At 60.9% G+C, this 47,219-nt stretch carries 33 protein-coding genes and 1 pseudogene; 15 read left to right on the top strand and 19 right to left on the bottom strand.

Annotation, left to right across the window (positions count from 1 at the left end; genetic code table 11):
- From V5E99_RS28640 to pvdM, 7 genes are all read right to left on the bottom strand, one after another.
- On the bottom strand, positions 1-257 hold a 257-nt coding region (locus V5E99_RS28640), incomplete at its 3' end, for a hypothetical protein (protein ID WP_499805759.1).
- Positions 215-1,330 (bottom strand): hypothetical protein, encoded by a 1,116-nt coding sequence (locus tag V5E99_RS28635; protein WP_499805758.1) that lies wholly within the window; start codon positions 1,328-1,330, stop codon positions 215-217. The genes V5E99_RS28635 and V5E99_RS28640, both read right to left, overlap by 43 nt.
- 307 nt (positions 1,331-1,637) lie before the next feature.
- On the bottom strand, positions 1,638-4,058 hold the full coding sequence (locus tag V5E99_RS28630; RefSeq protein WP_499805757.1) for a TonB-dependent siderophore receptor: 2,421 nt from the start codon (positions 4,056-4,058) through the stop codon (positions 1,638-1,640).
- Between the two features lie 163 nt (positions 4,059-4,221).
- Entirely contained in the window at positions 4,222-5,871 is a 1,650-nt protein-coding gene (locus V5E99_RS28625; protein WP_499805756.1) for a cyclic peptide export ABC transporter, read from the bottom strand.
- Between the two features lie 120 nt (positions 5,872-5,991).
- A complete protein-coding gene (gene pvdO, locus V5E99_RS28620; protein WP_499805755.1) occupies positions 5,992-6,870 on the bottom strand; it encodes a dihydropyoverdine dehydrogenase in 879 nt (292 codons plus the stop codon).
- A gap of 22 nt (positions 6,871-6,892) precedes the next feature.
- A complete protein-coding gene (gene pvdN, locus V5E99_RS28615; RefSeq protein ID WP_499805754.1) occupies positions 6,893-8,173 on the bottom strand; it encodes a pyoverdine-tailoring periplasmic protein PvdN in 1,281 nt (426 codons plus the stop codon).
- Between the two features lie 30 nt (positions 8,174-8,203).
- Positions 8,204-9,553 (bottom strand): pyoverdine-tailoring dipeptidase-like protein PvdM, encoded by a 1,350-nt coding sequence (gene pvdM / locus V5E99_RS28610; protein ID WP_499805753.1) that lies wholly within the window; start codon positions 9,551-9,553, stop codon positions 8,204-8,206.
- Between the two features lie 253 nt (positions 9,554-9,806).
- Here pvdM and pvdP point away from each other — a divergent pair, with 253 nt between their 5' ends.
- Positions 9,807-11,426, top strand: coding sequence for a pyoverdine maturation tyrosinase PvdP (gene pvdP / locus V5E99_RS28605; protein WP_499805752.1), 1,620 nt, complete (start codon positions 9,807-9,809; stop codon positions 11,424-11,426).
- Between the two features lie 93 nt (positions 11,427-11,519).
- Here pvdP and V5E99_RS28600 read toward each other — a convergent pair whose 3' ends face one another.
- Genes V5E99_RS28600 through V5E99_RS28590 form a run of 3 tightly spaced genes read right to left on the bottom strand, consistent with a single transcriptional unit; the run spans position 11,520 to position 16,068 of the window.
- Entirely contained in the window at positions 11,520-12,914 is a 1,395-nt protein-coding gene (locus V5E99_RS28600) for an efflux transporter outer membrane subunit (RefSeq protein ID WP_499805751.1), read from the bottom strand.
- 7 nt (positions 12,915-12,921) lie between these two features.
- Entirely contained in the window at positions 12,922-14,895 is a 1,974-nt protein-coding gene (locus tag V5E99_RS28595; protein WP_499805750.1) for a MacB family efflux pump subunit, read from the bottom strand.
- The gene (locus tag V5E99_RS28590) at positions 14,896-16,068 is read right to left on the bottom strand and encodes an efflux RND transporter periplasmic adaptor subunit (RefSeq protein WP_499805749.1); all 1,173 of its coding nucleotides are present in this window, start codon (positions 16,066-16,068) and stop codon (positions 14,896-14,898) included. It abuts the gene before it with no gap.
- Between the two features lie 323 nt (positions 16,069-16,391).
- Here V5E99_RS28590 and V5E99_RS28585 point away from each other — a divergent pair, with 323 nt between their 5' ends.
- From V5E99_RS28585 to V5E99_RS28560, 6 genes are all read left to right on the top strand, one after another.
- Positions 16,392-16,871: a sigma-70 family RNA polymerase sigma factor gene (locus V5E99_RS28585; RefSeq protein WP_499805748.1), complete on the top strand. Its 480-nt coding sequence runs from the start codon at positions 16,392-16,394 to the stop codon at positions 16,869-16,871.
- Positions 16,872-17,002: 131 nt separating this feature from the next.
- Entirely contained in the window at positions 17,003-18,340 is a 1,338-nt protein-coding gene (locus tag V5E99_RS28580; RefSeq protein ID WP_499805747.1) for a lysine N(6)-hydroxylase/L-ornithine N(5)-oxygenase family protein, read from the top strand.
- Between the two features lie 496 nt (positions 18,341-18,836).
- Positions 18,837-21,542: a magnesium-translocating P-type ATPase gene (gene mgtA, locus V5E99_RS28575; protein WP_499805746.1), complete on the top strand. Its 2,706-nt coding sequence runs from the start codon at positions 18,837-18,839 to the stop codon at positions 21,540-21,542.
- Between the two features lie 196 nt (positions 21,543-21,738).
- The gene (locus V5E99_RS28570) at positions 21,739-22,170 is read left to right on the top strand and encodes a hypothetical protein (protein ID WP_499805745.1); all 432 of its coding nucleotides are present in this window, start codon (positions 21,739-21,741) and stop codon (positions 22,168-22,170) included.
- A 163-nt stretch (positions 22,171-22,333) separates the two neighbouring features.
- Positions 22,334-22,954 carry a response regulator gene (locus V5E99_RS28565; protein ID WP_499805744.1) on the top strand — a complete coding sequence of 207 codons (621 nt, stop codon included), beginning with the start codon at positions 22,334-22,336 and terminating at the stop codon, positions 22,952-22,954.
- 12 nt (positions 22,955-22,966) lie between these two features.
- Positions 22,967-26,161 (top strand): transporter substrate-binding domain-containing protein, encoded by a 3,195-nt coding sequence (locus tag V5E99_RS28560; RefSeq protein WP_499805743.1) that lies wholly within the window; start codon positions 22,967-22,969, stop codon positions 26,159-26,161.
- A gap of 3 nt (positions 26,162-26,164) precedes the next feature.
- On the opposite strand, the gene dkgB is transcribed toward V5E99_RS28560, so the two are convergent.
- Together dkgB and V5E99_RS28550 are read right to left on the bottom strand one after the other, a co-directional pair.
- A complete protein-coding gene (gene dkgB / locus V5E99_RS28555) occupies positions 26,165-26,968 on the bottom strand; it encodes a 2,5-didehydrogluconate reductase DkgB (protein WP_499805742.1) in 804 nt (267 codons plus the stop codon).
- Between the two features lie 190 nt (positions 26,969-27,158).
- The gene (locus V5E99_RS28550) at positions 27,159-27,698 is read right to left on the bottom strand and encodes a PaaI family thioesterase (RefSeq protein ID WP_499805741.1); all 540 of its coding nucleotides are present in this window, start codon (positions 27,696-27,698) and stop codon (positions 27,159-27,161) included.
- A 209-nt stretch (positions 27,699-27,907) separates the two neighbouring features.
- Here V5E99_RS28550 and V5E99_RS28545 point away from each other — a divergent pair, with 209 nt between their 5' ends.
- The 3 genes from V5E99_RS28545 to V5E99_RS28535 all read left to right on the top strand — a co-directional run bounded on the left by V5E99_RS28545 (position 27,908) and on the right by V5E99_RS28535 (position 31,109).
- Positions 27,908-28,774 (top strand): pirin family protein, encoded by an 867-nt coding sequence (locus tag V5E99_RS28545; RefSeq protein ID WP_499805740.1) that lies wholly within the window; start codon positions 27,908-27,910, stop codon positions 28,772-28,774.
- A 171-nt stretch (positions 28,775-28,945) separates the two neighbouring features.
- Positions 28,946-30,394: a mechanosensitive ion channel domain-containing protein gene (locus tag V5E99_RS28540; protein WP_499805739.1), complete on the top strand. Its 1,449-nt coding sequence runs from the start codon at positions 28,946-28,948 to the stop codon at positions 30,392-30,394.
- Positions 30,395-30,668: 274 nt separating this feature from the next.
- Complete coding sequence (locus V5E99_RS28535) at positions 30,669-31,109, top strand: carboxymuconolactone decarboxylase family protein (protein ID WP_499805738.1); 441 nt, start codon at positions 30,669-30,671, stop codon at positions 31,107-31,109.
- Here V5E99_RS28535 and V5E99_RS28530 read toward each other — a convergent pair whose 3' ends face one another.
- From V5E99_RS28530 to V5E99_RS28515, 4 genes and pseudogenes are all read right to left on the bottom strand, one after another.
- Complete coding sequence (locus tag V5E99_RS28530) at positions 31,110-32,702, bottom strand: DHA2 family efflux MFS transporter permease subunit (protein WP_499805737.1); 1,593 nt, start codon at positions 32,700-32,702, stop codon at positions 31,110-31,112.
- A complete protein-coding gene (locus V5E99_RS28525; RefSeq protein WP_499805736.1) occupies positions 32,699-33,817 on the bottom strand; it encodes an HlyD family secretion protein in 1,119 nt (372 codons plus the stop codon). The genes V5E99_RS28530 and V5E99_RS28525 overlap by 4 nt, the downstream gene beginning before the upstream one ends.
- A 311-nt stretch (positions 33,818-34,128) precedes the next feature.
- Positions 34,129-35,061, bottom strand: coding sequence for a choline ABC transporter substrate-binding protein (locus tag V5E99_RS28520; RefSeq protein WP_499805735.1), 933 nt, complete (start codon positions 35,059-35,061; stop codon positions 34,129-34,131).
- A gap of 94 nt (positions 35,062-35,155) precedes the next feature.
- Positions 35,156-36,634: pseudogene (locus V5E99_RS28515) on the bottom strand (aldehyde dehydrogenase family protein).
- Positions 36,635-36,837: 203 nt separating this feature from the next.
- Here V5E99_RS28515 and V5E99_RS28510 point away from each other — a divergent pair.
- Positions 36,838-37,566, top strand: a complete 729-nt coding sequence (locus V5E99_RS28510; RefSeq protein ID WP_499805733.1) for a class II aldolase and adducin N-terminal domain-containing protein — start codon at positions 36,838-36,840, stop codon at positions 37,564-37,566.
- A 3-nt stretch (positions 37,567-37,569) separates the two neighbouring features.
- Here the strand turns inward: V5E99_RS28510 and V5E99_RS28505 are convergent, their stop codons facing one another.
- The 3 genes from V5E99_RS28505 to V5E99_RS28495 form a co-directional block, all read right to left on the bottom strand.
- On the bottom strand, positions 37,570-38,634 hold the full coding sequence (locus V5E99_RS28505; RefSeq protein ID WP_499805732.1) for a GlxA family transcriptional regulator: 1,065 nt from the start codon (positions 38,632-38,634) through the stop codon (positions 37,570-37,572).
- Between the two features lie 9 nt (positions 38,635-38,643).
- The gene (locus V5E99_RS28500) at positions 38,644-40,305 is read right to left on the bottom strand and encodes a choline dehydrogenase (RefSeq protein WP_499805731.1); all 1,662 of its coding nucleotides are present in this window, start codon (positions 40,303-40,305) and stop codon (positions 38,644-38,646) included.
- A 147-nt stretch (positions 40,306-40,452) separates the two neighbouring features.
- Positions 40,453-41,622, bottom strand: coding sequence for an aromatic ring-hydroxylating oxygenase subunit alpha (locus tag V5E99_RS28495; RefSeq protein WP_499805730.1), 1,170 nt, complete (start codon positions 41,620-41,622; stop codon positions 40,453-40,455).
- A gap of 607 nt (positions 41,623-42,229) precedes the next feature.
- Here V5E99_RS28495 and V5E99_RS28490 point away from each other — a divergent pair.
- From V5E99_RS28490 to V5E99_RS28475, 4 genes are all read left to right on the top strand, one after another.
- The gene (locus tag V5E99_RS28490; RefSeq protein WP_499805761.1) at positions 42,230-42,613 is read left to right on the top strand and encodes a c-type cytochrome; all 384 of its coding nucleotides are present in this window, start codon (positions 42,230-42,232) and stop codon (positions 42,611-42,613) included.
- Between the two features lie 132 nt (positions 42,614-42,745).
- Positions 42,746-43,246: a sigma-70 family RNA polymerase sigma factor gene (locus tag V5E99_RS28485; RefSeq protein ID WP_499805728.1), complete on the top strand. Its 501-nt coding sequence runs from the start codon at positions 42,746-42,748 to the stop codon at positions 43,244-43,246.
- A gap of 100 nt (positions 43,247-43,346) precedes the next feature.
- Entirely contained in the window at positions 43,347-44,318 is a 972-nt protein-coding gene (locus tag V5E99_RS28480; RefSeq protein ID WP_499805726.1) for a FecR family protein, read from the top strand.
- 97 nt (positions 44,319-44,415) lie between these two features.
- Entirely contained in the window at positions 44,416-46,839 is a 2,424-nt protein-coding gene (locus V5E99_RS28475) for a TonB-dependent siderophore receptor (RefSeq protein WP_499805725.1), read from the top strand.
- The last annotated feature ends 380 nt before the right edge of the window (positions 46,840-47,219 follow it).

Below are 47,219 nucleotides of genomic sequence, written 5' to 3'. Positions count from 1 at the left end.
CTAAGAATTCTTTCAAGACGATCAATCATGATGTCGTTGGCGTCAGATTGATCAAGCCTCGCAACATGCAGTATGACTTCATCAATTCCATCTCGTGTGGTGGCCGCGGTACTGAAATCCAGTTCGAGAATCGGTCCACCTGCACGCTCGGAATTAAATGGACGTCCACTATGTTCACCTGTGGAAGTCGCACCTTCATACGGACTACTAACCACTACATATAACGGCGCAATACCCGAATTATCCGGGAAGACCACAATGAACTGATCCCAACCACGACCGGGCCGAGCATCGCCGCGCCTGCTGCGGTTCCCATCATCAGCGCCGAGCGCAGGGTGGTGAGAATCAATTGAGCCGTGGCCGGGTTCAGCGGAACTGCCCGAGAAGCCACCGAAAAGGCTGGCCCGGTAGTCGCCACCTGGCCCGAGAGCGAATGGTTGTTAACGAACTGACGTCGTTGTTCCTGTTGCTCTGCCTCCAGCCGTGCCTGTTCCGCCTCTCGTTGAGCCTGCGCCAATGCAGCCAGCCGGGCCTGTTCAACCGCCACTTGCTGCGCGGCCGCCTCCGCTGCCAGACGTGCCTGTTCGTCCGCCAGTCGTTGGGCTTGCAGCAGTGCGTCGAGGCGAGCAATCCGCCGGGCCTCTTCTTCGGCGGCAAGCCGTCGTGCTTCTGCCTCCGCCGCCTGGCGCTGTAACTCGGCCGCCAATTGCTGCGCTTGTTGTTGTGCGGCCAGCCGCGCCTGTTCCTGGGCTTGCACGGCGGCAAGCCAGTTGAGCACGTTGATGTGTTGCTGGTTCAACACCTGAAGGGTTTGGCTGATCAGTCTCGCTTCATGGGCCGCCCGATAGGACTGCTTCCACAGGTTCATGCCTGGGTCGTTGGGGCTTAGCACCTTGTCGACAATAAAGGCCCGGGACAGGAATTGATAAACGGTTTTGTTGGTGGGGTCGCTGCCATAAAACCCGTGGGACAGTGCGGTCTGGTGCTGCTGCTCCGCGCTTTTGCGTTGCATAACCGCGTTTCTGACGCCCAGTTCACGAATGATGGCCGCCGCCGGTGGCAGAGGCTGTGTCGAACCTTCCAGCCGTGCCGCAGCCAGATCCGTTTCAATGTTCTGCGGGATCATCGCCGTCCTGGCTTGATATTCCGCTTCAAGCGGAGCGATGAAATTCTGCAGGACTTGCTGGTAACGGACAGTGCTCAGTGGTGTACCAAACGGGCCGCTATAGCGATTGGGGTCAATAGTGGGTATGGCCGGTTCGAATCCGGGTGGTGCCAGCGCCGTTGTATGCACGGCTTCTGTCAATTCAAAGGGGGGCGGTCGTTGCATATTCATGTCCTTGTTGAATGTGCTTTTTATTGGAAGTTACCAAGAGTTCATTGCGGTCTGCCATTTAAAGTTACAGGGGAAGTTGCCGGCGTGCGTCCGAGACGCATGTAGGCAAGTACATTAAAAAATGCGGGAAGTTTCAGGAAGGATGCACTGCATGTTGGAGATTCCGTCGCGCAATAGGAAATTTCCTATGCGATTACAGGAAAGGTCCTCAAGGCCTTTATTCAAACTTCAATTACAAAACAATCGCCCACAAAAAAGGCGCACCGGTTTGGCCGGTGCGCCTTTTGTTACATCAGTTAAATCAGAAGTTGTACTTGAAGCCCGTCATGATGTTGCGCGGGGCGCCGTACATGCCGTGGTCGCCGGCGTAGGTCAGGTACTCGCGGTCAAACACGTTGTTCAGGTTGACCGAAGCGCTCAGGTTTTTGCTGATGTCGTAGCGTGCCAGCAGGTTGGTGACGGCGTAGCTGCCCTGTTGGAAGGTGTGCAGGTCGGCGCCGGTCTTGCTCTGCCAGTTCACGCCACCGCCCACGGTGAGCTTGTCCAGCACGCCAGGCAGGCGATAGCTGGTGAACGTCTTCAAGCTGTTGCGCGGCAGGGTGGTGACGATGCGCTGGTCATCGGCATCGGTGCTGACGGAGTAGGCATAACCGGCAGACGCCTGCCAGCCTTCGGCCAGTTCGCCATCCAGGGTGAACTCGATACCTTTGGTGGTGGTGCCTTGCTCGGATTTGTAGGTGTTGCCGCCAGGGGTGTCGATCCAGATCGCCAGGTTGTCTTGCTCAAGCTTGAACAGTGCCACGCTGGAGTTCAACTTGCCGTCGAAGTGGCTGCCCTTCAGGCCGACTTCGTAACCGGTACCTTCCATCGGGTCCAGGGGCTTGTTGTTGATGTCGCGTACCCAGGACGATTGCGGGGCGAAGATCTTGGTGTAGCTGGCGTACAGCGACCAGGTGTCGTTCAGGTCATAGACCACGCCGGCATACGGGATGTACACGCCGGTTTCGGACTCTTTGGTCTTGGTTTCAGTACCGCCGTAAGGTTTGTCCGACGAGTCGCGATGCCAGTCGATCACGCGGCTGCCCAACAGCACGCTCAGGTCGTCGGTTACGTGCAGGCGGGTGGCCAGGTAAGCGGCGTACTGGTTTTCTTCGCTGGTGGTCTTGCCGGTTACGTTGAATTTCGGTTTGGCCGAGTCGCCGTTCCAGTTCAGCAGGTTGTCGATGGCGCCGGCCGGGGAGCCGGAGTAGTCATATTTCCAGCCGCCGTAGGACGGTACGCTTTCGTAGTAGTTGGACAGCGTCACACCGGTGATCAACTCGTGCTCCTGACCCAACAGGCTGAACGGCCCGGTGAGGTAGGCGTCGAGGTTGTTCTGGCGTGGTGTGCCGGAGAAGCGTACCGGCAATTGCGTGGTGCCGCTGCCGTCAGGATTCAGCCCGCCGTTGACGTAGTTGAACACCTCGTCGAACTTGTTCTCGGAGTGCGTGAACTCGACCTTGCCGCTCCAGCCGTTGTCGAACTGGTGTTCGATCGAGGTGAAGTAGCTGGTTTGTTCGTGGTCGTTGTAGGACCAGGTTTGCGCCGAGTTCAGCGAGCGGCTGAGGTTGGTGCGCGAGCCGTCGGTGAAGCGGGTCGGCAGGCCGGAACGCATTGGCGAGTCAACATCGGTCTGCTGGTAGCTGAAACCCATGGTCAGCAGGGTGCTTTCGCTCAGGTCGAATTCGGTGATGCCGTAGACCAGTTGCGAATCCTGTTTGTAACGGTCGATCCAGGACTGCTCGGTCTTGAAGTCGGTGACCAGGCGCCCACGGATGGTGCCGGTTTCGTTCAGCGGGCCGGAGACGTCGAAGCCTGTGCCATAACGATCCCAGGTGCCGGCTTCAGCGGTGATGCTGGCCTGCGCCACGGCGGTCGGGCGTTTGCGAATCAGGTTGATGGTCGCCGACGGGCTGCCCAGGCCGCTGATCAGGCCGGTGGCGCCGCGCACGATTTCCACGCGGTCGTACATGGCCATGCTCTGGGTGTAGTTGTCCATGCGCTTGACGGTGGGAACACCGTCGATTTCGAAGTTCTGGATCTCGAAACCACGGGAGAAGTAACCGTCGGATTCAGCGCCCTGACCGTCGCGCAACACGATGATGCCGGGGGTGGCGTCCAGGGTGTCGCTGAGGTTGGTCAGGTGCTGGTCGTCCAGACGCTGACGGGTCATGACGGTCAGCGACTGTGGCGTTTCCTTGGGGGTCAGGTTCAGGCGTGTCGAGCTACTGGACGAGTACGTGGTGTAAAGGCCTGTGCCTTCGGTGGTCGAACCCGGCGCCTTGCCGGAAATCGAGACCGCGCCCAGTTCCAGTGCGCCGCCAGCGCCTGCGGCCGGAATCAGCGAGACCGTGTTACCGGTCATTTGGAAAGTGATGCCGCTCCCCAGCAGCAAGTTGTTGAGTGCCTGTTCCGGTTCCAGGTGCCCGGATACTGCGCTCGATTTCAGGCCCGACAGTGTCTCCGGGCTATAGAGAATTTGCAGGTTGGCCTGTTGACCCAATTGCTGAAGCGCGCTGGACAGCGACTGCGCCGGTACATTTACATCGACCGGGGTCGCTTGTACCTGCGTGGCGCCCATCAACAGCAGCGTCAGCAGCGCGCCGGACAAGACGGTGCGGCGGGGATTGTGTCGGGATACGGCCAGTGCCAGAGGTGCGCGGGACAACGTTAAGCTTTGCATCGCTCGAAATGCTCCTGAAATACGTGGGCAGTTTTATTAGTTAATGATAATTAGACGCAACACCGCAGAAAAACCGGAAAAAAATCCCGCAAACCGCGAACTTATTTGCTATCGCGAGGGTGCGGGACGGTTTCTGCCTTGATTCAGCGCGCTACGAGGCGTGTCAGGCCGGGTTGAGCGCGGTCATCACTTGCCCGGCTTCCATGCGCACCAACTGGTCCGCGACGTCGAAATAGCGGTCGTCGTGGGAGATCACGATGATGGTCTTGCCCAGGCGCTTGAGGTCCGGAAGCAGCTCGGTATAGAAAATCCGCCGGAAGGTCGGGTCCTGGTCGGCGGCCCATTCGTCGAACACCAGCACCGGCCGTTCTTCCAGCCAGGCATTGACCAACGCCAGCCTTTTGCGCTGGCCGGTGGAGAGATCCGTGGTGGTGAAATTGCCGTCCTGGACGCTGACCTTGTGCGCGATTTCCAGGCGTTGCAGGTATTTGTTGGCGTCTTCGGGAATGTGCGTATCGCCTTGCACCACGTCGTCGAACAGGTAGTAATCGGCAAAGATCGTGGTGAACAACTGACGGTAGTCGTCGCGGTTGACGGCGGTCACGGCTTGGCCGTTGAGGCGGATTTCCCCTTGCTGCGGCGGGTAAAGGCCCAGCAGCAACTTGATCAGGGTGGTTTTGCCGCAACCGTTTTCGCCGACGATGAAGATGATGTCGCCCTGTTCGATCTTCAGGTTGACCGGCCCCAGGGAAAACGCATTGCTGCCCGGTACGGCAGGGAAGGTGTAGCGCACATCGTTGAGTTCCAGGCTGTGCACCGGCGCGGCTTTTTTGCCCTGGTCGCTGAGCAGCAGATGCGGTTCGGGCGAGGAGAACTGCTCGGACAGTTCGGCGATGCGACTGAACGCAATCTTCGCCCGGCTGACGATCGGCAAGGTGCCGACCAGATGTTCCAGCGGCCCTTTCATGTACAGCAGCACCAGCACAAAACCGCTCATCACCGATTTGTCGGCGCTCGGCCAGAACGATTGCAGGGCCAGGGCCAGGCCGATCACCACAAAGAACAGCATCGAGCCGAAGGTCTTGGCGATCACGAAGGTATTGATCGACTTGATCTGGGTTTTGCAAATGAAGTCGGCCGTGCCCTTGATGCCGGCGTTGAACATGCGCTGGCGGCGCGGACGGTGAATGCGCAGTTCCTTGGCGCCTTCAGCGATGGCGTTGTAGTGCTTTTGCAACTCGTCTTCGGCGTCCCGGGCGGCGAAGAAGCCCTTGATGCCCAGGCTCTGGGCAAAGTACTGAATGCCGGTGCCGATGATGATCGCCACCACCATGATCAGGAACATCGGCCACGACAGCATGGCCAGGTAGCCCATGCAGCCCAGGGTGACGGTCATGGAAATGGCCAGCGGGGCGAAGGCGAAGGCGAAATCGCTGATGGTGTCGACGTCGTGGGTCAGGACCGGGATCAGCCGATGGCTGCGGTAACGCTCGATCTGTTCGATCGGCGCCGACAGCACTTTCTCCCCCAGTTGCTTACGCAGGGTGGCGATGATGTGCTGGCCGACGTAGTTGGTGCCGATGTCCGAGCAGATCGAACTCAGCAGCGCCACCAGGCACAGGCCGCCGAACAGGGCGACCACACCTTGGGTCAGGCCGGTGTCCGAATGCAGGGCATTGTTGATGGTCGCCAGCAGCACAGTGACACTCAGGCCGCCGACCATGCCGAGGATGATGGAGATCGCGACGACGAGCCGGAAGGGTTTGAGTAGGGTGAACAATTCATGAATTGCACCGCGCGTAGGCTGGGTCATGACAGGACAGTTCCTTGGGTCGTAGAGGCAGATACCCTGTAGAACGTCTGGTCCGGTGCTTAATTTAGACGGTCGCCGACTGGCGGCGACCGAGTGAGGCGGGAGCGCTGGAAAAGTGCCTTACAGTTCACGCGCGACGCGAAAGCCGATCCAGTCGCCACGGGTCTTGGGGTCGATGTCGTTGCGGTTGCCCGAGCGGGAAAACACCGGCGCTTCGCCCCAATCATTCCCGCGAATGCGCAGGACGTCGCAGTTGGGTTCTACCCAGGCACTGCCATCGGTCGGTGCGCCGACGTAGTCCGGGTGGTAGCAGTCCGGCGTCCATTCGTAGACGTTGCCGTGCATGTCGTAAACGCCAAAGGCGTTGGGTGGATAGCTGCCCACCGGCGAGCTGAAACTGTAGCCATCGGCCGGGCCGTAAGTGTTGGCGTGCTGGGTGATGCTGTAACCCTTGCCCTCATCGAACGGGAAGGGGAACGGTCCCTTGGAGCCGGCGCGGGCGGCGTATTCGCGTTGGGCTTCGCTGACCATCTGGTACTTCTGCCCGGTTTTTTTCGACAGCCAGGCGACGTAGGTCTTGATGTCGTCGAAGTCCATGCACACTGCCGGTTGGCGCGGGGATTGCGGGTAGCGCGGTTTGCTGGCCACGCATTCGCGGCCGGGCCGGGTATCACCGTTGGCGATCACTACACCGGTTTCACGCACATAGCTGTCCCACTCGCCGGCGGTGATCTGAAAGCGACTGATGGCAAACGCCTTGGCGAACGTCACCTCGTGCAGCGGGCCTTCATCGGGCTCGCGGCCGACTTCATCTTCCGGCGTGCCCATGGTGAACGTCCCGGCCGGCAGTACGACCAGTTCCGGGCAGTCGCGGCAATCCTTGAAGACTTTGCCCGGTTGCGGTGCGGCAGCCGCTTGTGCGGCGGTCGGCAGCAGCGCGGCCATGAGGCCGGCCAGCGCCAGTGCCTTGAGCGGCACGGTCAGCAGATTAATGTTCATGAATCATCTCGGTTAATGAAGATCACAAGCTTTTTTCCAGCACGGCCATGAAGCGGTCGATGTCGTGTTCGCTGTTGAGCAGGCCGGGGGAGATGCGCACCACCGGGCCGACGTCACGGTCCACCGCATCGCAGACCACACGGTTCGCCATCAGGTGCGCGGCGATTTTTTCGCAGTCGCGATCCTTGACCCGGAAGAACGTGAAACCGGCGGACAGCTGCGGGCTTGGCGGGGTGACCAGCTCGATTTGCGGGTGTTCCAGCAAGCGATTTTTGGCGTAGGTATTGAGCCCGTGGACGCGGGCCTGAACCTCGGCCTTGCCCAGTTCCAGGTGCAACTTGAAGGCTTCGTCCAGCGCCCAGCGATGCTCGAAGCTGTGATAGCCGCCGGGGGTCATGATGGTCGCGAAATCGGTGGCTTCGGAGAACGTGGGGATCGACGGGGTCACGTCTTTGAGCTCGGCGGAACGGGCGCAGATGATCCCGGTGCCGCGCGGGCCGAACATCCATTTGTGGGTGCCGGCGATGAAGAAATCGCAGTGCATGTCGGGAAAGTCGAGGTCTTCGACGCCGAAGCCGTGCACGCCGTCGACCACATACAGGATGCGGTCCTTTTCTTCGCGCTGGCGGTTGTGCTCGTCCACCAGTTTGCCGATCTCGCCGATCGGCAGTTTCACGCCGCTGCCCGAGTGCACCCAGGTCATGCCCAGCACGCGGGTTTCGGGGCGGATACTTTTGTTGAGCGAGCCCAGCACTTCGTCCACCGAGAGGTCATGGCTGCTCTCGAACAGCTTGATCTTGCGGACCTTGGTGCCTTGCTGCTGCTGGCGGTAATCGAGGCTGTAGTTGGTGGAGTAGTGTTCGTGTTCGCTGATGAGGATTTCCTGATCCGGGCGCACATGGATGCCGCCGTAGATCATCGCCAGGCCTTCGGTGGTGCTGCCGGTCAGCGCGATCTGTTCAGGTTTGGCCTTGAGGTAGCGACCGGCCCAGACACGCACGTTTTGCTCGCGTTTCTCGGTTTCCTGCAAGTCCCAATCCATGGCCCGCCCCGGGTTGCGGTCGATACTGGCGCGGTACCGGTCGATGGCTTCGCGCACCGGTCTAGGGTGCGAGGTCACCAGGAAGTTGGCCAGGTGCAGGTAGTCCGGGTCCAGATTGAACAGCTGGCGCAATTGCGCCCATTTGTTCTTGGGCAGCGGCGGCGCCGTGGCGGCCAGCGCTGGCAGGTTGACCGCACTGGCCAGGGGCAGGCCGGCGGCGAGAATCCCGGCCTGCTTGAGGAATGAACGACGGTTGGTCATGGGCTCGGTTCGCTTGTGCAAAGGAGGAAATCAGTTTTTCGCCACCGGTTTGGAAGACTTCTGCACCTGGTCCCAGACCCGCAAGAAGTTGCCGCCCCAGAGCTTGGCGATGTCGGCCTCGCTGTAGCCACGGCTGATCAGTTCGGCGGTCACGTTGCGTGCCTCACTGACGTCTTTCCAGCCATCCAGGCCGCCGCCATCGTTGAAGTCGGAACTGATGCCGACGTGGTCGATGCCGATTTTCTTCACGGCGTAATCGATGGCGTCGCCGTAGTCCTTGAGCGTGGCTTTGGGTTCCGCTTCGACAATGGCGTAGAGCTGGCTGGCGTACTCGCCGAAACGCTGTTCGGACCACACGGTGATGATCGGGTCGCCCGGCATCAGCGCCATTTCCAGGCCTTGCAGCGGTTGCAGGTCGAAACGTGCGCGCAGGGCATTGAGTTTGTCCTGGGTGACCTTGCTCAGTGGGCGGATGTAGGTCGGGAAACCGACAATCTGCACCACGCCGCCGCTGTTTTTGATCAACTGCATTTCCTGGTCGCTGAGGTTGCGCGGGATGTCCACCAAGGCCCGTGGTGCCGAGTGCGACGCGACCATTGGCGCACGACTCAACTGGGCGACTTGTTCCAGGGCTTTGGTCGACATCTGCGACACGTCGATGATGACGCCGAGGTCGTTGAGACGGTGCACGGCTTGCTTGCCGATCTCCGACAGGCCGCCGAGGGCGTCGCGCGAGTCATTGAAAAATGGCAGCGGTCGTGATGAATCGGCCCAGGCGTTGTTGCCCACGTAGCTGAAGCCGAACATGCGCATGCCTCGGGCCGCCCACATGTCCAGGGCGTTCAGGTCGTTGCCCAGCGGGTAGGCGTTGAGCATGCTCATGAAAATCGCAAACTTGCCTTCGCCGTGCAGGCGACGGAAATCGTCAGGGGTGTAGGCGATGGCGACCTGATTGGGAAAGTCGCGGACCATCGTGCTGATGATTTTGTAGCGGGTTTCCTGCTCGAACCGGGCCTCGTCGACAAACCCGGCGGTCGGGCGGTGCGGGGCGTTGGCGCCGTTCCAGATTTCCGGCCAGCCGAAAATGGTCAGTGCCGCGCCGGACAAGCGTCCACGGCCAGTCTTGACCAGGTCGAATTGCCCGGTGCCGTCCTTGTCGGCTTCGTTGCCGGCGGTGCCGAAGTCCAGTGGCACGGTGACGTGGCTGTCGAACGAGAGTATCCGCTCCTGCAATTCATCGGCCTGTTTCATGACCTTGACCGGGTAACCGGGATTGTCCTTGAACCAGTAATCCCAGGCCGCATAGCCTGCGCCGGCGCTGATCGCCAGGGCCAGTGGCAGGCCGAGGTAAAGGGCCTTTTTCGAACGTGGTTTTGTCATTGCCAATCTCAGTCAGGTTCGCCGTCGAGACACAGGCGCAGGGGCCTTTGCTATCTGGGAAGAACGAGTGACCGGCGCAGGAATTTAGGTGGGGGTTAAAAGATCGCAGCCTTCGGCAGCTCCTACAGGGGGTACGCATTCCAATGTAGGAGCTGCCGAAGGCTGCGATCTTTTCGTCCCACCATAAATTTATGAGGACGATGAACGTTCTAGCTTGGATAAAGCCTGCTTCATGGCTGACACAGGTAGGGCAATGACGATTTCTCGACGATGGTTCATGGCAGGCCTGGCGCTGACCGGCGCTGCCGTGCCTGCGGCTTTTTATGGGCATCGCGAATGGACGAAACCCGATCCGACGATCACCCCCGGCGAAGCGTCATTCGATGTGGCGGACGTCGCCGGCCAGCATCTGGCGAACACTTTGCGTGGCGTGTGGCAAATTCGTTTCGAGGGCCATGACGCCGGTATCGACGGCCTGCCACGGGAGGGGCTGGAGGTGTTTCTCGATGTCGGACACAAGGGGCGCGGCCTGGTCGGTTTCCTCGACACCGCCGAACGTTTGCGTTCCAGCGAAGCGCCGCGTTATCGGGTGCTCGGCGACCTCGCCGGGGCCGATGCGGCGCAGTTGAGCTGGCGATTGATCAGCGCCAACGCGGCCCACGGCACCCCCGATTACGAATTCAGCATGGCGCTGGACGAGGTCTGGGCCGGGTTCGGCAATGCCGGCAGCGGCACGCTCAGTGGGCGGGTGTTGAACCTGGACCGGCCGCTGATGCTGACCGCCCAGGACAATCGCTTTATCGCGGTCAAGCGGGTGTTCCCGGAAGCCCGTGAGCGCACCGGTCTCAATCCGCCGTTGCTGGCCTGGCTGGTTTCCCCCGAGCACCGTCTGTTCCACCAGCTCTGGCACGCCAGCCGTGACAAATGGCACACCTTGTCCGAAGACAAGCGCGGCGCATTGCGCGGCATCGGCTGGCAACCCGGCCCTCGGGACAACGAACGCGATGCCCGGGGCAAGCACAAGGATCGCAACGGTTCGGGGGTGGACTTTTTTTTCATGCACCGGCACATGCTCGGCACGGCGCGCTCGCTGCAGGATTTGCCGTCGTGGCAACACTTCCCGTTGCCGCAGCCGGAGCTGGCCCGGGACCGGATCGGCTTCGCCCGGTATTTCGACAACCACGACGGCACCTCGCTGCCGCCCACCTGGCTGGCCGAGGACGATGCCGAGTACACGCAATGGGTCAGCGACATCAAGACCGCCGAGACCTATCACAGCAACTTCCAGGTCTGGGAATCGCAGTACCGTGATCCACGTTACCTGTCGAAGCTCACCCTTGGGCAGTTCGGTTCCGAGGTCGAGTTGGGCCTGCATGACTGGCTGCACATGCGCTGGGCTTCGGTGCCCCGTGATCCGTCCAACGGCCATCCGGTGCCGTTCGCCCGCGATCCTTCAGACTTTTCCGCGCGCTGGTATGCGCCGGAAAACGACTTCCTCGGCGATCCGTTTTCCTCTCATGTGAACCCGGTGTTCTGGGCCTTCCATGGCTGGATCGATGATCGCCTGGAAGACTGGTTCCGCGCCCATGAGCGCTTTCATCCGGGCGACGTCAGCCGGCTTGAGGTCAATGGCGTGCCGTGGTTTGCGCCGGGGCGTTGGGTTGAGGTGGCTGATCCGTGGTTGGGGCCTTCCACCCACGGCTGCAGCACCACGCCGGGGTTGCAGGCCGGCAAGTCGGTCGAGATGGACCCGGAGACCATGAAACTGGCGCTGCGGATTACCTTTGGTGAAGACGAGAAGACGTTGGCGCAGTTGTTCCGCAAGGTGCCGCAGCGGCCATGGTATGCGCGGCATTTGAAGGCCAAGGTCTAGAGCAAAAAGATCGCAGCCTTCGGCAGCTCCTACGGGGTTATGTGTACACCTGTAGGAGCTGCCGAAGGCTGCGATCTTTTGATCTTTTACGCTTTACAACACCTGCCACCCACCCCCCAACGCCTTGTACAACGCAATGCTCGCCTGCATCCGCGACAACCGCAGTTGCACATTCAAATCCTGCGCCGCATACAGCGTGCGCTGGGTCTCCAGCACCGTCAGCAGATCTTCGGCGCCGGCCTGATAGCGGCTTTGCGCGATGTTGAACGCGGTCTGCGCCTGGTTCAGTTCTTCACCTTGCCACTGACGCTGTTCATCCAGCCCGCGAATGCTGTTCAAGGCTTTTTCGACGTCGGCGAAACCGTTGATGATCGCGCCGCGATAGGTTTCCAGCAGCTCTTGCTGGCGGGCGACGGTCTTGTCGCGCTCGGCGCTCAAGCGACCGTTGTTAAACACTGGCGCAAGTAATCCGGCGGTGAGGTTGTAGAACGGGCTGCGCAGCATGTCGGCGGCGCGATCGGCGCCCGAACCCAGTTCGGCGCTCAGCGTCACCGTCGGCAGCATTTTCGCCCGAGCGACGGTGACGTCGGCCTGGGCGGCGGCCAGTTGCGCTTCGGCGCGGGCGATGTCCGGGCGACGACTGATCAGCTCACTCGGCACGCCGGCCGGGATGGTTGGCCAGGTCAGTTGATCAAAGCGCTCCTGAGAGGCGGGCAAACGCTGGACCGGTTGACCGAGCAGGGCGGCCAGGCTGATTCGCGCGTCCTGAGCCTGTTGCTGCACCAGTGGCAATTGCCGCTGCTGCGCCGCCACCAGGCTTTTTTGCTGCGCCAGTTCCAGCGCGGTCGCCGAGCCGGAATCGAAACGGGTCTGCACCAGTTTCAGAACATTTTGCGCGTTGGCCAGGTTCAACTCGGCGATGCGACTTTGTTCGAGCAACGACAGTGATTGCGCGTAGCTGTTGGCGACACCGCTGAGCAGCGTCAACTCGACCGTCGCCTGATCGAACTCGCTGGCCTGCAAGCCGAATTGCGCACTGTCGCGGGACGCCCGTTGGCCGCCCCAGAAATCGATTTCGTAACTGGCCGTCAGGTTGGCGTCGAAGTAATCCACGGCTTTGTTGCTGCTGTCGGCATCGAGCTGACTGTAGCCATTGCCGCGCATGAGCTTCTGTCGATTGGCATTCACGCCGGCCTTGACCTCCGGCAGCAATGAGCCGCCGGCAATCACCGTGTCCGCCTGTGCCTGACGTACCCGGGCGATGGCAGCGGCCAGGTCGAAGCTGCCGGCCCGCGCCTGTTCAATCAATTGATCAAGCTGCGGGCTGCCAAATTGCGTCCACCATTTCGAGTTGTCGAGGGCGGCGCTTTCATTGTGCGGCGACTGCCAGGCAGCGGGTGACTGGATACCGCTGTCGGGGCGCTGGGCGGAACTGGTGCAGGCGCCCAGCAGCAGGCAAAGGGTCAACAGGCTGAGTTGCGGCTTCATAGATCGATTATTCACTGGTAAGGGCCGTGACCGGGTCAAGGCGAGCAGCTTTGCGGGCCGGCATAAAGCCGAAGACGACACCGGTGACCAGGGCGCAGCCGAAGGCGCCGAGCACCGCGACCAAGGAGAACGCTACCGCGACGTCACTGAGAATCAGCACGCCGCCGACGATCAACGCCAGGGCGATCCCGGCCAGCCCGCCGACCACCGAGAGCATCACCGCTTCGGTCAGGAACTGGCGCAGGATATCGCGCTGACGGGCGCCGGTGGCCATGCGGATACCGATCTCGCGGGTGCGTTCGCGTACGGTCATGAGCATGATGTTCATCACACCGATGCCGCCCACCAGCAAGGAGATCGCGGCAATCGAGCCGAGCATCAGCGACAGGGTATTTTGCGTGCGCGCTTCGGCCTGGATCATGGCGGCGTTGTTGGTCAGCTCGAAATCCTTCTTGCCGTTGTGCAGGCGCAGCATCAATTGCTCGATGGCTTTTTCGGTGTCCCTGACCTTGCGCGCATCCGCCGCAGCGATGGCCACGTATTCGGGGTTGTAGGTGCCGAACAGGCGGACGCTGGCGGCGGTGTAGGGGATGGCGATGCGGTTGTCGCTGTCCGACTCGCCGGAGCTGGCGCCTTTTTCGGCGAGTACGCCGACCACCTGGAACGGCACGTTTTCGATCAGGATGTATTGGCCGATGGGGTTGGCGACATCCTTGAGCAGTTTGGTCCGCACTTTATGGCCGATCACCGCCACGGCTGCCCCGGCATTTTCGTCGGCCTGGGTGAAATAGCTGCCTTCGACCACGGGCCAATTGAAGATCTTCGGAAAGTTGACGTCATTGCCGCCGACGTAGCTGATGTGGTCGAGATTGCCGAAGCGTACGCCGGCCTCGGCGCCGTTGACCGGCATGATCCGGATGATCTGCGGCAGCGTAGCGAGGGCCGCGAGATCGTCCAGGGTCACGATGCCCTGGGGCGCCCGGGGATGCGGCGATATACCGCCCAGATAAATGATGTTCGAGCCGAACTTGCCCATCTGCGCCATTACTTGGCGCTTGCTGCCTTCACCCACCGCCAGCATGACCACCACCGACGCCACGCCGATGATGATGCCGAGCAAGGTCAGGGCCGTGCGGAAACGGTTGATCCACATCACCCGCCAGGCGGCTTGCACCGCGTCCACCAACTCGCCGCGCCAGGCGCCCGTGGCATCGGCGCCTTCGCTGAGGCGCTTGCGCAGGTCCACCGCTTGCAGCGCGCCGGGGTTGGCCGGGGTTTGCGCGGTGGGGGTGTCGCGAGCGCTGTCGCTGATGATCAGGCCGTCGCGGATTTCGATGATGCGCTTGGCCCGGGCCGCCACTTCGCGGTCGTGGGTGATCAGGATCACCACGTGGCCCTGGCTCGCCAGTTCGTCGAGCAAGGTCATGACCTCGGCGCCGCTGTGGCTGTCGAGGGCGCCGGTGGGTTCGTCGGCGAGGATGATGTGGCCGCCATTCATCAAGGCGCGGGCAATCGACACCCGTTGCTGCTGGCCGCCGGAGAGCTGGTGCGGGCGGTTGCCGGTACGCGACGCGAGGCCGAGGCGGTCGAGCAGGGCGGCGGCACGGGCGTGGCGCTCGGCGGCCGGGGTGCCGGCGTAGATCGCCGGCATCTCGACGTTTTCCTGGGCCGAGCCGGACGGAATCAGGTGATAGCCCTGGAACACAAAACCAAACGCTTCGCGGCGCAGCCAGGCCAGTTCATCGCTGTCCAGCCCGGCGACGTTTTCCCCGGCGAAGCGGTATTCGCCCGAGGTCGGCCGGTCGAGGCAACCGAGGATGTTCATCAGCGTCGATTTGCCCGAACCGGACGCGCCGACGATGGCGACGAACTCGCCGGCATGAATCGCCAGGTCGATGCCGCGCAACACGTGAACTTCCGGCGCGTCACCGCCGCCGTAGACTTTGCGGATGTCCTGCAGGTCGATCAGGGGCGTCTGCATTCAGCCGCCACTCCCGTCAGTCGGGCCGATCAATAGGTGATCGTCTTCGCCGAGGCCCTCGAGGATCTGCACTTTCAGGCGATCGCTGATGCCGGTGTGCACCTCGCGTTGTTCAATCGCGCCATTTTTGGCGACAACCTGGGCAGTCTGGCGGTCGGCATGCCGGCCACCCTGTAGTGCGGCAATCGGTGCGGTCAGGACGTTTTTCACCTGGGCCGCCACGAAGAACACCTGGGTGGTCATCTCGGCCATCAAGGCGTTATCGGCGTTGTCGACGTCGAGCAAAACGGTGTAGAGCACCACGCGACCGCTGCCGCTTTTGTTGGCGCTGGCAGGGCTGCCGCCGCCCTGACTGGTCTGGTCCAGTGGCTTGGGCGGGATCGGCAAGATCTGCCGCACCGTGCTGTTCCAGCGCCGGTTGCCACCGCTGAGGGTAGTGAACCAGGCGTTCATGCCGGGTTTGACGTGGCCGATGTCCGCTTCCGAAACCTCGGCCCACACCGTCATCGGCGACAACTTGGCGATGCGCAGAATCAACGGCGTTTGCTGCTGGGCATTGAGGGTCTGGCCTTCCCGGGCGTCGAGGGCCACCACGGTTCCATTCATGGGGGCATAAATGCGCGTGTAACCGAGTTCGGCCTGGTCACTGCGCAGGCTGGCCTGGGCCTGGCGGATCTGCGCCTGGAACATTTCGACCCGGGCCTGGGTGGCGCGCAGCTCGGCCCGGGCGGTCTGCACGTCTTCGTCACGGGTGGCGCCACCGGCGGCGAGGTTCTGTTGGCGCTGGTATTTCTGCCGGGCGAGTTCGTGTTGGGCTTTTTGCTCTTGCAACTGGGCCTTGAGGTTGTCGATGGAAAACCGCCCGGCGTCGAGTTTCGCCTGTTGGGTGGACGGGTCGATCTCCACCAGCAGATCGCCTTCCTTGACCACGTCGCCGACTTCCACGTGGATCTTGTGGATCTGCCCCGACGCCTGGGCGCCGACATCGACATAACGTCGCGGTTGCAGGGTGCCGAGGGCCGTGACGCTGCTTTCAATGTCGCCGCGACTGACTTGCACGGTGGCGAACTGATCGCGGCCGGGCGGGAGGATCTGCCAGGTGGCGACGGCGATAACGGGGATCAGACACAGTGCTACAAGCAAGGCGCGTCGTGCGGTGCGGGGACGTTTCATGCAGGGTTCCGGCCAATGGAAATCGGCCCGTCGCCCAGGTGACGCACGAAATCTGGCGACAGCTGAGCGCTGTCGCGGGGGCGACAGAGACGGGGAGCTGTCCTGTAGACGAGGAGAGAAGGGCGGAATTTAAGCCAAGACACACAGTGTTACAGGTATAGAGCAGCACTATTTGTCGGGCAAACCGAAACAGCACTTTAAATCTATATGAGAATTACTATAAATTACGCGACTCAAATTGCCACCATCGTGCCACTGCCCATTTGGCGGCGGCGGATCTGGCTCAAGGATAGAAACCGCACCCCGTGCGGCCGGGAGTCATGTTGGAAAACTACTATCGCGAGCTGGTGTGTTTCCTGAACGCCAAGCTGGGCAACCGTCAGGTGGCCGAAGATGTGGTGCATGACGCTTATCTGCGGGTACTGGAGCGTTCCAGCGACACGCCGATCGAGCAGCCCCGGGCGTTTCTGTATCGCACCGCGCTCAACCTGGTGATCGACGACCATCGGCGCAATGCCTTGCGACAAGTCGAATCCCTGGATGTGCTCGACACCGAGGAACGCTATTTCACCCCCTCGCCCCACACCTGCCTCGACCACGGCCAACGCCTGGCCATGCTCCAGCGCGCCTTGGCCGAATTGCCGAAGTTGTGCCGCGAGAGTTTTCTGCTGCGCAAGATCGATGGCCTGTCGCACCCGGAGATCGCCGAACACCTGGGGATTTCCAAGGCGCTGGTGGAAAAGCACATCGTCAACGCCATGAAGCACTGCCGGGTCCGCATCAAGCAATGGGACGCCCATTGATCCTTTCGCGTTAAATTTTTTTTCATTGTCCTCGTTCCTACTCAACAGACGATCTGCTGTCCTGCTCCGGGCCGGTCAGGTCACTTAGGCTTCCTCCCCTTGTTGAGGGGTTCATCCAGAGGACACTGGAAATGACACAGGCAATTGCATCGCCCATCGTTCACGACCTGATCGGCGTCGGTTTCGGCCCTTCGAACCTGGCGCTGGCCATCGCCCTGCAAGAGCGCGGGCCGAGCTACGGCGAACTGGATGTACTGTTTCTCGACAAGCAGGCCAACTACAGCTGGCATGGCAACACGCTGTCGACCCAGAGCGAGTTGCAGATTTCCTTTCTCAAGGACCTGGTGACCTTGCGCAACCCGACCAGCCCGTACTCGTTCGTCAATTACCTCAAGCACCACGGTCGTCTGGTGGACTTCATCAACCTCGGCACTTTCTATCCGTGCCGCATGGAGTACAACGACTACCTGCGCTGGGTCGCCGGGCAGTTTGCAGCGCAAAGCCGTTACGGTGAGGAAGTGCTGGCCATCGAGCCGGTGCTGCACCAGCAGCAAGTCGAAGCGCTGCGGGTGATTTCCCGTGATGCCCAAGGCCACCAGCACGTTCGCACCACCCGTTCGGTGGTTGTCAGCGCTGGCGGTACACCGCGTATTCCCGAGGCGTTCAAGGCGTTCAAGGATGATGACCGGGTGTTCCACCATTCCCAGTACCTGGCGCAAATGGCCAAGCAGCCGTGTGTGAACAATCAACCGATGAGCATCGCGATCATCGGCGGCGGGCAGAGCGCGGCGGAAGCCTTTATCGACCTGAACGACAGCTTCCCGTCGGTGCAAGTGGACATGATCCTGCGCGGTTCGGCCCTGAAGCCGGCTGATGACAGCCCGTTCGTCAACGAAGTGTTCTCGCCGGAGTTCACCGACCTGGTGTTCCAGCAAGCGAGCAGCGAGCGCGAACGGCTGGTCAACGAGTACCACAACACCAATTATTCGGTGGTGGACATCGACCTGATCGAACGCATCTACGGCATCTTCTATCGCCAGAAGGTCTCGGGGGTTGCCCGCCATGTATTCCGCACCCTGACCACCATCGAAAAAGCCACCGCCACCGAGCGCGGCATCGAATTGGCGGTGCGCAACAACGCCACGGGTGAAGTCACGGTTCGTCACTACGACGCGGTGGTATTGGCCACCGGGTACGAGCGTCAGATGCACCGCAAACTGCTGGCGCCGCTGGAAGAGTACCTGGGCGATTTCGAAGTCGACCGCAATTACAAACTGATCACCGACGAGCGCTGCAAGGCCGGCATCTACATGCAGGGCTTCTGCCAGGCCAGCCACGGCTTGAGCGACACCCTGCTGTCGATCCTGCCGATTCGCGCGGACGAGATTGCCGGGTCGCTGTACGACCATGGCAAGAACCGTGGGCATAGCCGTTCGGTGATGGATCTGTTGTTGGCCACTGCTAGCTGATACCAGGGCGATCCTCAAAAGATCGCAGCCCTTGGCAGCTCCTACATTGGGATGGCGTACACCCTGTAGGCGCTGCCGAAGGCTGCGATCTTTTGCTTTTGTGGGCGGCAAATCGATCAATCCTGAACCCTTCCTGAAGAACCCGCCGATTCCCCCGGCACACGTCCCGGCATCGTTTACTCTCCAGAAATCGGGGCGTAAGCTTCGCGCGTTTTCATCAATAGCGGAGACCCACAGTGGGTACTTGTTCGAGTGACAGTAGTCGGCCGGTTGCAGTAACCGGCACCTTCTCGGCACGCTAACGCGCAGCTTTTTTCCTGCCGTTACCTTGCTGACAAGCGAGTAGCGGCATCCCGATCGCGGCCAGTGGCGGCCCGATTCCCGACGTCCCTCTCATCGACGCTGAACCGTGCGTGATGCTCGACCTTTGTGTCGTCATTGCGGCGACTCGACACGCCTGCTCGACGGTTTCCCGGCTGACCCTGGGGCAACTGCCATGAACCTGACCTTGCTCAAAGAATTCTTCGCCGGATTCCTGCGCACCCGCCACATCGCCCGGCACTTCCGTCGCCTGGCGTTGCTGGAAAGCATCAACGACACCACGGTCAGCCGTGAAGTGCCGCCGACCCTGGCGCAAACCCTGGTGTCGGCGGCCAACAGCGACACCGGCCACCTGCTGGAACAACTCGGCAGCCACAGCGATGGTTTGAGCGAGCTCGAAGCCGATGCCCTGCGCGAGCAATACGGCCTCAACGAAGTCGAACATGAGCAGCCGCTGCCGTGGTGGGTGCACTTGTGGCACTGCTACAAAAACCCGTTCAACCTGCTGCTGACGTTGTTGGCGGTGGTCTCCTGGGTGACCGAAGACATCAAAGCCGCCGTGGTGATTTTCTCCATGGTGGTGCTCTCGACCTTGCTGCGGTTCTGGCAGGAAGCCAAGTCCAACCAGGCCGCCGATGCGCTCAAGGCGATGGTGAGCAACACCGCGACCGTCATGCGCCAAGGCGCGCAACGCATCGAGCTGCCGATCAAACAACTGGTGCCGGGGGACCTGATCGTCCTCTCGGCCGGCGACATGATCCCGGCCGACTGCCGGGTACTCAGCGCCAAGGACCTGTTCGTCAGCCAGGCCGCGATGACCGGTGAATCGATGCCGGTGGAAAAATTCCCGCGCCAGCAGGACAGCGACACCAGCAACCCGCTGGACCTGGACAACATTCTGTTCATGGGCACCAACGTGGTCTCCGGAGCCGCGATGGCGGTGATCCTGACCACCGGCAACAGCACCTATTTCGGTGCCCTGGCCCAGTGGGTCAGCGCCACCGACCGCGCGCCGACGTCGTTCCAGACCGGGGTCAACAAGGTCAGTTGGTTGCTGATCCGTTTCATGTTTGTGATGGCGCCGCTGGTGTTGTTCATCAACGGCTTCACCAAGGGTGACTGGATGCAGGCGCTGCTGTTCGCGCTGTCCATCGCCGTGGGCCTGACCCCGGAAATGCTGCCGATGATTGTCACCTCGACGTTGGCCAAGGGCGCGGTGTTCCTGTCGCGCAAGAAAGTCATCGTCAAACGCCTCGACGCGATCCAGAACTTTGGCGCCATGGACGTGCTGTGCACCGATAAGACCGGGACCCTGACCCAGGACAAGATCTTCCTCGCCCGGCATGTGGACGTCTGGGGCGAAGAGTCCGATGACGTGCTGGAAATGGCTTACCTCAACAGCTACTACCAGACCGGCCTGAAAAACCTGCTGGACGTGGCGGTGCTGCAACACGTCGAGGTGCACCGTGAACTGGAAGTGGCCACGGCGTTTGCCAAGGTCGATGAAGTGCCGTTCGACTTCACTCGCCGGCGCATGTCGGTGGTGGTGGCCGAGCATGATCAGCTGCATCACTTGCTGGTGTGCAAAGGCGCGGTGGAAGAAATCCTCGCCGGTTGCACCCGGGTGCGTCATGGCGATAACGATGAGCCACTGACCGATGAGCTGTTGGCGCGCATCCGTGAAGTGACGGCGTCTTTCAACGAAGAAGGCTTGCGTGTGGTGGCCGTGGCGGCGCGGCACACGCCCAAGGAACAAGCGGTCTACAGCATCGCCGACGAGCAACAGATGACCCTGATCGGTTACGTCGCATTCCTCGATCCGCCCAAGGAAAGCACCGCGCCGGCCCTGCGCGCCCTGGCGGCCCATGGCATTGCGGTGAAAGTGCTGACCGGCGACAACGAGCTGGTGACCGCCAAGATCTGCCGCGAAGTCGGCCTGGAGCAACAAGGCCTGCTGATGGGCAATGACGTCGAGCGCATGAGCGACGCCGAACTGGCGCTGGCGGTGGAGACCACCAACGTCTTCGCCAAACTGACGCCGTCGCACAAGGAGCGCATTGTCCGTTTGCTCAAGGCCAATGGGCATGTGGTCGGTTTCATGGGCGACGGGATCAACGACGCCCCGGCACTGCGCACCGCCGACATCGGTATTTCGGTGGACAGCGCGGTGGACATCGCCAAGGAAGCCGCCGACATCATCCTCCTGGAAAAAAGCCTGATGGTGCTGGAGGAGGGCGTGCTGGAAGGGCGCCGGACCTTCGCCAACATGCTCAAGTACATCAAAATGACCGCCAGCTCGAACTTCGGCAACGTGTTCTCGGTGTTGGTGGCCAGTGCGTTTATCCCGTTCCTGCCGATGCTGCCGATGCACCTGCTGGTGCAGAACCTGTTGTATGACATTTCGCAGATCGCCATCCCGTTCGATCACGTCGATGAAGAAATGCTCAGAAAACCCCAGCGCTGGCAGCCGGCTGACGTCGGGCGGTTCATGCTGTTTTTCGGGCCGATCAGCTCGATCTTCGACATCACCACGTTTGCCTTGATGTGGTACGTGTTCGACGCCAACACCCCGGATCACCAGACCCTGTTCCAGTCCGGCTGGTTTGTGGTGGGGCTGCTGACCCAGACGTTGATCGTGCACATGATCCGCACGCCGAAGATCCCGTTCCTGCAAAGCCGTGCGGCGATGCCGTTGATGATCATGACCGGCGTGATCATGGCGGTGGGGATCTTCCTGCCGATGGGGCCGCTGGCGCACTACTTCAAACTGCAGGCGCTGCCATCGCTGTACTTCGTGTTCCTGCCGCTGATTTTGCTGGCGTACATGGGGCTGACCCAAGCGGTGAAGGGCTTCTACATTCGCCGGTTTGGCTGGCAGTAATCCCGCCAGTTGCAGGAGCAAGGCTTGCCCGCGATGAACTCACCTCAGTCCCCGAACGGGACCGCAGCAACGTTCTTCGCGGGCCAGCCTCGCGCTCACAGTAATCTCGACATTTAGGAAAGATCCTACAGAAACAACCTCAAGTGTTCCGTAGCCTTGCGCCCCTCATGAACTTGTCACGTCCTGGGGGGCCACATTGCCAAACAAAGCCTTACGAATCCTGATCGCCGACGAGGAGCATTTCCATCGGATGAAAGTCGAGCGGCTCTGCAATCAGCTCGATTATTACCGGGTGGCGCCGTCGCAAAGCCTTGCAGAGCTGCTGACGCTGGTGGAGTACGGGTGCGAGCCGTTTGATCTGGTGGTGATCAACGCCTCACTGGCGGACGGGGATTTGGACCTGTTGGCGTTTTTCCTGGATAACCCGCAGGTGCGGCACACGCTGATCTATAACGGCGACTACGGCCAATCGCTGCCGATCCCGGCGGGCTTACGGCAAAAAGTCCAAGTCAGCCACGAAGCTTTGCCTGACTTGGCCACCCTTGAGCGGTTGATGATGCTCATCGACCCCTCGGTGCCGGACGACCAACCCTGGTTGACCCCGATCTACAAGCAAAAGCTCGGTTGATGAGGGCCTACCGTTCGTCGGCACTGTCAGATCTGACAGGTAGATTCCCCGTTGCGCCCGTGCAAAAGTCTTTGCGCAGCCGTTGCGTCTATCCCGGCCCTGTTCCAGGGGTATCCGTGGCCAGACGCTGCGCAATCGTTATTCCGTTGCACTGGGGGTTGCCATGAAGTCAGCGTTGATTGCGGACGATCATCCGGTAGTGCGTGCCGCCGTCACAATGGTGCTGAAGCAAGAGGGGTTCAAACGTATCTACGAGGTGTCCAACGGCAACGAAGTCATGTCGATGCTGCGTGAGCATTTGCCCGATCTGTTGGTGCTCGACCTGGTGATGCCTTCCCTCGACGGGCTGGAGGTGCTGGAGCGAATCAAGACCAGCGATCTAACGTGCCGGGTGCTGACTTTTACCTCCCTCGACCCACTGTTTTTTCAAGAGCGCTGCATGCGTGCCGGTGCCCTGGCGTATGTCGCCAAGACCAATCACTTGAGTCAATTACACAAAGCGGTGCAAGCGGTCATGGCCGGTTATACCTATTTCGCCCGGCTGCCCTCGGTGTCGCTGGACAATCTGCAACGCAGCGAAAAGCAGATGATTGACTCATTGTCCAATCGCGAACTGACCATCCTGCAGCAACTGGCCCGGGGGATGAGCAACAAAGCCATTGCCGAGGCCATGTACCTGAGCCACAAAACGGTCAGCACCTACAAGACGCGGCTGATCGAGAAACTGCGGGTGAGCTCGGCGGTACACCTGCGCGACTTCGCCCAACGCAACCATCTGATCTGAACGAGCCGGCCCGTGCGAACCTGTTTGTGGGGCCTGCTGCTGTTCAGCGTGCTGCACGTTGCCGTCGCGCGGGCTGAAGAATCGCAACCACTGCAATTGCTGGGGCATTCGACGGTGGCCGGATACGAGGTTCGGCTGGACGAAAAGGACTGGCAATGGCTGCGCCAAAAGCGGGTGTTACGCCTCGGTGTCTCGGGGCCGGACTACCCGCCGTTCGAGGTGACGCGCAACCACGACGAACTGGAAGGCATCACCGCCGATTACGCCGATGTGCTCGCGCAACTGCTGCACCTCAAGGTCGAGGTCGTGCGTTATCGCACTCGCGAGGCGGCGATGCAGGCGCTCAAGCACGATCAACTGGATGTGCTCGGCACGTCGAATAATTTTGAGGTGGCCGATCCCGAACTGACCCGGTCCCTGGCCTATGCCGAAGACCAGCCGATGCTGGTCACCCGCCTGGACGAACGAATGCCTGATGACCTGGCCGGAAAACGCCTGGCGATGGTCGATGACTATCTGCCGGCGTCGAGCGTCGAGGCGTTCTATCCCGAGGCGCGCCTGCATCTGTATGCCTCGACGCTTGAGGCCCTCGGCGCCGTCGCGTTCGGCCAGGATGACGTGTTTCTGGGCGACTTCATCAGCGCCAATTACCTGATCAACAACAATTACCTGAACAACATTCAGTTGGCGGGGCCTTCCGGCCTGGACGCCAACCCGTTCGGCTTCGCCCTGGACAAGGGCAATCCGCGGTTGTCGAGTATTGTCGATCGCGCGCTGGCGGCGATTCCCATGGATCAGCGCGTGGCCATCGAGCAGCGCTGGAGTGCCGGCCGGGCCAACACCACGGGGCTGCAACGGGTGGTGTTGAGCGCCAGTGAACAACGTTGGCTGGATCAGCACCCGACGCTCACTGTGGGAGCCATCGAGGACTTTGCGCCGCTGACTTTTTTTGATGCCCAGGGCCGGTTCAGCGGGTTGACGGCGCAGCTGCTGACCTTGATCAGCCAACGCAGCGGGTTGAACTTCAAGATGCAGCGGGGAAGCTCCCTGGACCGTCAGATTCAGCAACTCAAGGCCGGAGAAATAGACCTGCTGCCGGTCATCACGCCCAGTACCGAGCGCGAAGCCGAGTTGCGTTTCACCCGAGCGTATCTGAAAAATCCGTTTGTATTGGTCAGCGCTACGACTGCGGGAGCACCCAAGACTGTGGACGATCTGGAGGGTAAGCGGCTGGCGATTTATCGCGGCCATCCGTTGTACGGATTCATCCAGGCCCGGGTGCCCGGTGTACGTTTAGTCGAGGTACAAAGCCCGGCCCAGGGTATGGAATGGGTGCTCAAGGGCCAGGCGGATGCCGCGGTCAGTTCATTGATCGTGGCCCGTTATCTGATCGCCCGGCAATTCAGTGAGCGTTTGCATATCAGCAGTACCGTTGGCGACGAACCGGCCCGAATAGCGCTGGCCACGGATCGCGGCGCGCTGGAACTGCACTCGATCCTGAATAAGGCGTTGCTGAGCATCGCGCCCCAGGAAATGGACGAATTGGTGGCGCGCTGGAGCAATGACGTGGTGATGGAGGACAGTTATTGGCTGCGTCATCGCCAAACTATTCTCCGAGGTTTCGCCGCCGCCGGCGTTTTGATGCTGCTGGCGCTGGTCTGGATCGGCTGGCAGCGCCGCCAGATCCAGCAGCGCCAGCAGTGGTTGCAGCAACTACAGGCAGCCAAGGACGTCGCCGACGAGGCCAATCGGGCGAAAACCACCTTCCTGGCGACCATGAGCCATGAAATCCGCACACCGATGAACGCCTTGATCGGCATGCTCGAACTGGCCCTCAAACACTCCGAGGAGGGCGTCATTGACCGGTTCGCCATCGATGTGGCGTCCACGGCCGCGCAACAATTACTGGTGTTGATCGGCGACATTCTGGACATCGCGCGCATCGAGTCCGGACATTTGTCCCTGGCGCCGGAGCGGGCCAATTTGCGGGGGCTGACGGAATCGGTGTGCCGGGTGTTCGAAGGCCTGGCGCGGCAAAAGTCATTGGACTGGCGCGTCGAACTGGACGAGCACAGCGACTGCGATGTGCTGATTGACCCCACGCGTTTCAAGCAGGTGTTGTCGAATTTGTTGAGCAACGCCATCAAGTTCACCGAGGAAGGCGAAGTCAGCCTGACGCTGCGGGTGACGCCCGGCGTGCCCGGCCATTTGACGGTGAGCGTGGATGTTGAAGACAGCGGCATCGGCATCAGCGCTGCGGATTGCCAGCGACTGTTCAGCCCGTTTATCCAGGCCAGTAACAGCCCGCATGCCGGGCGCGGCGGTTCGGGGCTGGGGTTGGTGATCAGCCGTTCGCTGATCGAGATGATGGGCGGTCGGTTGCAGCTTCATAGCGATCCGGGGTGGGGCACGCAAGTGGAATTCAGTCTGGATCTGCCGGCGTTGCCGGCGCAGCCGTTTAATGACCTGTCGCCGAATGAGCTGCACGCGCCGACCCGACCGTTGACGATTCTGGTGGTTGACGATTACCCGGCCAACCGCTTGTTGCTGTCGCGCCAACTGGCTTATCTGGGGCATCAGGTGCTGGAGGCGCAGGAGGGCGCGCAAGGGCTGGAACTGTGGCGCACCCATACGTTCGATGTGCTGATCACCGACTGCAACATGCCGGTGCTCAGCGGTTATGAACTGGCCATGGCGATCCGTTCGCAAGAGAAGGCCCAAGGGTTACCCGCCACGCTGATCCTGGGGTTTACCGCCAATGCCCAACCCGAAGAAATCCAGCGCTGCCTGGAGGCCGGCATGGATGATTGCCTGTTCAAACCGATTCTTCTGGGGGACTTGAGTGCGTGGCTGGCGGCGCGGTTTCCCGGCGAGGCAGTCTCAGAGATCGACCTGAGTGGGCTGGAGCAGTACGTCGGTAGTGATCGCACGTTAATCGAGCGCCTGGTGCATGACTTGGCCGTGACCAACCGCGAGGACCGGCAACGTTTGCTGACGGCCCATGCCGAAGGCAATCGCCAGGCCCTGCAGGAGGTCGCGCACCGCATCAAGGGCGGTGCGCGGATGGTTCGGGCGCTGCGGGTGATCGAATGCTGCGAGCAATTGGAACAGGCCTGCGCCGAAGGTCGCGGGGTATTGATCGACGAAGCCGTCGAGCGTTTGCAGCAGACCATGACGCGCCTGGACAAGAGCCTTGGGCAGCGCTGACGATCAGTCCCAGTGCGGCGCAATGCCTTTGGGGCTGGTCAAACGATGGCCGCGCTCCAGACCGGCGATCAGCGCCATGTCGGCCTCGCTCAAGGTCAGGGCGCAGGCGTGCAGGTTGCTTTCCAGGTTGGCGCGTTTGGTTGACGACGGGATCACCGCGTAACCCAGTTGCATGGCCCAGGCCAGGGTGACTTGCGCCGGTGTCGCGTGCAGGCGCTCGGCGATCTGCTGGATCACCGGGTCTTTCAGCACTTCGCCGTAGGCCAGGGTCATGTAGGAGGTGATCTGGATGCCTTGGCTTTGGGCGAACTCGACGACCTTGCGGTTTTGCAGGTACGGGTGCAGTTCGATCTGGTTGGTGGCGATGTTCTCGGCACCGACGGCGGCTATGGCTTGTTTCATCAAGTCCACGGTGAAGTTCGACACGCCGATCTGGCGGGTCAGGCCCATGTGCTTGGCTTCAAGCAGGGCCCCCATGAACTCGGCGACCGGTACCTGGTCTTCCGGGGATGGCCAGTGGATCAGCGTCAGGTCCAGGTAATCGGTCTGCAAGTTGCGCAGGCTCTGCTTGAGGCTGTCGATCAGCCGGTCCTTGGCGAAGTTGGCGACCCAGATCTTGCTGGTGATGAACAAGTCGTGACGGGGCACGCCGCTGTCGGCGATGGCTTGGCCGACGTCGGCTTCGTTCTCGTAGATTTGCGCGGTGTCGATGACCCGGTAGCCCAGTTCAAGACCGGTGCTCACCGAATCGATGACCACTTGACCTTGCAGGCGAAACGTACCAAGACCGAAGGCGGGAACAGACATTGAAGACTCCAGGGTTGCAGTGGGAATGGGCACGAGTATCCGCGCTGGCCTCCTTGAGAAAAACCGCTGGTGGGGCAAAGCAGTGTTGACCGCAAGTCATGAATCAACTTCAAAAGATCGCAGCCTTCGGCAGCTCCTACAGGGCATCGGTGTAGGCGCTGCCGAAGGCTGCGATCTTTTGATCTTCGCTTTACCCCCGCGCCTCAAGAATCATGCAAGTCGTCGACCCCGTCGCATACAACCGCCCATCCACGTCATAGATCCGCCCCTCGGCCAACGCCGTCGAACGCCCCAAATGCACCACCTTGCCCTCGGCCCGCACCGGTCCGCTGGCGCCGGTCAACGCTCGCACATAGCTGATGCGCAGATCCAGCGTGGTGTAACCCTGGCCTTTCTTCAATTGGGTGTGAATCGCACACCCCATGCATGAATCCAGCAAGGTCGCCGCATAGCCGCCATGCACCGTGCCCAACGGGTTGTAATGCCGCGAGTCCGGGGTGCCCTGAAAGAGGAACAACCCGGCCGACCATTCAATCGGAATGAAATCCATCAACGTGCCAATTGGTGGCGAAGGCAATTCACCGTTGCCAATGCCCTCGAAAAACTCGGTCGGCGAAAGGGCGCTGACCTCGGCCATGGACAAACTGCCGGGGCCGGCGAGGCGGGCGCGCATCGTCTGTTCCTGGGCGATCCATTGGGCAAGGGTGGCTTCGCGGGTGGGGCTTTGCATGATCAGGTCCTCAGTCGAAGGCGGATATTATGGTTGTAATACTTGTCGATATTATGTCCGAAATAAAATCCTGGCTACTGCCGTTTTATAGGAACAATGCAGCCATTGTCCTGCTGGCAGAACGCTAAGGCCGGTTTTTGCCGTCTAGTGCTCGATTGGTATCAGATTTAAGCTGGGTTCATGTTTCACCCACCTGTTTCGGAGGCACCATGAAAAACATCATCGGTATCTACACCAGCCCACGGGCCCATTGGGTCGGTGACGGTTTTCCGGTTCGCACGTTGTTTTCCTACGACAACCTGGCCAAGCACATCAGCCCGTTTCTGCTGCTCGATCACGCTGGCCCCGCTGAATTCACCCCAACCACTGAACGACGTGGCGTTGGCCAGCATCCGCACCGCGGTTTTGAAACCGTGACCATCGTCTACGACGGCGAAGTGCAACACCGTGACTCCACCGGCAGTGGCGGCACGATCGGCCCTGGGGATGTGCAATGGATGACGGCTGCCTCGGGGATCATCCACGAGGAGTTCCATTCCGAAGCCTTCGCCAAAACTGGCGGTACTTTGGAAATGGTCCAGCTGTGGGTCAACCTGCCGGCCAAGGACAAAATGGCCGACGCCGGTTACCAGACGATTCTCGACCGCGACATCCCGAATATCGCGCTCAAGGATCAGGCCGGCAGCCTGCGTTTGATCGCCGGTGAGTTCGACGGCCATACCGGGCCATCACGCACCTTCACGCCGATCGATGTCTGGGACATTCGCTTGAACGCCGGCAAGTTGCTGACCCTGGACTTGCATCAAGGTCGCAACACCGCCCTGGTGGTGCTGCGCGGCACGGTGCAGGTCAATGGCCTGGAACGGGTGCGTCAGGGGCAGTTGGCGCTGTTCGAGCGTGATGGTCAGCAACTCAGCCTGGAAGCCGATGACGACGCAGTAGTGTTGTTGCTCAGCGGCGAGCCGATCGACGAGCCCATCGTCGGCCACGGCCCTTTTGTGATGAACAGCGAACAAGAAATTCACCAGGCGTTTACTGATTTTCACTCGGGTCGGTTCGGGCGCATGAGCAGTTAAATTCCGCAACATCGCAAACCCACTGTAAAAAGCTGGCGAAGGCCGCGATCTTTTGATCCGGCCTTTGATTTTCAGCGACTTCAATAAGATCACGATCAAAAGATCGCAGGCTTCGCCAGCTCCTACAATGTGTGAGATGTTTGCACCATTGGCCCTTGCTGGAGTTGCTTGATGCTGTCACTGCTCACCGATCACCCGCTGCTCGCCGCGCTGGTCCTGATCCTGATCGATCTGGGGTTATGGCGTTTGATCAGCACCAACGCCAGCAACTGGAAGCTGCTGGTGCGGCTGGTGATCTTCGCGTTGTTCAGCGCGGTGCTGTTCAACGAAGGCCTGAACCCGTTGGAGGTCGCGCCCTGGGCCGACAACGTGCCGTTGCACCTGGCGGCCACCGGTTTGCAGATCGGTTGGTGGCTGTTCGGCGCGCGAACCCTGACGGTGCTGATCGGCGCGGTGATGATGCAGCGGGTCGGGCACACCGGGCGCCTGCTCCAGGATTTGCTCGGCGCGGTGATTTTCCTGATCGCGATCATCGCGGCCATGGCCTATGTGCTGGACCTGCCGGTCAAGGGCGTGCTCGCCACTTCCGGCGCGGTGGCGATCATCGTCGGCCTGGCGCTGCAAAGTACCCTCAGCGATGTGTTCTCCGGGATCGTGCTGAACACCACCAAGCCGTATCAAATCGATGACTGGATCTCCATCGACGGCACCGAAGGCCGGGTCACCGACATTGACTGGCGAGCCACGCGCATGCAAACCGCCCAAGGCAGCCTGGCGGTGATTCCCAACTCGCTGGCGGCCAAGGCCAAAATCATCAACTTCAGCCGCCCGAGCGATATTTTTGGCGTTTCCATCAGCCTGGAGCTGAGCCCCCACGCCCGGCCGCACACGGTGATCGAAGCGCTGGAACGCGCGATGCAGGGCTGCCGCTTTCTGCTCAACAAACCGGCGCCGTGCGTGGCGTTGAAAAGCTCCAGCAGCAGCGGCGTGGAGTATGAAATCAGCGGCTTCGTCGTCTCCATGGACCAGAAGCGCATGGTCCGCAATCAGCTGTTCGACCTGGCGTACCGGCATTTGCAGGCGTCTGGTGTCAGCCTGTTGTCGAGCGTCGAATCCAATGCGCCGGCTAACCTCTCGCGACCACGGGCACTGCTGGACAGTTCGAGCATCTTCTCCACGCTGCGCCAGGAAGAAAAAGAAACCTTCAGCCAGAACATGAAACTGCAGACCTTCCGCGCCGGGGACATGATCCTGGCGGGCGGGGAGGTCAGCGATCACTTGTTTATCATTGAGTCCGGTGTGGTTTCGGTAGCCTTGACCCGGGCCGGGGTCAAGTTCGAAGCCGGGCGCATGGGCCCGGGCGAGGTGATCGGCGAGGCCGGGATTCTCTCTGACGAATCAGTGCCCGCGGACTTTTCGGCCAAGACTTTTTGCTCGCTGTACCGCATCGAGAAGGAATACCTCAAACCGTGCCTCGATGCCCGTCACGACATCAGCGAAGCGATGAAGGCGTTGCTCGATTACCGTTTGCACACGGCCCAGGCATTGACTCAGGACGTGCCGAAAGCGGTGGAGAAGAAAGGGTTTTTGCAGTGGTTGCGTAAACGTGGACAAGGATAGCGGGAGGCAGTGCTGGCCTCTTCGCGAGCAAGCCCGCTCCCACATTGGATCTGAACCGGACACAAATGCTGTGTTCACGGCAGATGCAATGCGGGCGCGGGCCCGCTGGCAGGCCTGGGCATTGATCGCATTCCAGTGGCGCGGACCGAGCGCTGGCCATTGTCTTTTAAGCTGGCGCGACAATGGCCTCCTCGTCTTCCCGAATATTGGCTATTTGTCCCTGGGGCGAGCGGGCTTAACTTAACGCCACACCCACTTGTGACGGAGCCCCACCATGAAACCCCGTATCGATTTCTACACCGCTTCCCCAGACGCCCTCAAAGCCATGATCGCCCTGGAAACCGCCGTCTCGAAACTGCCGCTGGAAAAGAACCTGATCGAATTGGTCAAGCTGCGCACCTCGCAAATCAACGGCTGCGCGTTCTGCCTCGATATGCACAGCGCCGATGCCCGCAAGGGCGGTGAAGAAGAGCGTCGTCTGTACACCTTGTCGGCCTGGCGTGAAACGCCGTTCTTCTCCCCCCGTGAACGTGCGGCCCTGGCCTGGACCGAGTCCCTGACCCTGATCAGCCAGACCCACGCCTCGGACGAAGACTACGAACTGGCCGTTTCCGAGTTCAGCCCCAAGGAAATGGTCGACCTGACCGTGGCCATTACCACGATCAACGCCTGGAACCGCCTGGCGATCGGCTTCCGCAAAATGCCGCAAGCCTGATCAATGGGCATCGGCTGACGGCGCGGCCGGTGGTTGCACCTTGCGCATCAAGGGCACCATCAGCGTCGCGATGATGAAGCAGACCATGATCATCAAAAACGCGTCGCCATAGGTTTGCGTCTGGGCTTCGCGGTAGGTCAGCAACCACAGCTGATGCAGGCTGGCGGTGACCCCCGCGTCACCGCTTTGGCCGAGGGCGGCAAAGTTGTTGCCGACCTGGGACAGCCACTGATTCAGTGCTTCGTTAGTGCTGTTCAAATGTTCGGCCAACCGCGTGAAGTGCAGGTTAGTGCGGTCATTGAGGATGGTGGCGCACGCGGCAATGCCGATGGCGCCGCCCAGGTTGCGCATCAGGTTGAACAGCCCCGACGCATGTTTGAGCCGCGCGGGCGCCAGCCCACCCAGGGTCAGCCTCACCGCGGGCGGCACCGCCAGTTGCTGGGCAATCCCGCGCAGGGCTTGGGGCAGCATCAATTCTTTGGCGCCCCAGTCATGGGTGATCGGGCTGAAATCCCACATCGACAACGCAAACAGCCCCAGGCCCGTCATCATGATCCAGCGCAGGTCGATGCGGTTGGCCATAAAGGCGTACAGCGGAATCGCCATGATCTGGAACACCCCGGTGGAAAAAACCGCCAGGCCAATGTCCAGCGCGCCATAGCCACGCACCCGACCGAGGAACAGCGGCGTCAGGTAAATCGTGGCGAACAGGCCGATCCCGGTGACGAATGAAAAGAAGCAGCCGAGGGCGAAGTTACGGTCCTTCAAGGCGCGCAGATCGACGATCGGATTGGCCACGTGCAGCGTCCGGCCGATGAAGGCCAGGCCGGCGAGGCCGCTGATCCAGGCGGTGGTCAGGATCGTGCTGTCGCTGAACCAGTTCCAGCGCGGGCCTTCTTCGAGGGTGTATTCCAGGCAGCCGAGAAACAGCGCCATAAACACCATGCTGAGGTAGTCGGCACCCTTGAGCAGGGACAATTCCGGCTGGTCGATCTTCACCAGCATCGGCACCGCCACGGCGACGAAAATCCCCGGTACCAGGTTGATGTAGAACAGCCAGTGCCAGGATGAAATGTCGGTAATCCAGCCACCGATCACCGGCCCCAGGGTCGGCGCCAACGAAGCCACCGCACCAATGGTCGCGGCGGCGATCACCCGTTGTTTGCCGGTGAAGAAAAAGAATGCGGTGGTGAACACCAGCGGGATCATCGAGCCACCGAGAAACCCTTGCAGGGCGCGGAAGGCGATCATGCTCTGGATGTTCCAGGCCGCGCCGCAGAGCAGGCTGGCCAGGGTGAAGCCGACCGCCGAGGCGCAGAACAGCCAACGGGTCGAGAACACTCGGGACAACCAGCCGGATAGCGGAATGACGATGATTTCGGCAATCAGGTAACTGGTCTGCACCCACGCGGTTTCGTCGGTGCCGGCCGAGAGTCCGCCGCCGATATCGCGCAACGAGGCGGAGACGATCTGGATGTCCAACAACGCAATGAACATGCCGATGCACATGCTGGCGAAGGCGAAAACTTTGGTCGCCGTCGCCATGTCAGCGGCATTGAACGGTTGCGCCGGGACGGCGACGGCGCGGCTCATGGCGCGCTGGCCACGGCAGGGGTTTTGTCTTCGGCGCGGGTATCGACTTCAGCGGTGACCGACAGGCCCGGACGCAGATGACCGAGCACGCCGTCGGCTGGATCAAGCACGATGCGCACCGGCACGCGCTGGACGATTTTGGTGAAGTTGCCCGTGGCGTTTTCCGGCGGCAACACGCTGAACTGCGCGCCACTGGCCGGGGCGAGGCTGTCCAGGTGACCGTGGAACACCTGGCCCGACAGCACGTCGGCGCGGATGATCACCCGTTGCCCGGACGTCATGCGCGCCAGTTGGTCTTCCTTGAAATTGGCATCGACCCACAGCCCGCTGGACGGCACCACCGACAGCAGTTGCGAACCGGCCTGGGCATACGCGCCGACCCGCGCCCGGCGATTGCCGACCACGCCGTCCACCGGGGCTTTCAATTCGGTGTAGCCGACATTCAATTGCGCCAGATCACGCTCGGCCTTGGCTTGCATCAGCGCAGCGCGGGCTTGTTGTTTCTGGGTTTCGATCACGTCCAGTTGGCGTTGGCTGGCCAGCAATTCGGCTTGGGCCCGGGCGCTGATGGCCTGGGCGGTCTTGAACGTGGCGTTGGCGCGCTGGGCGCTTTCCACCGAGACGGCGTTGCTGCCGACCAGTTTTTTGTAACGTGCATCGTCGTCCCGTGAACGAGCGGTTTCGGCACCCGCCGCATCAATCTCGGCGCGGGCCTGGCCGATCACCGCGTGTTGCAGTTGTTCGGTGGCATCGAGGTTGGCGAGCAGCGCTTCTTCAGCAGCCACCGCGCCTTCAGCCTTGGCCAGGTTGGCGCGGTAGTCGCGGGAATCGAGCCGCACCAGCACATCGCCGGCCTTGACCTTCTGGTTGTCGGTGACCAGCACTTCTTCGATGTACCCGGCGACTTTCGGCCCGATCACCGTGACGTCGCCGCCAATGTAGGCATCGTCGGTGGCTTCGAGAAAACGCCCGGCGGTCCACCAGTGGGCGCCGTACAACCCGATGCCGACCAGTGCTGCGATGGCCACGGTCAGCACGAGCAGACGTTTAAGCACGGGCGGCTTGGTGGTCACCGGGACAGCCAGGTCGGGTTCAACGGTGGGCATGCTGGTCATGGGGAATACCTGTGGGGATCGGGTGTTTATTACGCGTGTAATATGACGCAGGTAATATATTGTGGCAATTTATTTTTGCTGCCGGTCGTCAGTTGCCTGGTTGAAAAATGTTGCCCGACACGCCGCCTTCGCGGGCAAGCCCGCACACAAGGGGCTCCGTCGTACACAAAAAAGATCCCCCGGTAGGAGCTGCCGAAGGCTGCGATCTTTTGACCTTGATCTTTTCTCTACCGCTAAAGATCAAGGTCAAAAGATCGCAGCCTTCGGCAGCTCCTACCGGGGGATTTGTGATTGGCAGTGGGGGGTTAACGTCAGTGAGTCAGGTTGGCACTGGCCACTTTCATCCCATCGCGCCCGTCCCGACTATTCACCCCCGCCAACCAGGTCTCCAACACCTGCGGATTCGCCTTCAACCACGCTTTCGCCGCCGCACGCGGTTTCTGATTCTGATTGAGTACCGCATCCATCAACTGGTTCTCCATCGCCAGGCTGAACTCCATGTTCTGCAACAACTTGCCGACATTGCTGCACTCCGTGAGGTAGTCCTTGCGCACGTTGGTGTAGACCGTCGCCTGGCCGAAATTCGGGCCGAAATATTCATCACCACCGCTGAGGTACTTCATCTTGTTGCGGGTGTTCATCGGGTGCGGTTCCCAACCGAGAAAGACCATCCATTCGTTCTTGCGGGTGGCGCGTTTGAGTTGCGAGAGCATCGCCGCTTCGCTGGATTCGACGACTTTGAAATCCTTGAGGCCGAAGGCGTCCTTGTCGATCATGCTCTGGATCAGCCGATTGCCGTCGTTGCCCGGTTCGATGCCGTAGATCTGGCCGTTGAGTTTGTCCTTGAATCTGGCGATGTCGGCAAAGTCGTGCAGCCCGGCGTCGTACACGTAATCCGGCACCGCCAGGGTGTATTTGGCGCCGTGCAGGTTGGCGCGCACGGTTTCCACGGTGCCGGCGTCGCGGAACGGTTTGATGTCGTTTTCGGTGGTGGGCATCCAGTTGCCGAGGAACACATCCAGATCCTTGCCCGAGGCCAGTGCGCGGTAGGTCACGGGGATCGACAGCAGGGTGGTTTTGGTGGTGTAGCCGAGGGACTCCAGCACTTCGCTGGTGATGGCGGTGGTGACGGTGATGTCGGTCCAGCCGACATCGGAAAAACGCACCGTGGCGCAGGACTCGGGTTCCGCCGCCTGGGCCAGAAGCGGCAGGGTAAGGGTTGCAAGCAAGAGCAAGGCTTTCATGGGATCAACTCCTCAAAGGGAACGTCGGCAGCGGTTTGGGGTGGGGCGATTTTGTTTTTATGGGTGATGCAAAAACCTGCCTGTGGTGAGGGTTTCAGCCTGTCTGATCAACCCCAAACCAATTCAACGGCGCCGGTTCGGTGTTGAGGTAGATGTGTTTGAGCTCAGTGAACTCATCGAGCCCGGCGCGGGACAGTTCACGGCCGATGCCGCTGGATTTGAACCCGCCCCACGGCGCCTGGGGGAACGCGGCGTTGTAGTCGTTGATCCACAGCGTGCCGACCCGCAGTCGCTTGGCCATTCGCCAGGCCTTGCCCAGATCCTGGGTCCAGACCCCGGCGGCCAGGCCATACGGCGTGTCGTTGGCCAATTGCAGCGCCTGGGCTTCGCCGCTGAAACGCTCGACGGTGATCACCGGGCCGAACACTTCTTCCCGGGCGATGCGCATGTCCGCGCGAACATCGCCAAGCAAGGTCGGGCGCAGCCAGAAGCCCCGCTCGAACTGCTCGGGAATCGTGCCGCCGGCCAACAAAGTCGCGCCTTGTTCGACGGCACCGGCAATCATCGTCAGGATCTGATCGCGCTGGCCGGCGGAAATCAGCGGGCCCATTTGCGTCAATGGATCGAGACCATCGCCGAGGCGAATTTTCATAATCCTTTTCTGTAACGCCTCGACAAATCGATCGTGAATCCCGTCTTCCACTAACAACCGTGAACCGGCGGAACAGATTTGCCCGGCATTGAAAAACACCGCGTTCAATGCCTGATCCAGCGCCACGTCGAAGTCGGCATCGGCGAACACGATATTCGGATTCTTGCCGCCCAACTCCAGTGCTACGCGCTTGAAGTTGCCGCTGGCGGCGCGCATCACCTTGCCGCCCGCCCCGGCGCCACCGGTCAGCGACACCAGGTCCACGTCATCACTGGCGGCGAGCAGTTCCCCGATATCGCCGGGACCACAAAGCAGGTTAAACACGCCGCTCGGCAATCCTGCCTCGTCGAGCAATTCGGTCAAACGGTGAGCGGTCATTGGCGTCAAACTGCTGGGCTTGAACACCACGGTGTTGCCGGCGGCCAGGGCCGGGGCGATCTTCCACACCGCTTGCAGCAGCGGGTAGTTCCACGGTGCGATCAAGGCGCAAACGCCCACCGGCTCCCGCTGGTTGAAGCTGATGACATGGGCTGGCGCATGGCTGTTGACGCTGGCGTTTTCGGTTTCCAGCAGCGCGGCGTAGAAGCGAAACGTGGCGACCACATTGCCGACATCGCCCAGGCTCTCGCCCAGGGTCTTGCCGGCGTTGAGGGTTTCAAGGCGAGCCAAATGCTCGGCATCCCGCTCGATCAACCCGGCGATCCGTTACATGAGTTGGGCGCGTTCGGTGACGGCCATCGTCGGCCAGGGACCTTGATCAAATGCCCGGCGCGCGGCACTGATCGCCAATTGCGCATCAACCGGCCCGGCCACCGCCACTTCGGCCAACACCTCTTCATTCGCCGGGTTGATCACCGCCCGGTAACGCGCCTGCTGCGGCGCTTGCCAAACACCTGCAATAAACAACGGAATCTGCGACATCGGTGTCTCCAGCCAAGTGGGTCGTGGCGATCACTATGGCGGTGCCGGCAGGGCGGCTCTTGATCAAACGCGGCATAAGCACGCCGTTTTTCCACGGTGCCAACGCCGGGAAATAACGGCAGCCAATGTCGTTTCCCATCAAGTGCCGGCGCGGCGTCGCTTTACACTGCGCAAAAGCCGAACCACCACGCCGAGGGCACCCGATGAATCCATCTGTCGAGCAACTGAGCATCCGCCTGGCCTGCGCCTTCCGCTGGGCGGCGCGGCTGAACCTGCATGAGTCCATCGCCAACCACTTCAGCGTCGCGGTGTCGGGGGACGGTCGGGAATTTCTGATCAACCCTTACGGCAAGCACTTCTCGCGGATCAAGGCCAGCGATTTGCTGTTGATCAACCCCGATGCGCCGGCCAGCCTCGACCGTCCGGACGCGCCGGACATCACCGCCATGGCTTTGCACAGCGCCTTGCACCGCAACCAGCCCCACGCCCGGTGCATCCTGCACACCCACTCCAAATACGCGACCGCGCTGGCCTGCCTGACGGATTCGCGGCTGCCGCCGATCGAGCAAAACGCCATGCGGTTTTTCGAGCGGGTGGTGATCGACGACGGCTTTGATGGCATGGGCCTGGGGGAGGAGGCCGAGCGCGTCAGTCGCTTGCTGGGGGACAAACCGATCCTGCTGATGGGCAACCATGGCCTGCTGGTGGCGGCGCCGACCATCGCCCAGGCCTTCGATGATTTGTACTATTTCGAACGCGCCTGCGAGACCTACATCACCGCGCTTGCGACGGGTCGTGAACTGCGGATCGCCAGTGACGACATCGCCCGCAAGACCTGTCGGCAATGGCTGGATTACCCAGGCTTCGCCGACAACCACTTCAATGCGTTGATGGGGATTCTGGACGAGGAAGAGCCGGGCTATCGGCAGTGAATATCAGTCCGCCTCGGCCGGGCGCCGCTCCTTGCTCAAGGGCTGGCGCATCACCGGGGCGGTAAAGACCTGGCTGCGGTCTTCGCTCGGAGGGCAGCCGAAACGGGCGCGGTAGGTGCGGGAAAAATGCTCCAGCGAACCAAACCCCGAACACGCCGCCACTTGCGCCACGCTCAGGCGCGTCTGCTGCAACAAACTGTGGGCCTTGGCCAGCCGCAAGGTGATGTAGTACTTGAGCGGCGACAGGCCGGTTTGATGTTTGAACTGGCGCTCCAGTTGCCGCCGTGACAACCCGACCTGACTGGCAATCGCCTCGCAATCCAGCGGTTCTTCCAGGGCTTTTTCCATCAACTGCACGGCACGGCGGATTTTGCTGCCGTACATCCCGGTGTGGCCCGGGCCACCATCGAGTTGATTGTCCGCCGGCGCGCGCACCTGGCCCATCAACAGGTGCATGGCGATTTCCCGGGACAAGTCGCTGTCGACGCTTTGGCCGATCCAGCCAAGCAGCATGTCCAGGGTTGTGGTGGCGCCGGCGCAGGTCATGCGCTGGCGTTCCAGGGTATAGAGCTGCGGCTTGGCGTGAACCCGTGGATAGCTTTCCTGAAACCCTTGCAGATTGTCCCAGTGCACCGCCGCTTCATAACCGTCCAGCACGCCAGCGGCGGCCAGCAGTTCGGTGCCGGTTTCGATGCCCATCAGCACGGCACCGAACAACGCCTGTTTGCGCAACCAGCTCTTGAGCGCCAGGTTGCGGCTGTGTTTGTGTACATCGAAACTGGCGATCACCAGGCACACATCAAAACCCTGATCGGCGCGCAGCCCGTCATTGGCCACAGTGCTCAGGCCATTGCTGGCCTGCACCGGTTCGCCGTCCAGGGACAACAGCGTCCATTCGAACAACTGCCGTTGGGTCAGCCAATTGGCAATCGCCAACGGTTCGAGCACCGCCGCCAGGCCGAAGTTGGAAAACGACGGCAGCAGCAACACCGCGACCCGCAACGGCGCGACCTCGCCGCGCTGCCAGGTGAAGCGGCTTTGCGGGCTGTTGGACGGCTGATTTGTCATGAGTGATCTCTATCGTTGTCGAGTCTGCCACTGCGGATGAATCCAGACCGGTGCATCAGCGACCGGCAGCGCTGGCAGGCCCCGAATCAGGTCGCTGGCCTTTTCCGCGATCATCACCGTCGGCGCGTTGGTGTTGCCGCTGACGATGATGGGTGTGATCGAGGCGTCCACCACTCGCAAGCCTGTGAGGCCGTGCACTCGCAGTTGTGGATCAACCACCGCTTGCGGGTCGCCGACCGGGCCCATCTTGCAGGTGCCGCTGGCATGGTAGCCGGTTTCCGTCACGTTCCTGGCCCACGTATCCAGCGCTTCATCGCTTTGGGCGTGAGCGCCGGGTACCAGTTCTGCGCCCTTGAACGCCGCCATCGCCGGTTGCCCGATGATCTCGCGCACCAGCCGTGCACCGGCGCGCATGTCCGCTCGATCCTGCTCGGTTTTCAGGTAATTGAACAGGATGCGCGGCGGCTGTCGAGGGTCGGCGCTTTTCAGGGTGACGCTGCCCAGGCTGGTGGGGCGCATCAGGTCGATGTGGATCTGGAACGCATGCTCGGGCACCAGATCGACGCTGCCCGGTTGCACCGCCAGGGGCATAAAGGTCAGTTGCAAGTCGGGATGCTCGACCCCGGCTCGCGAGCGGATAAACGCCCCAGCCTCGAAATGATTGCTCGCGGCGAGTCCGTCGTGGGTGACGAACCAACGGGCACCGATCCACCACTTGCCGGGTGCGGTGGTCCAGGGATAGAGCGACACCGGTTTTTTGCACAGGTATTGCACGACCGTGTCCGGGTGGTCGTTGAGTCTTTTGCCCACCCCCGGCAAATCGTGAAGCACCGTGATGCCGAGGTCCCGTAATTCTGCCGCCGGACCAATGCCCGACAGCAACAACAACTGCGGCGAATTGATCGCCCCGGCGGTCAGCAGCACTTCGCGACGGGCGTGGGCCTGGTGAGCCTCGCCGTTTTGCTCGTATTCGATTCCTATGGCGCGCCGGCCGTCGAAGAGAATGCGCAACGCCAGCGTGTCGGTGAACACCTGAACGTTGCCGCGAGCCAAGGCCTCGCTCAAATACCCCCGCGACGTACTCCAGCGCCGGCCGTTGCGGGTGGTGCGATCCACCGGGCCGAACGCTTCCTGACGATAGCCATTCAAATCGCTGCTCAAGCCATATCCGGCCTCGGCACCGGCCGCCAGAAACGCCGCGCACAACGGCGTTTGCGTATCGCCGGGGGTGACGTGCAGATGGCCGCTCGCGCCTCGATAATCGTCGGCGCCGTCGGCATGGGTTTGTGCCCGTTTGAAGTACGGCAGCACCTCTTGATAACTCCAGCCTGTGCAACCTTGCTCGGCCCAGGCGTCGTAGTCCCGGGCATGGCCACGGATGTAGACCATGCCGTTGATCGACGACGAACCGCCCAGGGTCCGGCCGCGCGGCGTACCAATCTGGCGTCCGTCCAGATACGGTTCCGGCTCGGAGGTGTAGCTCCAGTTATAACGTGTGCCGCCCACCACGATCCCGACGGCCGAGGGCATGTCGATGGTCCAGCTCTTGTCCGCAGGTCCGGCCTCCAGCAGCAGAATACGCACGGCGGGGTCTTCGCCCAAACGGTTGGCCAATACGCAACCCGCTGACCCTGCGCCCACAATCAGGTAATCAAACTCATGATCGGCCATGGTTTGCTGTGCTCCATTAACTAAAAATCACGACACTGAAACCTGTGGAAGCGGGCTTGCTCGCGAATGCAGTTGATCATTCAACATTGATGCTGACTGAGACACCGCTTTCGCGAGCAAGCCCGCTCCCACAGGGACGGTGTTGGCTCAAACAGAAGAAGGACCATGAATCCCGTTGAACACCAGCCGATGAAAGTGATGCACCAGGTGCTCGCTTTCATTGCTGCGCTGGGCGTCGATCATGTAGCGGCCCTGGTCGTAACCCAGTGAATGCAGGCCTTTCTGCACCGAGATGTTCAGCGCAATGTCTTCCGGCCCCAACTCGTCGTTCATCCACTTCATGCACGAGGTGCTGACCGCCGCCGTTTCGGCATTGTTGGAGTAGTAACCGAAGCGCAGCAGCGAACGCTCGGCGTCCAGCGGGATCATGATGAACGAGCCCAGAAACTCCGAGAACGGGAAGGTGTAGAAGGTGTTGTTCGGCCACATGCCGATGTTGAAAAAGCACTCGTCGGGGTTTACCTCGGGCTTGAGCGGTACGCCGTAAGCTTCGGTCACCGAGAGGTTGGCCGGGGCGATGTAGGTCCACCAGTTGTCGCGTTTGGTCAACTGATAGCCTTTGAAATCGATGAGTTTCGCCAGGTCGATATGGCACGGCCCCGACAACTTGAAGTGATAGCCCTCGATGGAGTTGTCCATGATCACCTTCCAGTTGGCCGGCACGATCACGTCCTGCTCCTCGATCAGGCGCATGTTCGCCAGGTCCGGAAACACCCGATGCATTTCCTCGTCGGCACCGGGGAACAAATCCCGCAATGACGGCGCCGCCGGGTCGAGGTTGAAGTAGATAAACCCGCCCAGTTCTTCAGTGCGAATCTGCGGAATGTTGAACTGCTGCAATTCGAAGTTTTTCATCTTCTCGCAACGCGGCGCACTGCGCAGGCTGCCGTCCATTTCGTAGCACCACGAGTGATAGGCGCAGCGCACCACGCCACCGGTGGTGCCGCGACGTTCTTCGAGCAAGCGGTTGCCGCGATGCTGGCAAACGTTGTGGAAGGCGTGAATCTGGCCCTGACGATTCTTCGCCACCACCACGCTCTGATCGAACAGATCGGTCACCACGTACTGCCCCGGCTCGGCGAACTCACTGACATGCCCGGCCACATGCCAGGCGTGCATGAAAATATTGTCGCGCTCAGCCTTGAACAGCGTCTCGTCGAAGAAATAACGCGAGGGCAGGGTGAAGGCTTCTTCCGGGTCCTGATGGTCCCAACCCTCGACGGGGCTTTGTTGTTTGCGGGTCTGGAAATTTTGCATGGGGTGATCTCCACAGGGACTGGCCGCACGGCACGGCTGCTTGTTCTGGGAGTTAATTTAGGGTGCGGGGCAGGGTGGGGATTGATGGATTGCGACGAGTTGGGTGGAGGAATGATCAAGCAATGTGCAACCGTAATTGGATGCGCTGCCGGGTGCGCCGACTGACGCTCTAATTTCGTCCACACCCGCCTGGTTATAACCTTGTCAATTTAGTTTTTGGCTGTTGACAGGTTCAAAAACAAGTGTGAACGTGCGGGTCTGAGTCAGGATCGTACTCGGTGCCGTTAATAAAACTAAATCGCTCAAGGGATTGGCATGTTTCATACCACAACTATTAATACGTTTTTTCCTTCGCTTATCTTTTTCTAAACGTTGACTCTACGGCATGACGGTCAGTTACGTGCATAACTGTCCGTCGTTTCTGAAGCGCTCGAATAATGTTATAGGCCAACCTAAATCCATATCGATACATTGAGTAATTCGCGGGCCGTGGAGCAAAAAAAACAACGAGCGTGGTTTAAGGCTGATGGGGGTTGTCGTTCAGCCAGTTGAAGGCGCGCGAGCCCATGGCTAATGAATAATCGCGGTTCACATATTATTGAAGGCATTGAAAGTGAAAACATCATTCATCGCGTTACTAGTGTTTTTATCGCTCATTCAACCGTCTCTGTCCTTTGCGGATAATCTCAATGGAAAAAATCTCTATACACAGAGATGTGCCGTGTGCCATGGAGTAGATATTAAAGGAACAGGACCGTTGGCTAATAAAAGTAATCCTCCAACACCTGATCTTACAACTTCCGCTTTTAAGCGGCGACTCAATGATTATCCGGGCGTTATTGTGTCATCGGTCATACTTCGCCCCAATGGCAACTTGATTCCAAAAACATTGCGAGAGAACGGGGTAAAGATACCGCCGCACGCTTGGAGCGTTGATGATCTGCGCGATCTTCATCAATACATGAGCAGTGTGATTTCGAAAAAATCATGATCCGGTATAAGCGGTGGGCACAGCGATTCTCATTTTGTTGAGAACCTACGTTCATCAGACCCTTCGAGGAATGATTTGCCGGAGTTAATAGGAAGCATTACTATTCACGCCTCCTCCCCACAGCACACCGCAATGACCCCCAAGCTGCCCCGCACCCACGGCTTTTTCGAGCATTACGAAGAGTTGATTGGCACCTGGACCCGCCGCCTGAGAAATCGTCAGCAGGCCGAGGACTTGGCCCATGACACGTTCGTGCGGGTGCTTGAGTCCGATTCGGCGGCGGTGGAGCAGCCTCGGGCGTATTTGCACCAGACCGCGCGCAACATTGCGGTGGATGGCTATCGGCGTGAGGATCGGCGGGGCGCCATGGAGTCCGAGGCGATTGATCACAGTGTGTCGTCGTCCGGCGACCCGGAGCATTTCATGCATGCGATCCAGTTGGCCGACTCCATTGAACAGGCGCTCACCGAGTTGCCGATCAACTGCCGCAAAGTGTTCGTTTGGCAGAAGATCGAAGGCCTGACCCAGGCGGAAATCGCCGAGCGGTTGGGCTTGTCCAAGAACATGGTGGAAAAGTATATGATCCGCACCCTGCGGCATCTGCGCGATCGTCTGGATGGGGCGCAGTCATGATTTGCGGTGTCTTGGAAAAGATCGCAGCCTTCGGCAGCTCCTACAGGGAGTTGTGTCGTCATCTCACTCTTACACCCCCGGCCAAACAGGAATTTCCATGATGGATACTCGTGATTGTGCGTGCGGGCAAACAGCGGTTCGCGACGAGGCGGCACGGTGGTTTGTGCGTTTGCAGGAGCCGGCCGTGGACGTCGAAGCACATCGACGCTTCGAGGACTGGCTGGCTGAGCACCCCCAGCATGTCGATGAGTTTCAATTGCTCCAGGGCTTGTGGACGGCGGCTGATCTGTTACCCGCCAATCGACTGCAAGCCTTGTGTGAAACGCAACCGGAGCGTCGAAAACGCCGCCCGCTGGTGCGTTACGCGGTGGCCGCCAGTGTGTTGGCGGTGGCGCTCGGCCTGGGCTTGTTCAGCGGTGTGTATCACCCGGCGACCTACACGGCGGAATTTTCCACCGCCCAGGGCGAACGCCAGCACGTGGCGTTGCCGGACGGTTCGATCATCGACCTGAACAGCCGCAGCCGGGTGCAGGTGCGTTTTGAAAAGAACCTGCGCCGCATCGAACTGGCGGAAGGCGAGGCGATGTTCAGTGTCGAGCACGACACCCGTCGGCCGTTCGTGGTCGAGACCGGCAACGGCCAGGTCACGGTCACCGGCACTCGCTTCGACGTGCGCCGGGACCTGACGCAAACCAAGGTCGCGGTGGAGCAGGGCACGGTCAAGGTTCAGGGTTATGGCGCCGATTTCATCAGCCTGACCGCCGGTCTCGGTACGCATATCGATGCCCACGGCAAGGTGGCCGCTGCCTACGCGGTCAACCCGCAGGAATTGACCGCATGGCGCGGCGGCAAACTGGTGTTCAACAACGCCAGCCTGGCCGAAGTTGCCGCCGAAGTGTCGCGTTATCGGGACAAACCGCTCACGGTCGGCAACGACACAGTGGGCAATCTGCGCCTGACCAGCGTGTTCAAGTCCGACAACACCGACGCACTGCTCAAGGCCTTGCCGAGCATTTTGCCGGTGGCCGTGCGCACGTTGCCTGATGGCAGTCAGGAAATAATTGCGCGATAGATTCAGGTTTTTTTCGAGTTCTTCGTCTTCTTGTCCAACTGCAACTGGTTTGCATTAACAGCCGCGTATTCTTGCGATCCACAGGACAACGTTCGACGTGAAAAAAACCACCGCAAAAAACAACAAATCCCCTTGGTTGCCACTCGCCCTGGCGTTGGCTGTCAGCGCCGCGCTGCCTCAGGCGTTCGCCGCCGATGCGATTCACATTCAGGCGCAGCCGCTGGGCCAGGCTCTGAGTCAGCTCGGTCAGCAAACCTCGCTACAGGTTTTTTTCAGCCCGGAACTGGTCGCCGGCAAACAGGCTCCGGCGGTGGACGGCAACTTGTCCCCGGAACAGGCCCTGCGTCAATTGCTGCAGGGCAGCGGTCTGGAATACCAGATCGATGAAGGCTCTGTCACCCTGACCCCGGCCCCCAATGCTGCGTCCAACGGCCCGCTGGAGCTCGGCGTGACCGACATCAAAGTGGTCGGCGACTGGCTCGGCGATGCGGATGCCGCTGTGGTGCAGAACCACCCCGGCGCGCGGACCGTGATCCGTCGCGAAGCGATGGTTGAGCAGGGCGCCATGAACGTCGGCGACGTGCTGCGGCGCGTCCCGGGCGTGCAAGTGCAGGACGCCAACGGCACCGGCGGCAGCGACATCGCTCTCAACGTCGGTGTGCGTGGCCTGACCTCGCGCCTGTCGCCGCGCTCCACGGTGCTGATCGACGGCGTACCGGCCGCGTTCGCCCCGTATGGCCAGCCGCAACTGTCGATGGCACCGATCTCTGCCGGCAACCTCGACAGCATCGACGTGGTACGCGGCGCAGGCTCCGTGCGCTACGGGCCACAGAACGTCGGCGGGGTGATCAACTTCGTTACCCGGGCGATCCCGGAAAAAGCCACCGGTGAAATCGGCACCACCCTGGAAACCTCCCAGCACGGCGGCTGGAAGCACGTCGACACCGCGTTTGTCGGCGGCACCGCCGACAACGGCATGGGCGTGGCGCTGTTGTACACCGGGGTGAACGGCAACGGTTACCGCGAAAGCAACAACGGCAACGACATCGACGACGTGATCCTCAAGACCCATTGGGCGCCGACGGATGTTGATGATTTCAGCCTGAATTTCCATTACTACGACGCCAGCGCCGACATGCCCGGCGGCCTGACGCAAAAGCAGTACGACGCCAACCCGTTCCAATCGGACCGCGACTACGACAACTTCACCGGCCGTCGCAAGGACGTCTCGTTCAAGTGGGCGCGGCAGATCGACGACCGCACCCAGGCCGAAGTGCTGACCTACTACACCGACAGTTTCCGTGGCAGTAACATCGCCGCCCGTGACCAGAAAACCCTGAGCTCTTATCCGCGTTCTTACTACACCTTGGGCGTCGAGCCACGGGTGTCCCATGTGTTCGATGTCGGCCCGACCACCCAGGAAGTCAGCGTCGGTTATCGCTACCTCAAGGAAGCGATGCACGAGCAGGCAAGCCGCGTGGCGCTGGTGAACAACCAACCGGTGATCACCCCGACGTCTGACGGCCATGTGTACCAGGACCGTACCGGCGGCACTGAGGCGAACTCGGTTTACATCGATAACAAAATCGATGTCGGCAATTGGACCATCACCCCAGGCGTGCGCTTCGAACACATCAGCACCGACTGGCACGACCGCGCCGTTCTCGACACCGCCGGCAAACGGGTCCCCGAGAAAAACCGCAGCATCGAAAGCAACGAACCGCTGCCGGCCCTGAGCGTGATGTATCACCTGTCCGACGCCTGGAAGCTGTTCGCCAACTACGAAACCTCGTTCGGCAGCTTGCAATACTTCCAGCTCGGCCAGGGTGGTACGGGTGACAGCACCGCCAACGGCTTGAGCCCGGAAAAGGCCAAGACCTACGAGATCGGCACGCGCTACAACGATGACGTGTGGGGCGGGGAAGTGACGCTGTTCTACATCGACTTCGATGACGAACTGCAATACATCAGCAACGACGTGGGCTGGACCAACCTCGGCGCGACCAAGCACCAGGGGCTTGAAGCCTCGGTGCATTACGATATGTCGGCGCTCGACCCACGGCTCGACGGCCTCACCGCCAACGCCGGTTTCACCTACACCCGCGCCACTTACGAGGGCGAGATTCCGGGCTTCAAGGGGCGTGACTTGCCGTTCTATTCCCGTCAGGTGGCCACGGTCGGTTTGCGTTACGACGTCAATCGCTGGACTTACAACATCGACGGTTTCGCTCAGTCCAAGCAGCACTCGCCGGGCACTGGTGTGAACGCCGATGGCAGCTTCACCGGTAACTACATCACCGATGGCAGCGCCGATGGGCAGTACGGTGACATGCCGGGCTACGTGACCTGGAACGTGCGCGGGGGCTATGACTTCGGTGCGCAACTGTCGAACCTGAAACTCGGCGCCGGGGTGAAGAACGTGTTCGATCACCAGTACTTCACCCGTTCCAGCGACAACAACTCGGGGATCTACGTCGGCGCGCCGCGTACGTTCTTTGTGCAGGCCAGCGTCGGGTTCTGATGGACCGGGGTGACCTCATTCGCGAGCAAGCCCGCACATTTGATCGCTGGCGGACACAGCCTCTGTGTTCACCAAAGATCCCCCTGTGGGAGCGGGCTTGCTCGCGAAGACGGCAGCACCTCCAGCATTGATGTGACTGACACACCGCTTTCGCGAGCAAGCCCGCTCCCACATTTGATCTCTGGCGGACACAGCCTCTGTGTTCACCGAAGATCCCCCTGTGGGAGCGGGCTTGCTCGCGAAGACGGCAGTACCTCCAGCATTGATGTGACTGACACACCGCTTTCGCGAGCAAGCCCGCTCCCACATTTGATCGCTGGCGGACACAGCCTCTGTGTTCACCGAAGATCCCCCTGTGGGAGCGGGCTTGCTCGCGAAGA

It is taken from the genome of Janthinobacterium sp. LPB2021202312-11-4 (assembly GCF_037049705.1).
Taxonomy (GTDB): domain Bacteria; phylum Pseudomonadota; class Gammaproteobacteria; order Pseudomonadales; family Pseudomonadaceae; genus Aquipseudomonas.
The sequence above is the reverse complement of the archived record's forward strand: the minus strand, read 5'-3'. Positions and strand labels throughout refer to the sequence as shown.

Coding starts and splice junctions, on each gene's coding strand:
- V5E99_RS28535 (WP_499805738.1), top strand. CDS start 30,669: ATGAAACCCCGTATCGATTTCTACACCGCTTCCCCAGACGCCCTCAAA.
- V5E99_RS28495 (WP_499805730.1), bottom strand. CDS start 41,622: ATGCAAAATTTCCAGACCCGCAAACAACAAAGCCCCGTCGAGGGTTGG.
- V5E99_RS28595 (WP_499805750.1), bottom strand. CDS start 14,895: ATGCAGACGCCCCTGATCGACCTGCAGGACATCCGCAAAGTCTACGGC.
- V5E99_RS28500 (WP_499805731.1), bottom strand. CDS start 40,305: ATGGCCGATCATGAGTTTGATTACCTGATTGTGGGCGCAGGGTCAGCG.
- V5E99_RS28480 (WP_499805726.1), top strand. CDS start 43,347: ATGGATACTCGTGATTGTGCGTGCGGGCAAACAGCGGTTCGCGACGAG.
- dkgB (WP_499805742.1), bottom strand. CDS start 26,968: ATGTCTGTTCCCGCCTTCGGTCTTGGTACGTTTCGCCTGCAAGGTCAA.
- V5E99_RS28545 (WP_499805740.1), top strand. CDS start 27,908: ATGAAAAACATCATCGGTATCTACACCAGCCCACGGGCCCATTGGGTC.
- V5E99_RS28505 (WP_499805732.1), bottom strand. CDS start 38,634: ATGACAAATCAGCCGTCCAACAGCCCGCAAAGCCGCTTCACCTGGCAG.
- V5E99_RS28635 (WP_499805758.1), bottom strand. CDS start 1,330: ATGCAACGACCGCCCCCCTTTGAATTGACAGAAGCCGTGCATACAACG.
- V5E99_RS28510 (WP_499805733.1), top strand. CDS start 36,838: ATGAATCCATCTGTCGAGCAACTGAGCATCCGCCTGGCCTGCGCCTTC.
- V5E99_RS28520 (WP_499805735.1), bottom strand. CDS start 35,061: ATGAAAGCCTTGCTCTTGCTTGCAACCCTTACCCTGCCGCTTCTGGCC.
- V5E99_RS28565 (WP_499805744.1), top strand. CDS start 22,334: ATGAAGTCAGCGTTGATTGCGGACGATCATCCGGTAGTGCGTGCCGCC.
- V5E99_RS28485 (WP_499805728.1), top strand. CDS start 42,746: ATGACCCCCAAGCTGCCCCGCACCCACGGCTTTTTCGAGCATTACGAA.
- V5E99_RS28525 (WP_499805736.1), bottom strand. CDS start 33,817: ATGACCAGCATGCCCACCGTTGAACCCGACCTGGCTGTCCCGGTGACC.
- V5E99_RS28580 (WP_499805747.1), top strand. CDS start 17,003: ATGACACAGGCAATTGCATCGCCCATCGTTCACGACCTGATCGGCGTC.
- mgtA (WP_499805746.1), top strand. CDS start 18,837: ATGAACCTGACCTTGCTCAAAGAATTCTTCGCCGGATTCCTGCGCACC.
- pvdN (WP_499805754.1), bottom strand. CDS start 8,173: ATGACCAACCGTCGTTCATTCCTCAAGCAGGCCGGGATTCTCGCCGCC.
- pvdM (WP_499805753.1), bottom strand. CDS start 9,553: ATGACAAAACCACGTTCGAAAAAGGCCCTTTACCTCGGCCTGCCACTG.
- V5E99_RS28625 (WP_499805756.1), bottom strand. CDS start 5,871: ATGACCCAGCCTACGCGCGGTGCAATTCATGAATTGTTCACCCTACTC.
- V5E99_RS28630 (WP_499805757.1), bottom strand. CDS start 4,058: ATGCAAAGCTTAACGTTGTCCCGCGCACCTCTGGCACTGGCCGTATCC.
- V5E99_RS28590 (WP_499805749.1), bottom strand. CDS start 16,068: ATGAAACGTCCCCGCACCGCACGACGCGCCTTGCTTGTAGCACTGTGT.
- V5E99_RS28530 (WP_499805737.1), bottom strand. CDS start 32,702: ATGAGCCGCGCCGTCGCCGTCCCGGCGCAACCGTTCAATGCCGCTGAC.
- V5E99_RS28550 (WP_499805741.1), bottom strand. CDS start 27,698: ATGCAAAGCCCCACCCGCGAAGCCACCCTTGCCCAATGGATCGCCCAG.
- pvdP (WP_499805752.1), top strand. CDS start 9,807: ATGACGATTTCTCGACGATGGTTCATGGCAGGCCTGGCGCTGACCGGC.
- V5E99_RS28540 (WP_499805739.1), top strand. CDS start 28,946: ATGCTGTCACTGCTCACCGATCACCCGCTGCTCGCCGCGCTGGTCCTG.
- V5E99_RS28600 (WP_499805751.1), bottom strand. CDS start 12,914: ATGAAGCCGCAACTCAGCCTGTTGACCCTTTGCCTGCTGCTGGGCGCC.
- pvdO (WP_499805755.1), bottom strand. CDS start 6,870: ATGAACATTAATCTGCTGACCGTGCCGCTCAAGGCACTGGCGCTGGCC.